Origin of the sequence: Allomuricauda sp. NFXS6 (genome assembly GCF_040148835.1) — a bacterium.
Lineage (GTDB): Bacteria > Bacteroidota > Bacteroidia > Flavobacteriales > Flavobacteriaceae > Flagellimonas.
Genome location: NZ_JAGEMG010000008.1, coordinates 115344 through 173014, shown reverse-complemented (window position 1 = coordinate 173014; position 57671 = coordinate 115344). Strand labels below are relative to the sequence as shown.

Genomic DNA, 57671 nt, shown 5'->3' with positions numbered 1-57671 from the left:
TTGGTTCTCTGATCAAGCGCTCACATCAAGTATCCTTAAGTATTTGGCTTGGGTTGTCTTTATATTCATCTTAATCGCTTGGACACGAAAGTGGATGAAGAAAAATCTTCATGACAACTCCATTAAATACAAAGCACAAAAAGCAATTCAAGTTGTCGGATATCTATTGATCATTTTAATTACCATTTCCTATTTTACCGGTAGTATTAAAGATTTTGGTCTAGCTATGGGGCTTCTCACCGCAGGAATCACCATAACGTTACAAGAATTGATATTGAGCATAGCAGGTTCTTTTTATATATTTTTTGTTAGGGTCTACAAGCCGGGAGACCGCATAGAATTGAATGGCATTAAAGGGGATGTGATAGATATTGACAGTATGTACACCACTATGATGGAAATTGGTAAGTGGGTGTCCAGCGACAATTACAGCGGACGCATTGTTAAATTGAGCAATGCCTTTGTTTTTAAAGGGCCGGTTTATAATTATTCTTTGGATTTTCCATTTGTTTGGGATGAATTTGATCTACCTATAAGATATGGTTCGGATATCGAATTGGCAAAGAAAATAGTTATCTCAGTTGCCCAAGAAAATTTATCCGAATATGTCCAAAGCTCCATTGCACAATGGAAAGATGTGGTAAACAAATACTATATCGAAGATGCCCAAGTTGACCCCACACTTGCCATTACCATGACGGATAATTGGGTACAGTTTAATTTGAGGTATATTGTAGACTACAAGAAAAGAAGGGTCACCAAACATCTTCTAAACGAAGAAATCGGTAAAAGAATTCAAAAAACAAACGAAAAAGTAAGATTGGCTTCGTCCACATTTGAAATTGTCAACATACCGACTGTACATATCAATGAAACAAAAAAGACAGCTCAATCGGATTAATTAATAGTCATCAAATAAAATTTAGAACATATTTTTTTAATACTAAGCTCTTAAATACCAACCTCATGAAAAAATTACTCGGCACACTATTGCTTTTTGTTGCCATAAACCCTTTAGGGTTTGGCCAAGTACAAACCAATTTGGAACTGTTGGACATCTTCAATATGGAATATGTTTCCGACCCTCAAATTTCTCCGGATGGTTCTAAAATCATCTACGTTCGGAATTTTAAGGATGTAATGACCGACCGCAATCTATCCAATCTTTGGATTGTAAATTTTGATGGTTCCAATAATCGTCCACTAACTACTGGAAACCAAAACGACTATGCCCCCAAATGGTCGCACGATGGAACAAAAATCGTTTTCAAGTCCAATATGGCCGATGATAAAATGAAGCTGTACCTCATGTGGTTGGATACCAAGGAAACCATGGCATTGACCAATACACCGCAGTCTCCCGGTTCCGTTTCGTGGTCCTATGATGACAAGCACCTGGCCTTTTCGATGTTTGTGCCCGAAGCCAATGAGTCCATCATAAAAATGCCCGGAAAGCCGGAAGGGGCCAAATGGAACGAACCACCCAAGTATATTGACAAAATGAACTACCGTGGCGATGGTGCAGGTTACTACAAGGGTGGCAATTCACAATTATTCACCTTGCCCATCAGCGGAGGTACCCCAAAACAATTGACTTTTTCTGAATTTGACCACGGAAGTCCGATTTGGGCCAAGGACAATAGGCATCTATATTTTAGTGCCAACTTTCACAAAGATGAAGAGCAGGAACCTGCCGATAGTGAAATTTACTCCATCAATGTAAACACTGGGGAAACCACCCCGATTACCGACCGCTACGGTCCTGATGGAAACCCAGTATTGTCTCCCGATGGTTCCAAAATTGCCTATTTGGGATATGATGACCGCTTACAAGGGTATCAACTTACCCAATTGTATGTAATGAATTCTGATGGAACAGATTCTAAATTAATTTCTGGTGATTTTGACCGTGATGTGGAAGATATGGCTTGGAACAGCAAGGGCAATGGATTGTTTATTAGCTACACGGACCAAGGAATGGGTAAATTGGGTTCAATCAGCCTATCGGGAAAAGTGGATGAAATTACTGATGGTTTGGGAGGTCTATCTTTGGGAAGACCTTACAATGCAGCCAGTTTTTCTGCCTCTGACAACAACAAATTCGCATACACGATGGGCGATACCAGTCACCCTTCGGATTTGGGTGCAGCAGATACAAAAAGTTCAAAACGTTTGACTGGAGTAAACGATGACCTGTTCTCCTTCAAAAAATTGGGCAAGGTCGAAGAAATGTGGTGGGAATCCTCCTATGACCAACGAAAAATTCAAGGCTGGGTGGTTACGCCCCCTGATTTTGACCCATCCAAAAAATACCCAATGATTCTTGAGATACACGGGGGTCCTTTTACCAGTTACGGCGAAGTATATTCTGCCGAGATTCAAGCCTACGCTGCCGAAGGCTATGTGGTGCTCTACACCAATCCTCGTGGAAGTACCAGCTATGGTGAAGAATTTGGAAACCTGATACACCATGATTATCCCAACCACGATTACGAGGATTTGATGTCCGGCGTAGATGCGCTTTTGAAAAAAGGCTATGTGGATGAGGACAATTTATTTGTAACAGGTGGCTCCGGTGGTGGTGTCCTTACCGCGTGGATCGTGGGAAAAACCGACCGTTTCAAGGCTGCTGTAGTGGCCAAGCCCGTTATCAACTGGACCAGTTTTGTGCTCTATGCCGATGGTGTGCAGTTCTTTTCCAAATATTGGTTCGGGAAAAAGCCTTGGGAGGATCCAGAAAATTATATGCGACGTTCCCCACTCACCTACGTGGGTAATGTAACAACGCCTACCATGCTTTTAACAGGTGAAGAAGATTACCGTACCCCGATTGCCGAATCAGAACAGTTCTATGCGGCATTGAAATTGGAGAACGTGGAAACTGCTATGGTACGTATTCCCGGTGCTTCACACGGAATCGCGAACAAACCCAGCAACTTGATTGCCAAAATTGCAAGCGTATTGGCTTGGTTTGACAAATACAAAGGAGACGAGTAAACCCAACAACAATGAAAAACGCAATAGTGCTTTTTTTCGTTTTGACCTTGATATCCTGCGGAGAAAAACAGGACAAGGTGGTCGTGAAGCCTGTACAGACCAATGAAATTAATGTGGAAGCCGAATTGGCAAAAATTGAACAGATGCGAAAATCGTTTCAGCAGACGGTAAAAGAACAACGCTATGGAGATTTGGGGAAATTTGTAACCAAAGACTTGATTTCGATTGGTCCCGGCAGCGAGGATTGGATCGCCTATCGAAAACTGAAGGAACAGCACGGAAACAAATTCCGTTACGATAGCATAAAAATGAACCCTAAGGAAACCGTGATACTATCCGATACCATGGCCTATGATTTTGGGGTAAGTTCGGTTTACTATACCGATGAAAACGGGATAGTACACGAAATGGAGGATACTTTTTTGGTGATTATGAAGAAGACCGCGAACGGCGAGTGGAAGTTGTATAGGGAAATTGCATCGTCCTTGGTCGTTGAATAAAAATGAAATGCCCTTTGCGCATTTTGAACATAAAACTTAGTTGTAGATGTCAGTTCGAGTGATTTTGTGAAAAGAGAAATCGTATCGAGAACCTTTTTTGGATAAAAATGTACAACGGTTAGATATAGTTCCCCAACAAAATTCATTGTTTGTAAATAACTCAATAACTATATCCTTATGAAAAATCAATCTGTACCAATCCTTTCAGGTTTACTGATTATTCTTTTTGTTGCAAGTTGCGAACAGCCCACTCCTGAACCAAAATCAGGAGAAGAATATTCTGCCCAAATTCAAAAAATCATTGAAGAAAAAAACGAAAAGATTGAAGCGTTTTATGCCAAGGGGATGATTGACTCCGCTGCTGTACATTTTGCCGATGACTGTATCCAATTTATGCCCAACCAACCCGCTGTTGTTGGAGTGGAAAACTATAAAGCCACGTGGAAACAGAACATTCGATTTGGAAAATGGGAGTTTAACCTCAACACTCAAGAAGTGAAAGCAAGTGGTGACTTGGCCACAGAATACGGGAAATACACGCTTACATTTTCCCCTAATGAAACCTCACCAATTCCAGCAATGGAAGATAAAGGGAACTATATGGTGCTCTGGGAAAAAATAGGTGATGAATGGAAAGCGGTCTGGGATGCACCCGTTACCGAATTACCGTTGCCTAGTCAGGCTCCTGATTCAACCATGATGGAATAAATTCATCCTCACCTAGAAATCAGAAGCCCGATTTACAAATGTAAACCGGGCTTCATTTTGGGTAAATCAATAGCCAAGACAGTAGGTAAAACTATTGATTTGGGACATTAATTCCAGCCACCGCCCAAGGCGCGGTACATATTTACCTGGGCCAATAACTGATCCTTTTTGGTTTCTACCAATTCCATACGGGATTCCAAGGCCTCACGTTGCGCCAAAAGCACTTCAATATATTCTACCCTAGCGGATTGGAACAATCGTGTAGAGAGGTCTATGGATTCCGTTAGGGCCTGTACTTGACCATCCTTTAATTCATAGCTCTTTTTTAAGTTATCAATGTTGGACAACTGGTTGGCCACCTCTATATAGGCATTCAAAATAGACTTCTCATATTCGTACACCGCCTGCAACTGTCGGGCCGTAGCATTCTTGTACTGAGCTTTGATTGCATTTCTGTTAATCAAAGGCGCTACCATATCCCCAATCGCCGAATACAATACGGATTCTGGTGTTGTGGTGAGGTATTTTGTATCAAAAGCCTCCAGACCTAATCCCGCTTTAATTGTAAACTGTGGGTAAAAATTGGCCCTCGCTGCTTTGGTATCCAATTTGGCTGCTGCCAATTCAAACTCGGCACTTCGCACATCGGGCCGATTCTCCAATAATTGCGAAGGTATTCCAGCGTTAATGGTATCAATGGACATATCAATAAAATTATCGGACTCCCTTTGTATATGCTGTGGGGATCGACCAATCAAAAAATTCAATCGATTCTCCGCTTCCACGATTTCCTGCTGAATTTCATATTTATGGCTTTGGTTTTTCAAAACTTCCGCCTGAAAACGCTTAACGGCCAATTCCGTGGCACGGGCAGCCTGCTTTTGTAGTTTCACCATGCGCAACGCATTCTGCTGAATCTCCAAGTTTTGGTCTATGATGGCCATTTGATTGTCCAAGGCCATTAATTCGTAGTACGAATCGGCAATCTCCGCCACCAGATTGGTCACCATAAAGTTTTTGCCCTCAACGCTGGAAAGGTATTCGTAGACCGCTGCTTTTTTCTCATTACGGAGCTTCTTCCATACATCCAGCTCCCAAGAGGCGAAGGCTCCGACCATATAATTGGTCAGGGGTTCGGGGAACTCTTCGTCTTCCTTCACCACGAGGTTTTTTTCCACAGCTCCATTACGGGTATATTCACCAACTTTTTCCACTTCGGCACCTGCCTGAAGGTTTACAAAAGGTAAGTACTCCCCTTTCTTGGCCTGAATCCTGTTTTGGGCCATATCCACTTGCTGCAACATAATGTTCAACTCTTGGTTTTTTACCAAAGCAGAATCAATCAGCACAATAAGATTGGGGTCCTTGAAAAATCTTCTCCATTCCACCAATCCTGTATTTACGGTATCGGTGGATTGATTCTGATAATTCTCGGGGACCGCTACATTCTCGTCCCTAACCTCACGAGTGGGCACACAAGAATAAAGGGCCATCATTGCTATCATTACAACTAAAAGTGATTTTCTATGCTTCATTTTGGTCACCGTTTTTGTTATTCTTTCCATTTCTTGTGGTCATTTTTTTCAAAAGTTTATTCACTTCTTTTAAACGAGTTCGCAATTTGCTCTCGTTGTCATTATTCTTGAAGAACTCTTCAGAAATCGGTTCATCATGCTCATCTTTAATAAGACTCTTACCATCTGCCATTTTAGCAAATACATAGTAAAGGCCTGGAATCAACAAGACCCCAAAAATGGTACCGATAAGCATACCTCCCAAGGCTGAACCACCAATGGTTCGATTACCTATGGCTCCTGCACCTGTGGCCACTACCAAGGGAATTAAACCAGCAATAAAGGCAAAAGATGTCATCAAAATTGGCCTAAAACGTTGCTTGGAACCTTCAATAGCAGCTTCGAGTATCGTAGCACCCTGTCGGTGTTTCTGGACGGCAAATTCCACAATCAATACTGCATTCTTACCTAAGAGCCCTACCAACATGATCATACCAATTTGGGCATACACATCGTTGGACAATCCCATTAACTTCAACAGGAAGAATGAACCAAATACCCCGACCGGAAGTGATAGAATCACGGCCAATGGAAGCAAGAAACTCTCGTATTGGGCAGCCAATACCAAATACACGAATATGAGCACTACGATGAAAATATATATGGACTCGTTTCCACGTTGCGCTTCATCGTAAGAGAGACCTTCCCATGCAATATCATACCCCCTTGGTAATTTTTGTTCTGCCACCTCTTTTATAGCGTCAATGGCATCTCCACTGGTATATCCTTTGGCAGGCAATCCGCGAATAGCAGCAGAGTTGTACAAATTGTAGCGGGTTACCTCATTTGGCCCGAGGCGTTTCTCCATGGTCATAAAAGATGAGTAGGGTACCATCTCCCCTTCTTCATTTTTCACAAAGAGTTTTTCCAAATCGGACGGCATACCGCGATACTCAGGGGCTGCTTGGGTATACACTTTAAAGAATCGGCCAAAACGGATAAACCCTTGTTCGTAGGTACTACCGATAAGAATGTTCAAATTTTCCATGGCTTTTCCTATGGAAACACCTTTCTGCATGGCCGCTTTATTATTGATCTTCAGCTCATACTGTGGATAATTGGCGGCATAAAAGGTAAATAAGCCTGCCAATTCCTTACGTTCGCGCAAGGCATCCATAAAATCGTTGTTGATCCTTTCGAACTCATGATAATCCGTGCTATTGGTCTTGTCCAACAAACGCATGGCGAAACCACCTGACGAACCGAAACCTGGAACCGCCGGTGGCTCAAAGTATTCGATTACAGCTCCAAGGTCTTTGGTCTCTTCTTCCAGCTCCTCCATAATCTCATGAACGGAATGTTCCCGTTCTGACCATGGTTTTAAGTTAATAAGACAAGTTCCCGCATTGGAGCCTCGGCCTTCCGTCATAATCTCATAACCTGCCAAGGAGGAAACGGATTCAACACCTTCGGTCTCCTCACAAATGGCTTGGAGTTTTCTGGCTACCTCATTGGTTCTCTCCAAAGTAGCACCTGGAGGGGTCTGGATGATGGCATATATCATCCCTTGGTCTTCATTGGGGATAAATCCGGCTGGTAATACTTGGTTGGTAAAGAAAATACCGGCACAGAAAGCCAGTAATACACCAAAAGTGACCACTCTTCGGTTTACAATCTTGTTCAACACCCCAACATAGCGTCCCGTAAGTTTCTCAAACCTGCCATTAAACCAATCTATAAATCGGTTTACGGGTGATTTCCGTTTTGTTTTACCATGGGTGTTTTTCAACATCATGGCACATAGAACCGGCGTTAAGGTAAGGGCCACTATGGCAGATATTACAATAGAGCCTGCCATGGTGATGGAAAACTGTCTATAGAAAACCCCCACGGGTCCTGTCATAAAAGAAATAGGGATAAAAACAGAGGTCATTACCAAGGTAATGGCAACAATAGCTCCACCAATTTCACCCAGTACTTCGTAAGATGCTTTATAGGGTGTAAGATTTTCTTCTTCCATTTTTACATGGACGGCCTCCACTACTACAATGGCGTTGTCTACCACAATACCGATAGCCAATACGAGGGCAAAAAGTGTAATCAAGTTAATGGACAGCCCAAAAAGTTGCATTACAAAGAATGCTCCTATCAGCGATACGGGCACGGCAATGATCGGAATTAAAGTAGAACGCCAATCACCCAAGAACAGGAATACCACAATGGCCACTAAAATAAAGGCATCACGGAGGGTGTGCAGTACTTGATCTATGGATGCGTCCAAGAAGTTGGATACGTCATAACTGATCTTATAATCGATGCCTGGTGGCATTTCAGTTTCCAGCTCCGCTAGTTTTTCTTTTACCGATTTAATGACATCGCTACCGTTACTTCCGAAAGTCTGTTTTAATACTATGGATGCCGATGGTTTTCCGTCCAAGTTGGAATAAATATCAAAGAACTCACTTCCGAGTTCCACATCGGCGACGTCGCCTAATTTTAAAATCTCTCCTTCTTCGTTGGCTTTAACAATGATATCCTTGTATTGTTGAGGTTCATTGTACCTGTTTTGATAAACCAAAACATATTCCAACGATTGTGCTTTTTTACCGGAACTTCTACCCAAACGTCCAGGCCTGGCCAGAATACTTTGTTCTTCCATGGCCTTCAGTACTTCTTCTGCAGAAATATTATAGGCTCGCATACGATCTGGTTTCAGCCAGACCCGCATGGCGAACTTACGGCTACCTAGAATTTTAGCACTCGCTATACCATTTATCCGCTGGATTTCAGGAATCATTTTAGTGTATGCGTAGTTGTACAGGAATTTTTCATCATTGTCCTTGGCATCACTGTACAGGTTCACATACATTAACATACTGGGCTGCACCGGGGTTATGATTACCCCTTCGCGCTGTACCAGTTCAGGCAATAACGGCATTACTTGGTCTACACGTGTTTTTACCCGCACCACGGCTTGGTTGGGGTCGGTGCCTGGTTCAAAGATTACCCTCAAAGTTCCTTCCCCAGCACTAGTTGCATCAGAAGCGATATACCGCATCCCTTGCACCCCGTTAATGGAAGTTTCCAAAGGAATTAGGGTAGAATTTACCAATACATCGGCACTTGAACCTGGGTAAGCAATAAAAATATTGACCGTGGTCGGTGCGATTTGCGGGAACTGCGAAATAGGCAGTTGTTTTATGGCCAACAATCCCGTAAACACTATTATGACCGAAATCACAATGGCCAATACAGGTCTGTGTATAAATTTTTTAAACATTTTTAAAGATTATAGGATTGTTACTCAGAATACAACTCTAGGTGAGACAGTACGGATTCGGGTTTTTCGAATTCGTACTGAATCTTTTCTCCGCTCCGTACCATTCGGATACCTTCCAGCAGTACTTTATCGTTCAGTGAAAGTCCTTTTTCTACCACAAAGAGGTGTGGCAGCTCAGCTCCTACAACTATTTCCCGTTGTTGTACGGTATCGTTTTGATCAATTACAAAAACAAACTTTTTGTCCAACACTTCAAAAGTGGCCTTTTGGGGAATAAGCATCGCTTTATCCAACGGCACCTTCATTAAAATGCTTCCTGTTTCGCCATGTCTCAAAATACCATCAGGGTTGGGAAAGGTTGCCCTAAAGGCAATGTTCCCCGTTTCGTGGTTAAACTCTCCCTCGATGGTCTCCACTATACCTGGCTGATTGAACCTTTTGTTATTGGCCATTAAAAGCTCTACTGCTTGTTTTTCATTTCTTTTCGCACTTGTAATGTAATCGAGATACTCTGCTTCGGGCACATTAAAATACACCCACATTTTAGAGTTGTCGGAGAGTTTGGTCAGTAGTTCTCCTTCATCCAAAAGACTTCCTTCCCTAACTTCGAGATGATCCATTATGCCATCGAAAGGGGCTCGGATGTCTGTAAAGCCCAAATGGGTTTCCGCCAGACTAACCTCTGCTTTGGCCCTATCCAATTCTGCTTTGGCCATGGCCAGCTCATTGGCTGAAACAACGTTGCCGTCTGCCAGTAATTTGGTGTTTTTATATTCAATTTCGGCCACTTCGGCTTCGGCCTTTGCCTTTTGCAGGTCGGCTTGGTAAACATTGGGCATAATATGGAACATTCGCTGTCCTTTTTTTACATGCTGCCCTTCATCCACATAAATATGTTGTAGGTAGCCTTTTTCCAAAGCCCTAAGCTCTATATGTCTAGTAGAATGTATTTGACATACGTAGTCTTTTGTGATTGATGTGTCCATTTGGATAGGACTGGACACGAGAAATTTGGTTTCTTCCTTATTTTCGTGTTTTTTGGATTCGCAACTTGTATAGCAGAATGCCACAAACAAGCCGATGAAGATGGAAAATCTCCTCATAGTTTTATTATTTAAAAAATGTTTAGAAATAGGTCAAGGGAAGTCAGCATCCACATAAAGAGACCTGCCCTTGGTTATTGATTGTTACCCAAAGGGTTGCGGATTGTTGCAAAGCGCAGTGGCGTCTTCGCTAAAAAGTAAATCCTAAATTCGGAATACCTGAAACCTAACGTGCTTCCTTATGGACGAGGCAGACTTGGCCACGGAAAGTTCTTTGTTCGTGTTAGATTCCAAAAACAATTGCCCCCAGGAGGCTGCAAATAAATTGGTAGTCAAGCAACTGCCTTGCTCCAAAGATAAACTATGTGATGTTGCTTCTTCCTCTCGCTCTTCTTGTTCTTCAAGGTCGATTTCTGTACAATGCCTTTTCTCAATTCCTAATTGCAGCGCATTGAATGTAGCGGAGGAATGTTGGTTTTCTACATTTTGAAAATAACAGGCATCATCCGCAACCGAAGTTTGTTGCGAATCGGTGTATAAATTGATGAATCCTCCCAGCAATAGGATACAGAGGGGAATCCAATATTTTGCAAATGCCTTTTTCATTTGGAGCACAAAGCTAAATCACCTAAACTTCTCCGACAAATAGTACCTGTTAATTATGGTTAAAATCGATTTACGGGCTATTTTTATTGATGAAAAATTCGTAGAGCCCATTTAAAAATCCATTTATCATAAACTTGAATTTTCAGGCAATGACGAATTTGGGTCAAAAATCAATTTTCAAGAGAAAGTTTAAGGATGTGTGCATACCAATTATTAATATTTTATCTTAGATGTTATAGAAATACAATCGTTTCTTTATGAAAAATCGTATTCCTGCTATCATTTTTCTGCTGCTTTTGTCCACTACATCTTGTATCAATTCCAAAAGCAAAAAAGATGATTCCACTTTAGGAGCGAACTCTTACCATACCATTTCTATTGATGGGAATTACCGATTGGACCTTCCTAAATTTATGACGGGGACTACGGGTCTGAACGAGGAAGCCTCCCTACAATACCAAAGTTTGCTCAAGGAAGCTTATTTACTTGTGATTGATGAACCCAAAGCCGATTTTGAAGAGGTTTATCGGGTCTTGGAACAATATGATGATGAACTCTCTGTGCTGCAAAATTACCGAGATGCCAGACTGCAAATACTTTCCAGGACTACTGAAATCAACAACAAATCAGAACCACAATCCCTAAGAATCAATGGGCTAGATGCAGAAACAGTGGAACTGGACGCAATTGTTAATGGTATGGATAATGAAATCTCCTATTTTTTGACCTTTGTTGAAGGTGAGGATAACGTTTATATGATCATGGCATGGACCTTAAAGGACAAAAAGATAGAGCATAAAAAAACCTTTAAAACGATTGCCGAATCTTTTGAACTGATTGATTAGCAGACCGCTTTAAAGGTTTATGTGCTTGTTCTCTTTAATTGTCAATTCGAGTAAAATTCTTAAGGAATTTTGTATCGAGAATAGAGCCTTAACTTGATGCTGTGGTTCTCGATACGATTTTTTCAAATAAAAATCACTCGAACTGACATATTGCCATATTAAGGGTTAAATAACCTGATTTGTTATACTATCTACTTACTCAAGTACATTTTTCGTCTTGCGTACAAGTTGTAGAACTCATCGTCCTTTAAACTATCTATGAAGAGGATACTCTCCCCGGTACTCTTCATTTCAGGCCCCAAGTTTTTATTCACGTTAGGGAACTTGTTGAACGAGAACACTGGTTGCTTAATTGCATAACCATCCAAATGTGGCTTAAAGTCAAAATCCTTGACTTTTTTATCGCCCAACATTACTTTGGTGGCATAGTTGACATAAGGTTCGCCATAAGCCTTGGCAATAAAGGGAACCGTACGAGAGGCCCTTGGGTTGGCCTCGATGATGTAAACAATATCATCCTTAACCGCAAATTGAATGTTAATCAAACCTACGGTATTGAGTGCCAAAGCAATCTTTTTGGTGTGGTCTTTAATTTGTTGCATCACGAATTCACCGAGGTTAAACGGCGGAAGCGTAGCGTTGGAGTCACCTGAGTGGATTCCACAAGGCTCAATATGCTCCATGATGCCGATAATATAAACGTCCTCACCATCGCAAATGGCATCGGCCTCTGCTTCAATGGCCCCGTCCAAGTAGTGATCTAGTAATAGTTTGTTGTTCGGTATTTTACGCAACAAATCCACCACGTGGGCTTCCAGTTCTTCTTTGTTGATCACGATTTTCATCCCCTGTCCACCCAACACATAAGATGGTCTTACCAACAATGGGAATTTTAAATCCTCTGCCAAATCCAGAGCTTCATCTGCGGTTTCAGCCACTCCGAATCTTGGGTAAGGAATGTCGTTATCTTTCAATAATGTGGAGAAACTTCCTCTATCCTCGGCCAAGTCCAAGGACTTAAAGCTTGTCCCAATAATATTGATGCCATATTTGTCCAGCTTTTCGGCAAGCTTCAATGCAGTTTGCCCTCCCAATTGTACAATGACACCTTCTGGTTTTTCGTGAAGAATGATATCGTAAATATGTTCCCAGAACACGGGCTCAAAATATAATTTGTCCGCCGTATCAAAATCTGTGGAAACGGTTTCTGGGTTACAGTTGATCATAATGGTTTCATAACCACATTCCGCTGCGGCCAAAACACCGTGCACACAACAATAATCGAACTCGATTCCTTGACCAATTCGGTTAGGTCCAGAACCTAGCACCACTACTTTTTTCTTATCCGTAACCACACTATCGTTGGCTACGTAGCGCTCACCGTCAGCGGTTTCTATTTCTTCTTCAAACGTGGAATAGTAATATGGAGTCACTGCTTTAAACTCAGCAGCACAGGTATCCACCAACTTATAGACGCGGTTGATGCTCAAATCCATACGCTTGCTGTGCACCTCGCTTTCCCAACAATCCAACATATGGGCAATTTGTCTGTCGGCGAAACCTTTTTGCTTCGCTTCCAGCAACAATGCCTTTGGCAAGCTTTCTATGGTGTATTTTGATATTTCCATTTCCAAGAAGTGCAATTCCTCGTATTGTTTCAGGAACCACATATCTATCTTGGTGATTTCCTGGATACGTTTTAATGGAATTCCCAGTTGAATGGCATCGTAGATTACAAATACCCTGTCCCAACTCGGCACTCTTAATTTATCAATGATGGTTTCGTAATCCTTGTACCCCTTGCCATCGGCACCCAATCCATTTCGTTTGATTTCGAGGGACTGTGTGGCCTTGTGCAGGGCTTCTTGGAACGATCGTCCAATGCCCATCACCTCTCCTACAGACTTCATCTGAAGGCCCAGTGTTCTGTCGGAACCTTCGAACTTATCAAAGTTCCATCGTGGTATTTTTACGATTACATAATCCAAAGTTGGCTCAAACAGGGCTGAAGTAGATTGGGTAATTTGGTTGTCCAACTCATCCAAAGTGTAGCCAATGGCCAATTTGGCAGCAATTTTTGCAATCGGATATCCCGTTGCTTTGGATGCCAAAGCGGACGACCTAGATACCCTTGGGTTGATTTCGATTGCGATAATATCCTCTTTCTCATCTGGGCTCACAGCAAACTGTACATTACATCCACCGGCGAAGTCCCCTATACTGCGCATCATGTGGATAGCCATATCCCGCATCCGTTGGAACGTTCTGTCGGACAAGGTCATCGCAGGTGCCACGGTAATGGAGTCCCCTGTATGGATGCCCATGGGATCCATATTCTCTATGGTACAGATGATGACCACGTTGTCATTTTTGTCACGTAGCAGCTCCAGTTCGTATTCTTTCCAGCCCATTAAGGCCTTATCGATCATTACCTCGTGAATTGGGGACACCTCCAGGCCATAGCTCAACATATCGTCGAACTCTGCTGGATCGTGTACGATGGCCGCTCCTGCCCCACCAAGCGTAAAGGAGGCTCGAATCACCAACGGAAACCCGAATTCCTGGGCAATTTCCTTTCCTTTTAGGAAGGATGTTGCAGAGGCCTGTGGAGGCATTCCTATACCAATTTTGAGCATCAACTCCCTAAACTTTTCACGGTCTTCGGTAATGTTGATGGCGTCGATATCCACCCCTATGATTTTTACTCCAAAATCTTCCCAAATACCTTTGTCATCGGCCTCGATACAAAGGTTCAATGCGGTTTGTCCGCCCATAGTTGGCAATACCGCATCAATATTTGGATGTTTTTTAAGTATTTCTACGATTGACTTCGTCGTCAATGGTTTTAGATAAACGTGGTCCGCCATGGTGGGGTCCGTCATAATGGTAGCGGGATTGCTGTTTATCAAAATGGTTTCGATACCATCTTCCCGTAGGGAACGAAGCGCTTGGGAACCAGAATAATCGAACTCACATGCCTGACCGATAATGATCGGGCCAGAACCAATAATCAAAATGGAATTTAAATCTTTTCTTTTGGGCATTTTCTTTAGGGGTTTCTCGTTATCTGCTTATATGTCAAAAAAAAGGTGTTACTGGAAAAGTAACACCTTTAATTTAAATAATAAATACTATCATTATTTTTTATGTCTTGGCTCAGAGGAAACAGTTAATCTCTTTCTTCCCTTGGCTCTTCTTCTCGCAAGAACTTTTCTACCATTGGCAGTCGCCATGCGCTCCCTAAAACCATGCTTGTTTCTTCTCTTCCTTTTGGATGGTTGATACGTTCTTTTCATTTCCGAACTGTTTTATGGATTTTGATGTCGGGAAATTTGTTTTCCCTAAAAAATTCTGGGCGCAAATATACGAAGACTTTTTACTTTGGCAAGCCCAAACTTAAAATATTTAATTAAGTTTTTAGTACTTTTGCGAGCGCTTAACAACAGGTAAAAATCACTAGACCGTATGTTCAATAAAAATATCAAGCTCGTTATTGCCGTTCTTATCATTGCCTATGCCGTTTACCAGTTTGTGGAAGGCAACATTGGCAACGGAATTGCGTTGATTTTGCTATCCTTCGTCTTCATTTTTCTATACTTTAGAAATGAGTTTATCCTATTGGCCTTTCTTAAAATGAGAAAGCAGGATATGGATGGCGTGCAACGCTGGCTTGATAAAATAAAGAACCCAGAGTCCGCTTTGATCAAAAAACAAGTGGGATACTATAACTACTTGCACGGAATCATCTACTCCCAAAAAAACCTGACGCAGGCTGAAAAGTACTTTAAAAAGGCCCTGAAATATGGGTTGACCATGGATTATGATGTGGCCATGGCCAAATTGAGCTTGGCGGGCATCGCCATGCAAAAACGCAGAAAGCGTGAGGCCACCCAATTGTTAAAAGAGGCCAAGAAATTGGACAAGAACAATATGCTTACCGACCAAATTAAGATGATGCAGCAGCAGATGAAGAAGATTTAGGTTTTATTCTAAAAAATGAAAACCGTCCACGCTGAACAAAATTGGAAAGGCTTTTTCTCATATTTAGATGGGTATGAAACAGCTGAACAATATATTGAAGTTGAATTTTCAATGAAAATTATATTTAGTGGAGAATCATTTGTTGGAACTTTTTCTAGCTCAGAATCTAAACATGTGTTTGACGAACCTCCCAAAGTAAAAGGGTTTGTTGAAGATGGTAAGATTAGTTTTATCTTGAAATATCCTTTCTCTTATTTTAAAGATGAAAATGGAAAGTTTCATACTGACAAGACAACCACACACCCCGAAGTACATTATCTAGGTTTTTTCAATGAAGATAAATCGATGGTCGAAGGAAATTGGGAAATGGTCAAATTTCTTGACCAATCTTTAAATGATTATACGGAAGAAATATTCAATGGTACTTTTGAGATGAGAAGGAGTTAATGAAAGTTCCTCATAATAAACGGTCTTCTGACAATAAATAAACTTCCCCTAATAATGTTTTAGTTATTCTAATTAGAATTTCGCTCAAATCTACTTTATTTATTTATGTACTACCCCCTCAACCTCAACGGCGTCAACATCCACCCCCTATTTGGTGATTTCCTAAAAGGAAAGCCTTACATCTTTGATTTCTCCTCTAACAACCCCAAAACACTGGAATACAACCTTACTGATTTCAAGCAGTTCAATGCCATGGTTTTTGATGAGTTGGAGGCATCTGCCCATCAATGGGGCATTGGCAGATATTTGGAAGAACGAAAAACGCTTCTACGGGCTTACCCGAACATTATCGAGGAACAACGGTATTATCATCTCGGTCTGGATATTATCGTACCGTATGACACCCCAATGTATGCTCCCCTGGATGCCGAAGTTTTTCAAATAGGTAAAGAAACTACAGTGGGTAACTATGGAGGCTACATCATCCTAAAACATGACATCAACGGTGTCGTCTTTTATTCCTTGTATGGGCACTTGAAAACACCACATTTAGTCCAAGTTGGAGAAAAAATAAAGGCAGGTCAACAGTTTGCGCACATAGGGCAGGAAAGTGATAGCGGCGGGTGGTTTTGCCATGTGCATTTACAAATCCTTACCCAAGCAGCAATTGATGCTGGATATTCCGATTGGGGATACATTTCGCCAGCATTACTGCCGAAAGTGGAAACGTATTTCCCTTCTCCTTACTTTCTGTTTAAATACTAAAAGAGAACCTGGTCTAAGAACCTATTTTCCAGTACTCCCCACTCGATAGTACCCTTTATTCGGGATTTCGATGGTGTATTTTTAGGTGAAGTATTGTTAAATGCAACATAGTATTGTCCTAACAAAACTTATGCGGGTTTAATTGTAAACCCTGAATTAAGATGATGCAGCAGCAGATGAAGAAGGTTTAGGTCTTCCTTCCACCTATTTTTATTCTGAATGATTAGGCGTCACTACTATCCATAATTGGTCAATTCCTACTGGAACATTTACTCAACTTCTTATCCTGAACTTGTTTCGGCAATTGGAAGATCTTCACCCTTGGAACGAATAATATCTTTAACGATTAGGGTCATTTAGATTTTCTTGCAACGTTGTAGAAAAATGGTCGTCTTTAAATAAATGATTTAAAAGACGTAGTTATGAATGAAAATTTCAATTCATTAAAAAAGGAGCTTATGCAATTAAAACATCGTAGCAGGATTAAAGATATTTTCTTCGTCATATTAATTATAGTTATCTACTTTTTATCAAAGCAAAATAGCTTTAGGTATGATAAAATTATTCGTGTTCAGGGTATTGTAGTAGAAGATGCTAATGGTAAGGAAAGGATACTCATTGGAGCACCTATTCCATATGCGAAAAACAGAGCAAGAACGGATACCACAAAAATTAAGGAAACCTGGGGGAAAAGATTTGGTGAAAAATATATGAATTGGTACAGAGAATACAACCATAAAGCAAACGGAATGGTAATATTGGACGAAAATGGTTGGGACAAAGTTATAGTTGGCGACCCTGCACCCGACCCAATTATTGGTAAAAGAATAGGCAATTCTACCGGAATAATAGTTAACGATAAAACGGGTTTGGAAAGAACAGGCTATGGTATTTTAGATGTTAACGGTAGCGATAGGGTTGTACTAGGTCTTGATAATGGCAATGGAACAGAAGGAGCAACTCTTTCACTAATGCCTGATGGAACTACAGGCCTGAATTTGAACTCGGACAATCAAACCATATTTATCGGAAAAGCGGCAAAAGGGAATTGGAATTCTCCAGACAAAGAAGAGTTTCATGGCATAATAATCCGAGATGTAGAAAAAGGTGAAAAAATAATAACACAAGAAAATTGAGACAAAGACATCTGCAATAATAGCAGCAATTTATGACCGTAGAGCCCTTTGGCTATAAGCATTAAGAAGCCTGGAGATTACTCCGTTACCAAATTATTCCCAAAACCGCTAGACAACATTCCAAGTTAAAACCTACTTCCCCATATTCCCCACTCGATAGTACCCTTTATTCGGGATTTCGATGGTATATTTTTTACGGGAAGCATTGTTCAAGTGCGGTTCGCGCAACCAAGGGTTGTGGCGCTTCAACACTTTGTAGTTGATTTCATAAAGCTCCGCAAAATCGGCCCAATTGGTTACCACAGAATCTACTTCCACTTTAAAAGTTGGCACCTTTTCATACATATCCTCTTCTTCCAATTGGAAACCATACTTGTCACGATTGGAAATAATCTCCTTAATGGCCAAAATACGGAATACGTAACGTCCGGTCTCCTGCCCCAAGAGCAAATCGTAGTAATCATCCACTTGTTGTATGCCCATATATTTTTGTATACCGGCAGGTCCCGCGTTATAAGCAGCCGCTGTCAAGGTCCAACTTCCAAATCGGTCTTTCCACTTGTTCAGGTAGTCACAAGCTACTTGGGTAGCTTTTTCTATGTGATAGCGTTCATCCACATTATCGTTCACCTCAAGGCCATATTCCCGCCCAGTGCCTTTCATAATTTGCCAAAAACCTGTGGCACCCGCCGGGGAAACCACGTTTTCCAATCCACTTTCGGCGACGGCCAGGTATTTAAAATCATCCGGGATGCCATTCTTTTTAAGAATGGGCTCGATTATCGGAAAATATTTATTGGCCCGCTTCATCAACAAAAGGGCATTGGACTGCCAATAGGTGTTTACCAAAAACTCACGATCTACTCGCTCCATGATTTCAGGATCTTCTTGTGGAACCGGTTCTCCCGCAAAATTTAAATCCTTAGGAATTTCGATGGCGCTGATCTGATAGGTATCTGCTACATTTTTATCCGTAGATTCTGCTTTATACTCCTTTATCAAAGGACTTTCCTCTGTTTCACTTGACTGCACGGCAAAAATCAATGTGCTTCCTACAGCAATCAATCCTATTATGGCAAGTATATTTTTAATGTATTTCATAGCTATTCATTTTAAAGTACCGTAAAGATACTATTATATAGACGAAATTATTCCAAAATAATTGTGGGGAGATGCTCATTGAACCATTTGGCACGGTGAATTATCATGGTATGGGTGCCATTCTTGACCGTAATGCAATCCTTGATATTGACCATAGGAAAAACAGCATCCCGCTCTCCTTGAATATGAACCACATTTTTTGGTGGAACAAGTTGATTCCAATTTACGATCTGGTCGATGGACCAATCAATATAATATTTATCGCGAACGGATAAATACTTTTCATAGAGATGCAAGCGCTTGGTCACGGTTTCACCAAAAGCATATTTCGCCAACAGTTCCACATTGTTCACCAATCCCGTGGGCAACAATTTGTGCACCTTGGTGTACTTGGCAAAAATCATCCTTTTGGGCAACTCGTGCTTGCTTTTTACCGATGACACAACAATGATTTTCTGTACTGGAATAATTTTGGCCATTTCCTGCACCAACATTCCACCAAAGGAAACACCCAACAAAACAGGATCGGGCTCCTCGATTTTTTCGCACATCTTTTTGGCATAATCAACCAAGCTCATCCCCTTTTCGGGTACAAACCACTCCAAAGTGTGGGTCACAAATCGACTTTCCGGAAGGTTGATGTTTTCAAAAATGGAAGCATTGGCTGCCATTCCCGGCATCAGGTACACATGGGTTTTATTATCGGACATTTCGTGCCAAATATCGACAAGGGCTAGGAAATTAACAATATTTTGACTAATTTTGTATCCCTTTTGCAGCCAACCCCGCCTAATGAATACGATTTTTTAATCAGGGGGACACAGAAATACCTTTTTCTAGGTAGTTCTAAGAGTCATTTAAAAAAACAAGTACTATATGACAACATTGGAAATCACTGACAATAGTTTCTTGCGTCAATTTGAAACTACTGTCAATGGGCATTTAGCCAAAATTGAGTACTCTTCACAGGAGCGCAAAGTATTTTTGACCAAGCTGGTTATTCCAGAGGAAATTACAAATGAGGGGTTTAAAGAGGATTTTATCAAAGCCGTTTTAAACGAAATTCAGGAAAACAACCTAAGAGTTGTACCTACGAGCCCTCAAATTGCAGGTTTTTTGAGAAAAAATAGGCAATACAAGGAAATGTTACCTGTTGGTATCCGCATCTGACCAATGCCAACTATCAGTACCTAAAAGTTTTAAGAAGCCTCCTCAATCGGGAGGTTTTTTTATGCCATAACTTCGGTGGGCACAAATTCAAATCGCACCAGACCATCATCATCAATATCGGTAAGCTCTACTTGGTGCAAGGTATTCACCAAAGATGGGTCCCAAGGTGCTTTTACCTTTACATAGTTTTCGGTAAATCCGTGAATGTATCCTTTTTTGTTCTCCCCTTCGAACAAAACCGTGCGCACAGTTCCCAATTGACTCTCATAAAAAGCCCTACGCTTTTTGGCTGATAGCCCCCGGAGCATCTTGCTGCGCTTACTGCGCACTTTTTTGGGAACCACTCCATCCATTTCGGCAGCCACGGTATTATCCCTTTCGGAATACGTAAAAACGTGTAGGTAAGAAATATCCAATTCGTTCAAGAAATGATACGTCTCCAAAAAATGTTCGTCGGTTTCTCCTGGAAAGCCAACAATTACATCTACCCCAATACAAGCATGTGGCATTGCAGTTTTGATGCGCTTTACCCTATCCACATACAAATTGGACAAATAACGGCGACGCATCTTTTTTAAGATAGTGTCACTTCCGCTTTGTAATGGTACGTGGAAATGAGGCACAAAGGAATTGCTTTCGGCCACAAAATCGATAGTTTCATTTTTGAGCAAATTGGGCTCAATGGAAGAGATACGAAGACGATCAATATTATCAATGGTATCCAAGGACTTTACCAAATCCAAAAAAGTATGTTCGTGCTTTTTGTTGCCGAACTCCCCTTTTCCGTAGTCCCCAATGTTCACGCCCGTTAAAACGATTTCTTTAATATTTTGGGAAGCAATTTCTTTGGCATTGTTCAGCACATTGTCCAAAGTATCGCTACGTGAAATCCCTCGCGCCAACGGAATGGTACAGTAGGTGCATTTATAATCGCAACCGTCCTGAACCTTTAAAAAGGCACGGGTACGGTCACCTATGGCATAACTGCCCACATAAAAATCGGCATCTTCTATCTCGCAGGAATGTACCTCTCCCCTATCGTTTTTGGTAAGATCGTTCAGGTAGTCGGTTATCTTGAACTTTTCTGTAGCTCCAAGTACCAAATCCACCCCGTCCACCTCGGCCAGTTCTTCGGGTTTGAGCTGCGCATAACAGCCCACCGCTGCCACAAAAGCGTCAGGATTGGCTTTTTGGGCTTGCTTTACAATGGTTTTAAAACGCTTATCAGCATTCTCGGTCACCGAACAGGTATTGATCACATACACATCCGCTTTTTCGGAAAAGTCCACACGCTCAAACTCCTCCTTTTCAAAACCTCGTGCAATCGTAGAGGTTTCGGAGAAATTAAGCTTACAGCCCAACGTGTAAAATGCAACCTTTTTGTTCATATGCCTGCCTAGCGTTTTAGGGGCGCAAAGATAGTGATTTGTTGGGAGTTATCGCAAGGGTTGATGGTTGACGGTTGATGGATTCTTAGATTATTGGGCAGTTAGATGATTCGATTGTTGGATTGTTGGTTGAAGGATTCAAAAAAAAGGTGAAGAGAGGTATTGAATGATTGATCATTGCTTATTGCTTATTACTCATTGTTGATTGGTCATTGTAAATTGTTTTGACACGAATTAAGCGAATGGCCACAAAAATTCATTTTTGTCATTATGAGTATCCCGATAGTTCTCGTGGAAGAAAAATCCCAACGTCAACCTGAACTCGTTTCAGGTTCTCACTCATATGGGATTCCGAAACAAGTTCGGAATGACGACTGTATCTTTGACACGAATTACGCGAATGGACACGAATAGTCATTTATGTCATTCTGAACGGAGTGAAGAATCTATTTCACACAAAGGTTGGATTGTCTTCACACAAAGGTTGGATTGTCGGATGATTCGATTTTTGGATTTTTAGAGAAACGACCCCTGAGCGTAGTCGAAGGGTAAGTTTAGAAATCAGATATAAGACGTAAGATTTTAGATTTTTGGATGGCTGCTCATTGTTTATTGTTAACTGCCAACTGATTACTGCCTACTGCAACCTGACTTCTGACATCTAACTTCTTTTAATTAACTTGTCTGCTCATACCAACCTTAAAAACAACCTAATGAAAAAAATGATTGTCCTTGCCTTGATCACATGGGTCTTTTCCAACCTATCCTTTGCTCAAGAGTATAAACCTACCGCCGAAAACCTGGAGAACAGGGAATGGTTCCAAGATGCCAAGTTTGGGATGTTCATCCATTGGGGCGTATATTCCGTTTTGGGGGTGCACGAATGGGTGATGGAAACGCAATCCATCGACAAAAAGACTTATGAAAAAATACCTGCGTTTTTCAATCCTACCGAATTTAACGCTGAAGCATGGGTGTTGATGGCCAAATCGGCAGGTATGAAATACATCACCATAACCACCAAACACCACGATGGTTTTGCCATGTTTGATAGTGAAATATCCGACTGGGATATTATGGATAGAACGGTTTACCAAAAAGATGTCATCAAACAAATGGCCGAAGCCTGCAAAAAGCATGGTTTAAAACTGTTCCTCTATTACTCGCAACTAGATTGGCACCATAACGACTATTACCCCAGAGGAGACACCGGAAAGAAAACAGGAAGACCCGATAATGGCAATTGGGAGAACTATCTTGATTACATGAACGGTCAACTCACCGAATTGCTCACCAATTATGGAGAGATTGGAGGTATTTGGTTTGATGGCTGGTGGGACAAAAAAGAGGCCGACTGGCAACTTCAAAAAACGTATGACCTTATCCACGATTTACAGCCACAAGCCATGATAGGAAGTAATCACCATCAAGCACCCAACCCCGGTGAAGACTTTCAGATGTTTGAAAAAGACCTGCCCGGGGAAAACAAAGGAGGTTTCAGTGGCGATTCCGAAGTGGGCAACCTACCCCTCGAAACTGCCGAGACCATGGCGCAGCGATGGGGTTTTTCCCTGCAAGACAAAGCCTATAAATCCACTAAGGAACTGATTCAATATTTGGTAAAAGCGGCGGGATACAATTCCAACTTTCTGCTAAACGTAGGCCCTATGCCCAACGGAAAAATTCAACCTGAATTTATCGACACCCTAAAAGTTATTGGGGATTGGACCTCTACCTATGGAGAAACCATCTACGGAACCCGAGGCGGACCTATTCCACCGCAAAGTTGGGGCGTATCAACCCATAAAGACGATAAAATCTATATCCACATCATGGATTGGAAAACGGACAACTTCTTTTTCCCGACCATAGCAGGCAATGTTAAAAGCGTGATTGATTTTCAATCGAAGAAAAAACTGAAGCATAGCAGCAATTCCTACGGTACGCTGGTGCAGCTTCCCCAGAATCGCAATTATGACCAAGCGGACTTTGTGCTTGAAGTGAATCTTAAATAAAATCACCCCTAAACAATGAAAAAAATATATTTCATTTCTGCACTTGCTATTCTTTCTTTTTCCTGTAAACAAAAAACCTCAAAGGTCGATTTCAACAAAATGATGATTAGGATGGCTGAACTCGAAATCGAGGTTAAACATCTTCCAGAATACCTATCGGAACTAAAAAAAGAAGCTAGAGCTTCAATGGAACTGGAAAGTGGTGTAATCTCCATTTTTCCAATGTACAAGGAGCAAAATCCTACAGAAATTACGATTGTGGAAATATATGCCGACAAAAAAGCCTACGAAGCGCATTTAGAAACACCTCATTTTAAAGAATACAAGACCAATACATTGAAAATGGTGCAATCGCTAAAATTAATTGATATGACTTCAATCGATTCAACAACTATGCACTTAATTTTTAAAAAATTGAACTAACGAATTCATATGCTCATTAAGAATCTTGATTTATCAATGGAAAACAATCTATAACAACGCTTCTTCCCTAAACCCCATATTAGTGATGATGCTGTATTTTATTGAGTACAGTCCTTAAACTTCACATTCAACCCTTAAAATTCACTACCTTGAACCTTTAATTTAAACCAATTGTATGAAACTCCGATTACTTTTATTGAGCCTAGTCCTCGTGGCTGGCTATTCCTGTAAAACAGAACCCAAATCGTCCTTGGCAGACCATCAAGGGGAAGAAAACTACTCCGTGATCATCAGCGAGACCAAAGTGGGCTATTTAAAAGCCAACACCTCGGGTGACACTATTAATATCGATTACGATTACAAAAACAACGGTCGTGGCCCGACCATGAAAGAAACCATCGTTTTGAACGCCGAAGGCTATCCTGTAAACTGGGAAGTTACTGGAAACACTACGTTTGGCAATGCTGTTGATGAACAGTTCTCCTTAGAGGGAAATGAAGCCTCTTGGACCGATGCCACTGGCTCTGGAAGCACTACTGTGGATGCCCCACAGATTTACGTAAACCAATTTGGAAGTCCGTACACTGCGGTTTTGGCTGCACGCCTGCTTTTGGATGCTCCAGAGAATACTTTGCCCGTACTTCCGGCTGGAAACTTGACCTTGACCAAAATGGAGGACTTGACCGTACCGAATGCATCAGGTGAGGGAGAATTGGCCTTGACCACCTACGCCCTTTCCGGTGCCGAAATGAACCCATCCTATTTTATCATGGATGAAAACAAAGCGTTCTTCGCGGCAATCTCTCCAAGATATATTGTGATTCGGGATGGTTACGAAGCCGAAGAAAAAGGCTTGCGCGAATTGGCCGAAAACTATTCTGCCGAGCGCTATGAAAAACTTCAAAAAGAATACGCCAACAACTACAACAAAAAAGTGCGTATCAAAAACGTAAAGGTATTTGACCCCAAGACACAATCCTTGACCGAACCGGTTTCTGTAGTGGTAGAGGGTGAAAAAATTGCGGCCATCGAAGCAGCCGATGCCACTGGTAAAGATGAAGTTGTCATAGAGGGCAACGGAGGAACTTTAGTTCCCGGACTGTACGAAATGCATGCCCACACAGGTGACAACGGCGCCCTATTGAATATTTTGGCAGGTGTGACCTCTTTCCGCGATATGGGAAACAATACCGAAGTACTGAGCAACCTTATTGAAAAAATCAACTCCGGTGTATTGGCCGGCCCCCGTGTTACCCGACTTGGTTTTATTGAAGGGAAAAGCCCCTACAGCAGTAACAACGGAATTTTGGTGGAAAGCCAAGAAGAAGCGTTGGCCGCTGTGGATACGTATGACAGCCTCGGATTTTACGGCGTAAAACTGTACAACAGCATGAACGGCGATTGGGCTCCTGCCATTGTAAAAAAAGCCCATGACCAAGGCCTTTTCGTAACGGGTCACGTACCCGCATTTTCCAACGCCAACGATATGCTACGCGCTGGTTATGATGAAATGACGCACATTAACCAGACCATGTTGGGCTGGGTGTTGGAACCGGATGAAGATACCAGAACGCTTTTGCGTTTGACCGCCATGAAGCGCTTCCCCGAATTGGACTTGAACAGCGACAAAGTACAAGAGACCATGGATTTGTTTGTGGCCAACGAAACGGCGATGGACCCTACCCTGGCCATTCACGAGCGTTTAATGCTCTCCCGCAACGGAGAGGTAACCCCCGGTGCCTTGGATTATGTGGACCACATGCCTCCCAACGAGCAGCGTAGCCTCAAAGTGGCCTTGGCGCAGATTGCGGACGATGAAGAGGACAAAGCCTACCGCGAAGCCTACGACAAAATTGTAGAAACCTTAAAAATGATGAAGGACAAAGAAATTTTAATTGTGGCCGGAACCGATTTGGGCGGCGCCTTTAATCTGCACCGCGAATTGGAGCTGTACAACCAACAATTGGGCTATACCCCTGCCGAAGTATTAAAATTGGCCAGTTACGATATGGCGCAATACTTAGGACACGAAAGCTTGGGAAGCATTGAGCCCGGTAAATTGGCCGATTTCTTCTTGGTGCCCGGCAACCCCGTGGAGGATATTAAAGCCATTAAAACCATTGCCATGGTATCGCGCGGAGGAACGTTTTACTACCCCTCTGATGTGTATCCGGCCTTTGGGATAACCCCTTTTACCGAAAAACCCGAAGTAACCGAATAACGTCTTTATTTAGATAACTTTTAAAAGCCAGTGGCAGTTTGCTACTGGTTTTTTTTATGGTCGATTCCATAAAAATCCTATATTTAGAAAAACTAACCTCCTGTGATCAAGTTCTTTCGAAAAATTCGGCATCGCTTGCTGACCGAAAACAAATTCAGTAAGTATCTGCTCTATGCCCTGGGTGAAATTATTCTGGTCGTGATCGGAATATTGATGGCACTACAGATTAACAATTGGAATGAAGCTAGAAAAATCCGAAATCAAGAGTTAAAACATTTAGTTGATTTAAAAACAGATTTTGAATTGAATATTGCCGAAATCAATCAATATCTGGATACAAGAAAATCAAGGATTGAATCTGCCAATAAAGTTTTGGAATATTATGAAGGCAAGCCCCTAACTGATATAAACGACCTAAATTTTCATGCTACAAATGTTTATATCTGGTATAAATTCACGCTTCACGACAACACCTACCAAGAACTTATAAACTCAGGAAACCTGGCTATAATTTCGAATGACTCTATAAAAAATGGGCTTCTTGATCTGCAGGCACTCTACAAAAAATTGAAGAACGAAGAAGACCATTTCCGTTATGATACAGAGGTTTTGTTATATGAACCCTCTTACGAAACGCTGGACTTAAATGATTTAATTAAGAATTACACCTATAAAGTCACCAGTGGGCAAGAAGGCGAAGATGTACCCTTATCGAGGCCATACTACGAAGCTTTATTAAAGAACGTAAAACATAAAAATGGATTTGTATTGGCTGTTTTTGAACATTCAGTTATGAATCAACAGCTATCGGATATGAAAACAATGTGCGAGCATTTAATACAATTAATTAACAAAGAAGTTGCCACAAATGATTAAATTAATCAGTAAAATCCGCCAACAACCACTTACCGTTATTTGTTTGGTAGTCTGCCTTTTCTCCTGCAATACAAAACACCCCCCCGAAACAACGGTCGAAAGTCCCGCCCATGCCTATTCCGAATCGTACAAAGCACCGGTTTTTGAGCCCGATGATCGGATAGCAAAAATCAAACAAATCGCACCCGAGCTACAGCAATTCATCGAGGAGCATGCCAAGACCGAGCATTTACCGGGTGTCGCCTTCGGTATTGTAGTGGACAATGAATTGGTGTTTACCTCCGCCACCGGATACCTGAACCTTGAGAAGGAGATTCCCGCTTCGCCCTCATCCGCTTTCCGAATAGCCTCCATGACCAAAAGTTTTACCGCAATGGCCATTATAAAGCTTCGGGATGAAGGAAAACTGTCGCTGAACGACCCTGTAAGCAAGTACGTGCCCGAAATGTCGAAACTCACCTACCTGACCAAGGATGCACCGACCATCGACATTGAAAACCTGTTGACCATGACGGCCGGATTTCCCGAGGACAATCCTTGGGGCGACCGCCAGTTGGACGAACCCGATGAAATGCTGATCAATCTTGTGGATGAAGGCATCTCCTTTTCCAATGTTCCTTCCTACGAGTACGAATACAGCAATACCGGCTATGCCCTTTTAGGGCATATTGTTTCCGTAGTTTCTGGGATGCCCTATCAGGACTATATCACCCAAAATATTTTTAAGCCCTTGGGCATGAATCACACCTATTGGGAATACGAAGGCATTCCCGAAGAACAACTGGCCATCGGGTATCGCTGGGAAGATGAGCAGTGGAAACTGGAACCCATGCTCCACGATGGCGCTTTTGGTGCCATGGGCGGACTCATTACCTCCATAGAAGATTTTAGTAAATATGTGAGTTTTCACCTTTCGGCATGGCCTCCACGGAACGACGATGACAACGGCCCCATACAACGAAGTTCGTTGCGCGAAATGCAGACACCACAGTTCCCAAGGCTTTACGCCAATGCAAAAGATTATAAAGGAGACGACTGTGCTGTTTTGGCCGGCTACGGCTTTGGATTGGGCATTACGGAATACTGCAATGGCCTTAAAAGGGTCTCGCATGGTGGCGCGTTGCCTGGCTTTGGCAGCAACTATACCTTTTACCCCGAGTATGGCGTGGGCATTATGGCCTTTTGTAACCTTACCTATACCTCACCTTGGTCGTTAAATGAGCTTAGTAAACTATTGTTCGAGACGGCCGATCTACAACCACGGAAATTACCCGCCTCCGATGTGCTCTTGGAACGACAAGAACAGATTACCCAACTGATCCAACAATGGGAACCTGCTTTGGAGGAGCAGCTCTTGGCCGAGAATTTTTATTTGGACAAATCGCGAGAAAAAAGAAGGGCAGCGATACAGGAAGTTTTGGAAAAAGCCGGGGCCATTGAAGGGGTGGGTGACCTGCACCCCATAAACCAGCTACGGGGACGTTACATGCTACAGGCCGAAAACGGGGATGTGAACATCTTTTTTACGCTAACGCCGGAAAAACACCCAAAAGTACAGCGATTGGATGTAGCCTTTGAGCCAAACGAACCGGATGTATAAAAAAGTCTGATTTATAGCTACCACTTTCTACACCAATGCGTTACTGTTGATAAAAGTGTTGAGTACTTACGGAAAACCGTAAGTACTTGTAGGTTTTTTTATGTTAACTTGTCATAATATATCAATGCCGATTTAGTATAAATAAGTATGAATCTCTACAGTTGATTCACGTCTTTATATCAGCAGAAATAATAAAAATGAACATTCAACAAATAGAAAAAGGTTTTAAAGAAAAAATTGAACTCTACGATACACTGGGGAAAAATTTAGTGGAATCTATTAAAATCTTGCTAAAAAAAGCAAACATTAAAGTCCTTTCTATTACCTATCGGGTTAAAAACACAAATTCTTTTTTAGAAAAAATTGAAAGAAAGTCATATTCAAATCCATTAGAAGAAATCGAAGATATATGTGGAATAAGAATTATATGTTATTATCAAAAAGATATAGAAAAGATAAAAAAAATTATTACTAAGGAATTAAAAATACATGAATCAACTGATAAAGAAACAAAATTAAAATATGACCAGTTTGGATATCGCTCCCATCATTTAATTGCCTCAGTAATAAAGGATTGGGAAATCACGCCATCTTTCAGAGGTCTATCTAATCTAAAGTGTGAAATTCAAATTCGCACTGTTTTAATGCATGCATGGGCTGAAATTGAGCATAATCTTGCCTATAAAAATGAAGCACAAACACCTTCCCAATTTCGGAGGAAAATACATCGAATTAGCGCAAAACTAGAGGAAGCGGATGAACAATTTGAGGAATTAAAAATTGAAAGTGAAAAATATCAAAAAGAGCTTTCCAAGGAAATTGCCAAATCTAATCAAGAAATTGAATTAAATCTAGATACTTTACAGGCTTTTATGGATAATAATTTCCCTAAAAGACGAAAGGATTTAGATGCTACTGGCCAATTGTTAAATCAAATGATCACTTATAATGCTTCCTTGAAGGATTTAAAAAATGGATGGGATGTTTTAAAAGATGATTTTGAGGAATTAGAGAAAGAATTTTGGATGGGAGCAAATTCTAAGTTTACAAAATGGATACAAGTTGGAATAGCAAGATTTGTATTAGATATTACGCATCCAGAATTTATTAATAGACTTCCTTCTTCTTATCAGAAAAAAGCAAGGGAAAGATATAGACAAAAGTATTTAATCTAAGTAAAAAAATGAAGTCTGAACAAAAGAAGTTTACTCTCCAAAAAAATCTCTGTAACTTTAGTTACATCTTTTTTGTCTAATTAATGTTTTCTTTGGAATATGCCGGGAATCCACAAATCCACATTCGACATCCGCATCCTGTTTACCGCTTTGTTGGCAGGTTTGCTTTTGGTGGCGCCCTGTAAAGTCCGCAATTCCTTGGAACATGCCCTTGGGCTGGAAAAATCCGAGGTCTCCAATAAAATAAAAACCACCGTATCCGCTTCCTGCGCTTCCTACGTGGCCGTGCAGCATAGCGAGAATACCGCATCCCAGCAATTCATGGCCACTGCGCTATTACCAGCTGTGACAACCCCTAGCTATTTTACCGCTTCCAATAGCGGAAAGCACCTTTACGCTGCCGAAAAGCAACCCTTTGCTTCGGTAGTTCCCCTCTACATTTTATATCGGCAGTTTAAAATCTATTCGTAAATAGTCCTTTCTACATCAGGCATTCACCCCCCTTATCTTAAGTCGAATCATAAAATAAAAACATGCAAACTATAAAATATTTGGGCCTTATCGCCCTGCTCTTCGGAACGCTATCCGCTTGCAAGGATGCCAAAACCCCTGCGCAAGACACCGAACAGACCATCACCATATTACAGACCGCCGATATTCATGGGCAGCTGTTCCCCCACGACGAACTTTTCTGGGAAAACGAACAAATCACCTTTAGAAAACTGGGAGGGCTCGCCCATGTAAAAACTCTTTTTGAGGACGAACGAAGCAAAAACCCGGAAGGCACCTTGATCTTGGATGGTGGCGATATGATTCAAGGAAGTGCAGTGGCTGCATTGTCACACGGTCAGGCCTTTGCCCCGATCATCAAAACCATGGGCTACGACTTTTTGATTCCCGGAAACTGGGAAGTGGTATATGGCAAGAAAACCATGATGGACGTGCTCACCCAGTACGATACTCCGGTAATTTCGGCCAATATGTACCACGAAGCCAATGGAGAATCTTTGTTTCCGCAGTATTTTGTAAAAGAATTGAAAGGCGTAAAACTCGGGTTTATCTCCTACAACGACCCCGAAATTCCAGTGCGTCAGAATCCATCTTTCAGCAAGGGCATCCACTTTGACCCCATCGAGGAAAACCTGGAAGCGCTCATCAACGAACTGAAGGACAACCAAGGGGTAGACATCCTTTTTGTGGTGACGCACATTGGTATCAGTAAGCAATACAATCTGGCCAACAACCCCGCCTTGGAGCGCGTGGACTATGTGCTGGGCAACGATACCCACGAACGCATCCGCAAACCTTTGGAGACCGAATACACCAAAGTGACCGAACCCGGAGCCTTTGCATCTTTTGTGGGTAAATTCACCTTGACCGTAAAAGATGGCAAGATCGTGAACGATAACTACGACCTTTTAGAGGTAGATCCCGAGAAATACCCTGCCGATGAAAAAGTGGCTGAAGTCATTGCCAAGGAAACCGCACCGTACAAAGAGGAAATAGACCAAGTATTGGGTTACACCAGCACTCCGCTGTATCGCTATTTTGTGGTAGAAAACCCCATGGACGACTTTATTACCGATGCGGCACGATGGAAAACAGGAGTGGACATTTCCATTTCCAATGGATTCCGATTCAGTACCCCGATTTCGGTGGAAGAAGGTGGTAAATCCCCTATCACCAAAGCGGATTTGTGGAGCATGCTCCCCGTAAACGAAAAAGTGAAGATTGGAAAAGCTACCGGTAAACAAATCAAGAACTGGCTGGAAAAAGAACTGAACAATGTGTTTGCTGCAGACCCTACGGAACGATTTGGGGGCTGGTTGGTGCGTTTTTCGGGCATGGAACTTACCTTTTATGCCAACAAGCCGATGGGCGAGCGTGTGGCTTCCATTACGATTGGTGGCAAACCCATGGTAGAAGATCAATTGTACTCCATGTCCGCCTGTCGTAGGGAAGGAGAACCCCTACCTACCCTCTGCCGTATGCCCAACACGGTGGAAACGGAGGTGATGGACTACACCATCCACGATGTGATCGAGGAATACCTCAAAGAAAAGGGCACCATTGCCCCAACTTTGGACGGTCGTGCCAAGGCCTTGGATTTAGGTCCCAATGTATTATCGCAGTTACCGGGAACGGATTATCAATTCCATTAAAGCAGGGCTATGCAAAACAATAAAGTTGAAGTTGGCCGGAGCTCGATAGCCGTGTTACGGGTCATGGTAAGTTTGATATTCATTGTAGCCAGTTTAAACCATTTGATCAATACCGATAAGGCCGTTGCTCGCATCGAAAATGCCAAATTTGGAGCTTTGGGTCATTTGTTGGGGCCTCCAGAAATTTCAGTAATTGCCTCTGGAGTGGTGATGCTGCTTGCCGGTATTGCCTTAGCTATCGGCTTCAAGACCAAATGGTCGGCCTTACTACTGATCGTTATGCTAATTCCCATCACTTTGACCATTCAAGTAGGTCAAATGGCGACGGTTGGGCCGTTGTTCAAGAATATTGCTATTCTGGGCGGACTCCTCTTTTTTGTATTGAATCCAAAACTTAAAAAACAATAAACATGAAAAAATTATTCATGGTGGCCTTGGTGGCCATCACCTTTTTGACCGGGCTTAGTCAAGTCAGTGCACAAAGCACCTACAATAAAGATCAGAACAACTACATTGTGCTTACCCGCAAAATTCCACAATTAAAGGCCATCCTATTGGCCGCTGACCAACTGGCTACCAATGATGGTGCCCAGTTCGGGGAGTTCCATGTAGTTATTTGCGGAGAGACTGTAAAAGGACTTACCGATATAGCACAAATGCAACCGTTTCTGGATTTGGCCAAAAGTGAAAAGATAAAACTGTTGGCCTGTGGTTTTTCCCTTAAAAAATTCGGAGTAGATGCCACAAAACTACCCAAGGAAATGGGTGTAGTAGCCAATGGGATTCTGTATAATTTCAATCTACAAAAAGATGGGTTTTTGAGCATTACTTTGTAAAAAACCCTGGTTTTGTTGTTAAAGGGGCGTTGGAAACATCGCCCCTTTTTCTTTTTTGGTACATTTAAGGAAATGGAATCAAAAAAACATACGGTAAATAGGAGGGCGTTGCTAAAAACGTCTTCCTTGGCAATGCTAGGTTTGTCGTTTCCAAGTATCTCCTGGTCTGCGCAAAACACAAACAATCCCTCGGTGTTGCCCTATAATGATAACATACCCCAACACTTTCCCAACATAGCTCCAGAAATTATTGCGGAAGTAGTAGGGAAATCCCATTTTGATCTCGATGGCGTAAAAGCCTTGGTGGAAAAAAGACCTGAACTTTCGCGATCGGTTTGGGAGTGGCGTTTTGGTGATTTTGAATCGGCCATTGGAGCTGCATCCCATGTTGGCCGAAGGGATATCGCGATATACCTGATGAACCAAGGGGCAAGGCCTACCCTATTCACTTTTGCCATGTTGGGTCATTTTAATGTGGTAAAATCTGCTATTGAAGCAGCACCCGGAATACAGGAAGCTACCGGTCCACACGGAATAAGTTTGTTAGATCACGCCTACGCAGGGGAGCGAATGAAGGACAAAATGACCGCAACCCAAATGGAACACCTAGAGCAGACCATCGATTATTTATCCGGTTTGGGCAATGCAAGCGGCATCAAATACCTGGATGTAAGTCCAGAGGAACAGCAGAAATACTTGGGTGATTACAAATATGGCAATGGGGAAACTGAAGGCTTCACCATAGGTGTCAACATGAGAAAGCTGCTATCCTTAGGCCCCATTGGTGGGTTTGGAGGTGCCCTGTACAAAATTGGGGATAACCTATTCACCTACAATGGTACACCTTCTGTCACCATCAGTTTTGATTTTCAGGATGGGGAGGTAAAATCACTTACCCTTACCGAACCAGAAATCACCCTTACCGCGGAAAAAGTCTCAGGTTGATCATTAACTACTGAACAACCTTTTAATTTCTTTTAACCGGAATCTCCAAATAACTCTCCCCATACCATTTAATGATCAAAGGTTCTTTGGCATCTTTGATGGTTTCTTCGCTAACATTTTTGCCCGTACCGTAATTGATTTCCGTAAAAGGATCTTTGATTCCGTTGACCACCACTACCAATCTGCTGCCTTTACTAATTTTCTTGCTCGTCATTCGTACAATTCCAAATGGTAGTTTCACCTTTTCATGGGGTGTCAACAATTGTCGGTTTTCCCAATCGCGCACATAGCTGGCCCTACCTACATAGGGCAAGGTCAGCGCAAAGAATTTACCATCAGGGGTCTGCTCGAACAACACAACTTTATAATCAAAATCCTTTTTGTTGATGGATACCGAGATTTCCCCTCCAAAAGAACCGTTCAGTTCAAAATCGGAGTCAAAAGCTTGGGTCGCAAAGGAAAAACCATGTCCCACCATTAAACTGTCCCCTACAATAGTTCTCCAACCACTTGAATTCCATGTAAGGTTGCTTCGGTCGGTAAAATCAATGGTCTGTTCCAAATATTCATTAGCATCTACAGGCTGCTCCGCAAGCGTGAAATGGATATCTTTTCCATTATTTCCGGTATCAAACAGCGATGCAAAGCCAACTCCCGAACGCTCGTTGCTCAAATAATATTTGAGGGTGTCATTCGACATTTCATGCAGCGAGGGAGCGTGCCCCCATGCATTGGCTCCCATAACCTGATAGTTGATCTTGTCTGCTAATAAATCTGGCTTGGCTTCACCTTTTAATACATAATCGAACCAATCAAAGATCAATTCCGTGATATCAATTTGGGCCACGGGGTCTATATCGTACCCAAAAATATGGGCACTGGGTTTTTCCTGGGCTCCAAAATGGGTGTATGGACCAATAACCAGATAATGCTCCGCTTTTTTGTTGTACTTGGCATGTTCTTTCAAATAATACTGCGTTCCTATTTGCCCACCATCATAGTATCCTGTTGTTGCCAAAACGGGAATGTTTATATGCGCAAACTCCTCTTGGTAGGGCATCATGTTTTGCCAATAGGCATCGTAGGTGGGGTGTAATAACCGCTCTCGAAACTGTGGATTGGGCAATCCATCCAAACTGTCCATGGCATTATACGCGTTTCCTTTCTCGAACCATTCCATGTTCAAATTATGCCAGCGCTGTCCATTGGAGTATAATGTCGTGTCCAAATACTTGTTGTTGGAGACATAGTGGTGCCAAGGAAAATGGAAGTTAAAATATACCCCATTTTCCATGGGTTCTGCAATACCCGGCGCTGCGGAGACCGAAGGAACAATGGTTTTTAAGGCAGGATGCACTTTGTGCTTTACCGCAGCCCATTGGGTGAAGCCAACATAGCTACCACCATACATCCCCACTTTTTGGTTGCTCCAATCTTGTTTACTGATCCAATCGATTACCTCGTAGGTGTCGGTGGCCTCATACTTATACGGGACTATGGAATCAGGGCTCAAGCCCTTGCCACGAGTGTACGAAACTACCCCCACATACCCATGGTCCGCAGCCATTTTGGCTCTTTTCAAGTCACTTTTGCGTGCGTAGATGGTATGAAACAACACGGCCGGACTTGGTTCCGAAGCCTCGGCATTTCGAACTACGATCGCATGGATCTTTGCTCCATCACCGGTTGAAATCAATATACTGTCCTGAACCAAATAGGTTTTGCCATCTTCCGTAATCGTTCTTGGGGTTTGAACGGGGGCTTGTTCCTTGCAAGAGACTACAAAACAGGAGGCTACGAGTGCAAGAATAATTGTTGTTTTGATTGATTTTTTCATTTTGATTGATTTTTAGTTCAGGACATAACCGTCCTAAAGCAATATGCTTTTGCTGTTCGTTATTTTGATTTGATTGCTTGTGAAACCGCTACAAACTGTTCCGTTTTTTGAACTTTACCGATTGCCTGCTGGAGAGCGCTATCTTTTCTCCAGTGGTCAATACCAACTGCAGTTTGTTGTTGAAATACGGGTGGATTTCTTTAATGTATTCCGTATTGATGATTTGACTTCGATTGGCCCTAAAAAAGGTGTTGGGGTCCAATTTTTCTTCCAATTGGTTGAGCGAGCGTTTGATCATGGCTTTTTTATCGCCAAAATAAAGGCGTGCATAATTATCCATGGATTCGATTAAACTTATCTCGGCCAATGCAATAAAGTATACCTTTTCGCCATCCTTGATAAATATTTTTTGATGGCTTGCCAAGGGTGTTTTTTGCTCTTCCTCTTTCTTTTGCAGTTCCAACTTTACCTTTTCGATGGTTTTGGCAAACCGCTCTTCCCTTAGCGGTTTTACCAAATAATCCAAAGCATTTACTTCAAAGGCCTGAACCGCATATTGATCATAGGCCGTTGTGAACACCACTTCGGGAACGGTTCCCAACTCCTCCAACAAATCAAATCCTGATTTCTCCGGCATATGAATGTCCAAAAAGATGATATCCGGTTGTTCTTTTTCTATCAGACCAATAGCAACTTCCACATTGTTCGCTTCGCCCACAATTTCAAATTCAGGGTAACCTTCAAGGGCTCTCCGAACCTCTTCCCGGGCCAAGCGCTCATCATCTATGATCAAAGTTGTATATGTGCTCATCAGTTTTCAATTGGAATCATTAATGTGGCAACTACCTTATTTTCAGAAGGGGTTTCCACCTTAAACTCAGCCCTCCCCTCATATTGCAACAATAGGCGTTCCTTCAGATTTTTCAACCCTACCCCCTTATGCTTTCCTTTGGAAAGATTTCCGGGGTTTTTAACACTTATCCCCACATGGTCGTTCTTCTTTTGAACCGAAATATCTACGGTACCCCCTTCCAATTGTTTATCTATCCCATGTTTGATCGCATTTTCAACCAAAAGTTGAATACTCAATGGTGGGATTTTAAAATTTTCAAGCGTATGGTCAATATCAAATGTAATATTCAGGCGTTCCTCAAATCGAAGTTTTTCCAACTCTACATAATCCTTTACTAATGCCATTTCTTCCGCAATGGATATGGTGGTATGTTCTTTTTCATACAATGATGAACGCAATAGGTCGGACAATAAATCGATGGCTCTTCGTGCACTTTTTGGGTTCTCAAAAACCAAGGCTTTGATGGAATTTAAGGAATTGAACAAAAAATGCGGATTCAACTGTGCGGCTAGATTGTCCAACTGACTTTGCTTTGCAACAACGGAAAGTTGGGCATTTGTTTTAGCCGTATTCACCTCTTTAATGTAGAAGTGATAGGCATGGTAGGCCAATACCCATATGGACATGTGCCGTAGTCCCGTGATTAAAACAGGGTTCCAAACCAAAAGGTTTTTTGAAAAGGTATTAGAATCATTAATTAAATAGATATATACTGACGTTTTTAGGTTCATGATAAGCATAAACAAAACCGCCAATATTAAAATTGACGGCACAACTTTTCGTATCAACTTTTTGATTCCCAAATGGTTCCAATTTGACCTTAGGGCTACCAAACGGTAGGTATGCGTAAGGCCAATACAAATGGTAACATCCAAGATATAATTGATTAAAGCTTGAGCAATGGTGAATTGATCCCGTACCAGCGCAATATAGAGCCATAAAAGGGAAACAATCCCCCAGCCAATAAATTGGCATTTCCAATAGAGGGACAGTCTTGTATTTGTCGTTTTGTTGGGCATTGAACCATTCATTTTTAGGGCCTCTTGTTGTTTATGGTTATTACTACTCGGGTTTGGAATAACTGGTCAACTCATTTACATACACCCCATAACCATCCATATTAACGTGCTTGATATATGTTTTTAATGCTGGGGAATACCACCAAATATCCGTCATTTCCCCTTTAAAACCTCTAGAATTGGTTACAATTCCTTTGTATTCTATTTTATATGCCTTGAATGTTCCGGCTTCCACATTTAACTCTTCAAATGAAACAATTTCAGCATCTTGACTGGTTTTTCCCGTGGTACCTTCATTATTTTCCCATTCTGACTCGTATTTCCATTTTTTCCCTACCTGCAAAGGCCAATTACGAAACGGGGTGCTGCCCTGCTTTTGATTTGTGGTTTTCGAAATTTGAACGGTATCGACACCGTTCCAAAGTCCTAAAGTTCCATTGTGGTTTACTACTTCCTGGATGTCTTCACCCTGTGCACGAACCTCTCCTTCCACTGCGCGTTCCCATTTCCAAGTCCATTTTTCTCCAATGGTATAATCCTTTAAAGTTGGTTCGTTGGTTTTGGTAGAGGCACAATTACTGAAGATCAGTAGTAGTGCAAAGTAAAGTGTTACATGTTTTGTCATTACTGTTGTTTTTTGATTGATGAATAATCTTGGTTGTGATCATAACTACTATGAATCACTGGTACAAAGCAATGAAAAACATCCATCCCTAGGAAGAGAAAGTACATGAACGCATAAAACTTGAGTTGGGCGTAAAAAAATAGCGGCAATTACCTACGGAAACAACACGTTTCAATCCAAAAACAACCAGTTTCAAGGCCATTTGGGCATGAGTGCGCACAAGCTACCGCTTCAACTTAAACAAGGTGTCAACAGCCTTCATTGCGTAGTTATCGACAAAGTCAATGGTTGGGGACTGATCGGGAAACTGGAATAGTTTATCAGATGTTTTTGGAGTGTTACATTGTTCGATTGGTATAAGATAAGCCGAATTCACATTACTTTTCTATTAAATTTGATGGTCAACCGATTAGGCTTAACCAAATCCAAACAGAATGAAAGTAGTTACAGTAATCCTTTTTTCATTAATCATCGCAATGGGTTTTTCACAAAAAAAATATGAATTTGATTATTGGATTGAGTATGAGGTGACGCACTTTCAGGACTCGGTTAAAATAAAAAATAGACCATTTAGAGAAAAGGACACAACCTTTAGGAAGATACTGCTCACCAACTCTAAGAAGAATGATTATTTGGTTGTTTTAACTGAGGTTGATAGTGTTACCTATGCCTTAAATTTAACCGATAATGAAGGGATTTCCATAAACTCTGAGATTTTAAAAAGTGAACTGTTATCATCGGAGAACTTTTCCGTTGCATGCGAACTGGTTTCGCAATACACAAATCCTTTTACATACCAGACCAAAAATTATGATTTTATAGCCATGACAGATACCACCATCGCCAAAAGTTCATACCACAGGTACAAACTGGCTTCAATCAAGCCCAAAAAAGTAAAAAGGTTAAAGCTGGGTACTGAGTATTATATTATAGACAAGCATACTGGCTTTCACAAGCCAATTTTAGAATTTTCCACGGCGTTTGAAGAATGGAAAACAAGGAGGAACTTAACAAACGGTATCTTGTTTGAAAAGTATTTTATTGACTACTACGGAAATCTAGATTCAAAGGAAAAGTTATTGAGCTACCGTAAAATCAACAAAGAGATTCGAATTAGTAGCAAATGTGGGAACTTAAAAAACTAGTCTATAATTACTTTAGAAGTTCCGCCACTTTTGGGTCAATTCAAATACGTGCTCCAAAATTTTGGCTTCCGTATCATTGAACTCCATGTTTCGGCGTTTCATCATGGCCTCGGCCACTTCAAAAGCTTTGTTGGTCCTAAAAGTGGTGTACCCTGCCGTTGCCCCGCCCCAACTAAAACTTGGAATAAAGTTTCGGGGAAAACCACTACCAAAAATATTGGCACTCACCCCGATAACAGTTCCAGTGTTGAACATCACATTGATACCACATTTACTATGATCGCCCATCATCAATCCACAAAATTGCAGCCCTGTTTTGGCAAAACCTTCGGTTTGGTAGTTCCATAGGCGAACGGGCGCATAATTATTTTTTAAGTTGGAAGTGTTTGTATCGGCTCCTATGTTGCACCACTCCCCTAGCACAGAGTTTCCAAGGAAACCATCGTGTCCCTTATTGGAATTGGCAAAAAGCACCGCATTATTCACTTCCCCGCCCAATTTGCAGCCCGGTCCAGCGGTTACGGCACCATAAATTTTGGCGCCCATCTTTAAAATGGCGCTTTCACAAAGGGCCAACCCACCTCGCACCATACAGCCTTCCATCATCAAGGCGTTTTTACCAATATAAATAGGACCTGTGGAGGCATTCAAAATACAGAACTCCACCGTGGCTCCTTCTTCTATAAAAATGTTCTCTGGGCTCTTAACTTGGTTGGTCTCGGGAATGGGTTGACTGGTTCTTCCTTCGGTCAATACATCAAAATCAGCTTGGAGTGCCGCTGCATTGTTGGAAAAAATGTCCCAAGTATGTTTAATGGTCAACACGTCACCATCAAAAGCTACGGTTGTATATGTTGATGCGTCAAAATTCGCTTCGGGCTTTTCGGCCACGTAGGCAATGTAATCACCCCCTGCCATCAAAGCTTCGCCCATCTTTAAGTTGTTGATGGCATCGGTCAAAGATTGATTGGGCAAATAACTGCCATTGATTACGGTGTTTTTTGCCGCAACCGTCAACCGATACTTTTCGGACAGATAATCTTCGGTTTGAAAACTCACGGATGCGTTCAGCCATTTTTCCCATTTTTCATGGATGGTCAAAATACCCACCCGAATCTCGGATACCGGGCGTGTGAACGTAAAAGGAAAAAGGTCTTCGCGGTGATTACCGTCTGAAAGGATATAGTTCATAGCGCAGCTTTTAGAACTAGTTCAGGAGTTTATGATTGGAATTATTATAAATCATTTTTGATGCAGTTTGAGACATGATTTTTAAGCATAGCCACAGTTATGGTTCAAAATTATAACGAAAAAATGCGCAAAAAGGATTCTAAAAAAACAAGTGATAAACTGTTAAACTAGTTCTTGTATTCTGTAAAAATAAAAAACGCCCTCGAATAGTGTCGAGAGCGTTCCTATATTTCGTTGAAAAGTACAACCTACTCGGTCTCCTTCTCTTCTTCCTTCTTAAATTTCTTGTACTTGTTCTTGAACTTGTCAATTCTACCAGCGGTATCGACCAATTTGGTCTTACCAGTGTAGTATGGGTGTGAAGTTCTTGAAATTTCCAATTTTACCAAAGGGTATTCAACACCATCAACACTGATGGTCTCTTTAGCTTCAGCAGTGGACTTTGTAATAAACACGTCGTCGTTGGACATATCTTTAAAAGCAACCAATCTATAGTTTTCTGGGTGTATACCTTTTCTCATCGTCTTAAATGCTTAATCTCAGAATTTTCAGGGTGCAAATTTAATGATTTCTTTTGTTTCTCCAACTTTAAATTGCTAAAAAAATAAAGTTAAATTTATCTGTAACAAATTTAAGCAAGCTATCACTAATCTTTTGTAAACAACACTAATTTCAAAAAAAAATGGAACAACAACAACCAAAAACCGGAAAATTTGCATTGAACTACGGCCTATTGCTGGGCATAATATCCGTAGTGTTCGCTGTTATGCTCTACACCCAAAAAATGCACTACGAGACGAGTACTGGGGTCATCGTCATCTCTATCGTAATATTGGCCGCCATTACATTTGTTGCGGTCAACGCTTTTAAAAAGGCCAATGGTGGTTATTTAACCATTACGGAAGCCTTAAAAGTTGCCGTGGGTGTTGCCTTAATAGGTGCCATTATCACTTTGATCTATCAATTTGTGCTCACTAATTTTATTGAACCCGACTTTATGGACAAAGCCATGGAACTGGCAAAACCAAAGGCCATGGAACAAAACCCAAATATGACCGAAGAGCAATGGGAACAAGGGGTGGAAATGCAGAAAAGCTTCGCTTGGATTCAATATCCCGTTATTTTAATCATGAACTGTGTAATAGGTTTGGTCTTAGGTCTTATTACCGGACTGATCTTGAAAAAGTCCAAAGCGGAATACTAAAACAAAAAATACTACTTTTGAAAGGAATTCCAGAATCAAACAATGCAGATTTCCATTGTAATTCCTTTACTTAACGAGCAAGAATCGCTAAAAGAACTACATGATTGGATTGTACAGGTGATGCAATCCAATCATTTTTCGTATGAAATTATCTTTATTGACGATGGCAGCAGTGACGAATCGTGGAAAACCATCTTGGAGCTTACCAAGGTCAACGAACACGTCAAGGGAATCCGGTTTTTAAAGAACTATGGAAAATCACAAGCCTTGCACGCAGGTTTTAAAGCCGCCGAAGGCGATGTGATCATCACCATGGATGCCGACTTGCAGGACAATCCCGAAGAAATCCCCGAAATGTACAGGATGATTACCCAAGAAGGCCATCATGTGGTCTCCGGTTGGAAAAAGAAACGCTACGATTCCGTTATCACCAAGAACATTCCCTCCAAGTTGTTCAATTGGGCAGCACGAAAAACTTCGGGCGTAAAATTGCACGATTTTAACTGTGGGCTTAAGGCCTTCAACCATAAAGTGGTAAAAACCATCGAAGTTTCGGGGGAAATGCACCGATATATCCCGGTTTTGGCCAAAAACGCCGGCTTTTCGGACATCACCGAGAAAGTGGTACAGCACCAAGCCAGAAAATACGGCTCCACAAAATTCGGGGCGGAACGCTTCATCAATGGTTTTTTGGATTTGATCACGATTTGGTTCGTATCCAAGTTTGGTCGTAGACCCATGCACCTGTTCGGGGCTTGGGGTGTGCTGATGTTTATCGTAGGCTTGGGATTTGCCCTTTATTTGGGGGTAGACAAGCTCTTTTTAAACCCTACAGGTCGTTTAATTACCCAAAGACCGCAATTTTATATTGCATTGACCGCCATGATCATTGGTACACAATTGTTTTTGGCCGGATTTCTAGGGGAGATTATGGTACGGTCCCGAAAAAACGACACGCGATACAATATCTCGGATAAAATTAACCTTTAGGCCATTCCTAAACTCATTAAACTTTGTATTTTTAAACACCTAAACAACTATAAACACTATGGATTCCATAACAGTTACGGCGCAAACTTGGTTAACTGATTTTTTTGACGAAGACACAAAAAAAGAAATCAAACATCTAATGGAAAACGATCCCGAGGAGCTCAAGGAACGTTTTTATAAAAACTTAGAGTTTGGTACGGGAGGTATGCGTGGCGTAATGGGTGTGGGTACCAACAGAATAAATAGATATACCTTGGGGAAAAATACCCAGGGACTCAGCAATTATCTTAAAAAAACCTATACAGACGATGACCTTAGGGTTGTAATCGCCTACGATTGCAGACACAATTCTAAATCCCTTGCAAAAACGGTGGCCGATGTTTTCTCCGCCAATGGAATCAGGGTTCATTTATTTTCGGACCTTAGGACAACACCGGAACTTTCTTTTGCGGTGAGGCATATCGGGTGCCACGCAGGAATCGTGCTTACGGCATCCCACAATCCGCCAGAATACAACGGATACAAAGTATATTGGGCCGATGGCGGACAGATTGTGCCTCCGCAGGATGGTGAAATTATTACAGAGATCAATGCTCTTTCTTTTGAGGACATCAAATTTGATAAAAATGAAAGTCTGATTCACTATATTGATGAAGATGTGGATGAAGCCTTTTTTGATGCATCCATTAAAAATGGAAGTTTTGATGCCAAGGGAAAAGATGATTTTAAAATTGTGTTCACTTCTTTGCACGGAACCTCCATTACCGCGATTCCGGAAGTTTTGAAGCGTGCCGGTTATAAGAATGTAACCATTATCGAAGAGCAAGCAGAACCTAACGGAGACTTCCCGACGGTGAAATCTCCAAACCCAGAAGAACCCGAAGCTTTGTCCATAGCAATAGCAAAGGCCGAAGAAATTGGTGCAGATATGGTCGTGGGTACCGACCCCGATAGTGACCGTTTGGGAATCGCGGTGCGCAACCTCGATGGCAAAATGGAGCTCTTAAACGGAAACCAAACCATGGTGCTGATGACCAAGTTCCTTTTGGACCAATACAAGGAAAAAGGATTCAAAGGCAACGAATTTATCGCTACCACCATTGTTTCCACCCCCATGATGCAGCACATGGCAAAATCGTACGGTGTGGAATTTAAAACAGCGTTGACGGGCTTTAAATGGATCGGTAAAATGATCAAGGACTTCCCTAACTCTGAATTTATTGGAGGCGGTGAAGAAAGTTTTGGATATATGGTAGGTGACTTCGTCCGCGACAAAGATGCCGTAACCTCCACCCTATTGGCCTGCGAAATTGCAGCCAACGCCAAAGCCAATGGAAGCTCTTTCTACAAGGATTTGATTAATGCCTACGTGGATTTCGGTTTCTACAAGGAAAAATTAATATCCATCACCAAAAAAGGAATGAGCGGGGCAGAAGAAATCAAGCAAATGTTGAAGGATTTCAAAGAAAATCCCGTGGATACCGTTCAAGGCTCAAAACTGCTGTACATCGAAGATTATAATACTTCCATTGTCAAAAATGTACAGACAGGCGAAGAGTTCACCCTTCATTTGCCAAAATCCAATGTATTGATCTATGAAACAGAAGATGGCACTAGAATCGCAGCCCGCCCGAGTGGCACCGAGCCCAAAGTAAAGTTTTACATCAGCACAAATGCAAAATTGGACAAGGCAGAGGATTTTAAATCCGTAAATTCGCAGTTGGAAACCAAAATTGAAGGTATCCTTTCCGAGCTGAATTTATAAGTGAATGAACTACTTTAAAAAGATTCTCCAATTTGCGCGACCGTACCGCAAATATGGGTTTTTGAATATTTTCTTCAATATTTTGTATGCGCTTTTTAGTGCATTGTCCTTTGCGGCTTTGATTCCCATGCTGGATGTTCTCTTTAAACCTCAGGAGAAAGTCCTTGTGGAACCAGTTTACGAAGGCTTTGCTAAATCAAAAGATTACCTGCAAGACTACATCAACTATCGCATTACAGCCTATGCGGGAGATGAAGAAATGAAAGCCTTGGTGTTGGTCATAGGTTTGGTACTTGTGCTTTTTTTGTTGAAAAATGCCTTCAACTACCTGGCGATGTATTTCATTACCTTTTTGCGCAATGGAGTGCTTAAGGATATCCGAAACAAGATGTACCGGAAGATTGTGGACTTGCCCATTTCTTATTTCTCGGAAAAACGAAAAGGAGATGTTATTGCCAGAATCACTTCGGATGTTTTGGAGATACAACACTCTTTCCTTTCAATTTTAGAATTGATCGTACGCGAACCATTGACCATCTTATTTACCATCTTGGTCATGTTCGGAATCAGTACAAAACTTACCATTTTCGTTTTTGTTTTCATCCCCGTAGCCGGAATGATCATTTCCCGAATTGGAAAATCACTGAAAAAGAAATCGGACAGGGTACAAAAAGAACAGGGCGAATTCCTTTCCATTGTGGAAGAAACTTTGGGTGGACTCCGTGTAATCAAGGCATTTAATTCGGAATCCAGGTTTTACCAAACCTTTAAGCATTCGACCACACGATTTTTCCATTTCTCCAATTCCTTGTTGAACCGGCAAAACTTGGCCTCCCCCACTGGTGAGTTCTTGGGAATCCTGGTCATTGGTGTTTTATTGTGGTTTGGCGGTAAAATGGTATTGGTGGACAAAACGTTGGATGCTTCTTCCTTTATTGCTTATATGGGGCTGGCCTATAACATACTAACGCCTGCTAAGGCCATCAGCAAGGCATCTTATGGCGTTAAAAAAGGGAATGCTGCCGCCGAACGTGTTTTGGAGATACTCGAATCCGAAAACCCCATCACAGATATTGATGGAGCTGAGGATAAAACAAATTTTAATTCAGGTATTGAGTTGAATAAAGTCGGCTTCAAATACGAGGATGATTATGTGCTGAAAGATTTCAGCCTAAAGGTTGACAAAGGCAAGACAGTGGCCTTAGTGGGTCAATCAGGTAGTGGAAAAAGTACCGTGGCCAATTTGGTTACCCGTTTCTACGACGTTAATAAAGGTGAGATTTTGATTGATGGCACCAATATCAAAAACATCACAAAAAAGTCACTTCGTGGACTCATGGGGTTGGTAACACAAGATTCCATCCTCTTTAACGACTCCGTGAAAAACAACATTGCGCTGGGCAAGGAAAATGCTACCGATGAGGAAATTATGGAAGCTGCAAAAGTGGCCAACGCACACGATTTTATCATAGAACTTCCCAATGGCTACGACACGAACATTGGCGATAGCGGAAATAAGCTAAGTGGTGGTCAAAAACAAAGATTGTCCATAGCCAGGGCCGTGCTTAAGAACCCACCCATAATGATCTTGGACGAAGCCACATCTGCCTTGGACACCGAAAGCGAGCGCTTGGTACAAGATGCCTTGGAAAAGATGATGAAAAACCGTACCTCCATCGTCATAGCACACCGTCTGTCCACCATACAAAACGCAGACACCATTGTCGTAATGAGCAAAGGCAAGATTGTGGAACAGGGCACCCATGAGGAATTGATGAAATCTGCCAAGAGCTATAAAAAGCTAGTGGAAATGCAGTCGTTTACCGCTTAAATAGTTGGATTATTCGATTATTGGAATTTTGGACAATTGGATTATTGGATTTGTTGCTTTCAATACTTTAATAAGATATTTATCCTTCGTCATTCCGCACTTGATGTGGAATCCCATCCCAATAAAATGAGATGCTGGGACTAGTTCGGCATGACGCATACTTTTTTGAGATTGTCATGTCTCAGCCACTAACTCCTAACTCCTAACTCCTAACTCCTAAACATAAAAGATTCTTCGCTCCGCTCAGAATGACATTAGCTCCATTTACCGTTTACCCCCCCTTGACCCTTTTCGCAGATTGCTCATTGCCCATTGCTTATTGCTTATTGCTTATTGCTTATTGCTTATTGCTTATTAAAAATTAAACCTTTTCCCCTTACCTTAGTCAAAGCATCAAACAACAAGAGCATTGATTGCTGAAGAAACCTTAGTCCACGAACTTAAACAAGAAGAAAGCCGCGCAAAGGCCTTTGAGGTGTTGGTAAACACTTACAAAGAACGCCTGTATTGGCATATTCGTAGGATTGTCCTCAATCACGACGATACGGATGATGTGCTTCAAAATACCTTCATCAAAGTGTATCGGAATATTGACAAATTTAAAGGTGACAGTAAACTCTACTCTTGGATGTATCGCATCGCCACCAACGAATCGTTGACGTTCTTGAAGCAAAAATCACGAAAAATGGGGATCAGCGACCAAGAATTGAAGAACAGAATGGTAGAAAACTTGCAGGCCGATGTGTATTTTGACGGTGATGAAATTCAACTCAAATTACAAAAAGCCTTGGTAACCCTTCCTGATAAACAAAAGCTGGTGTTTACCATGAAGTATTTTCAGGAAATGAAATACAAGGATATTTCCGAGGCATTGGATACTTCCGTAGGAGCCTTAAAAACCTCCTACCATTTAGCTGTTAAAAAAATAGAAGCTTATCTTAAAGAGAATTAAACCTTTGGCGAATTTAGCAGTCATAACAACAAGATGAAAAAGGACAAAAAAAACAGTTTCAATACCCCGGAAGGTTACTTCGAGAACTTCAATGACCGTCTTATGGACAGAATCAAAAAAGAAGAAGCAGAAGAAACAACATCCTTAATTCCAAAAAGTGATGGTTTTGCAGTTCCGGATGCCTATTTTGATGAAGTAACACCATCTGTTCTTTCCAAAACCGTTGCAAAAGAAACTAAGGTCATTCAATTTAAAACCAATCGGAATTTCTATTATGGTGTTGCTGCCGTAGCCGCTATTTTTATATTGATTTTCAGCCTTACTTGGAATTCAAATCCAGAACCCATCACTTTTGACGATTTGGCCAACGCCGAGATAGAATCCTATTTGGAAAATACCGATTTTGAGATGACTTCTTATGAAATAGCTGAAGTAGTTTCTTTGGAAGAAATGGAGTTGACCGACATGTTGGGTGATGATTTTGAAGACGACATCATTATGGAGTATTTGGATGAAAATGTCGAAGACATTAAAGAATTAAATTTAGATGACACCGATTATGAATAAGAGAGTACTTATACTGTGTTTCCTTTTGTTTGGCGCTTTTTTGATGCGCGCCCAAGGCCCGGGAAGAGAACGCATCAAATCGCTTAAGGTTGCCTTTATCACGGAACGGGTAGGTTTAACCAGTGAAGAAGCCCAACAATTCTGGCCCATTTACAACGAACACGAACAGGTAATGGAAAACATTCGAAGAAAAGAGCGGGCCGGAATACATGCCAACATCGCTAAGGCACAAGAACTCTCCAATGAAGAATCCAACGATTTATTGGACAACCTTCTCGCGCTTCAGTTTGATAAACAAAAAGCAGAACGGGAATTTTTATCAGAATTAAGAACTGTAATCCCTTCCAAAAAAGTGCTACTATTGGTAAAGGCCGAGGAGGATTTCAAAAGACAAATGATTCAACAATTCCGTAAACGACGGGGTCGGGATTAACCAACAGATGAACTAAAATATTTGCTCTTTTTATTTAAATACCAGTTTTGCAATCCGGTTGCTTCCCGCCGCAAAAGCAGTGGAATTGTTCAAAAATCGCAGTGTAAAGAATGGCTCCTCGCTCAATTGTATCCAATTCTCACCACCATCAGAAGAATAAGAAATTCCTGTAAATCCTACAGCAACCAAAGCTTCTCCATTTGAATTGGGAACAAACTGGACACAACTTTTATAACCCGGACCTTGCCCATCAGCAATCAATTGCCACGTTTTACCACCATCAACTGTTTTAATTTTATTTGCCTTGTTGGATTCTGGCTGGGTGTAATCCCCACCAATCGCAAAGCCCGTGTTTTCATCAAAAAAGTCGATTGAATAGATGCCCTGGGTAGGTTTTTCTGAAACAATCGGAGTCTCTTGTATCTGCCAAGTCATTCCTTTATCGCCTGAAAAATAAACCCGTCCCGCGGTGGTTCCGATCCAAACTTTATCTTCTTGTACAGCAATATTACTGTTGCTGGCTGCAAACGCCCCTTCTCCTTCTATACCTTCAGGCAAATCCGAGCATGGAGTTTTAGTCCAAGAAGTTCCACCATCCCTAGTTATGATTATAGAAATACATCCACCCACGGTATCCCCCACGGCAATTCCTTCGGAATCGTTCCAAAAAGCAAGGCTGTCGTAAAAAACACCTTCGCCTTCTTCGGTGTATACCAACTCCATCTGTCCTTTGTCACCTGTCTTGTAAAGCAAAGCAGGACTTTCAATGGAAAGCATGAAAAAATCTTGGGTTGTTCCTCCAACAGCCCTAAAAGTTGGCGTAATGGAATCATATGTTTGAATATTGGACCTTACTTGAAGTGACCTTATATCAACAGTCCCATAAACCCCATTGCTTCCCGCAAAGGCCAATGTTCTAGCATCTAAAAATGTTATGGCCCTGACACTAACTGAATCTTCAAAAACAGGAGTTATTTCGACAGATTGAAAGGGTTGTTTTTGGGGTTTTTCTACACAAGAAATTAAAACCAGAATGGCAAAAATAGACAGGATTGACCTCATTGTTTTTATTTTCCTCAAAAGTAAGGAGAAATCATACCTTTGCAACCTTATTTGATATGATGCGTTTACACAGAAACTTGGTATTTGCCGTAATTGATGCCCTCCATATGATTTTCAATGAGGGGGAATATGCTGATAAAGTGATAGAAAAAGTACTGCGTTACGATAAACGCTGGGGGGCTCGCGATCGTGGATTCATCGCCGAGACCACCTACGATATTGTTCGATGGAAACGCCTCTATTCTGAAATCGCCGAAGTGCACGAGCCTTACAGTCGTGAACACCTGTTCCGTTTGTTCGGGGTTTGGTGCGTACTTCGTGGTATTCGCATACCGGATTGGAAACAATTGGAAGGCACCCCCGAACGCCGAATAAAAGGTAGGTTTGACGAGCTATCCAAGATTAGAAAGTTTAGGGAATCCATTCCTGATTGGATGGACGAACTGGGTGAAAAATCCTTGGGCTACGACCTATGGACCAAAGAGATTGCAGCTCAAAACCAACAAGCAGATGTAATTCTGCGTACCAACACCTTAAAGGTGCCAAAACCACAATTGAAATCGTTTTTGGCCAAAGAGGATATTGCGACCGATTTTATAGAGGGTTATCCTGATGCACTGAAACTTGTGGAGCGCAAAAATGTTTTTGTTACCCAAGCCTTTAAAGATGGTTTGTTCGAGGTACAAGATGCTTCTTCTCAATTGGTTGCCCCATTTTTGGAAGTGGAACCCGGACAAAGGGTGGTAGATGCCTGTGCCGGTGCTGGTGGAAAAACACTTCACTTGGCTTCGCAAATGCAAAACAAAGGGCAATTGATTGCATTGGACATTTATGAGAGCAAGTTGAAAAAGCTCAAGAAAAGAGCGCGGCGAAATGGCGTTCACAATGTGGAAACCCGAGTGATCGATTCTACCAAAGTGATCAAAAAATTGCACAATAGTGCCGATAGGTTACTGCTTGATGCTCCCTGCTCTGGATTAGGTGTGATTAAAAGAAATCCCGATTCTAAATGGAAACTGGAACCTGAATTTGTGGACCGTATTATGGGAGTACAACAAGATATTCTCCAGAACTACAGCAAAATGGTAAAAAAAGGTGGACAGATGGTGTATGCTACCTGTTCCATACTTCCACAGGAAAACTCAGAACAAGTCAAAAAGTTTTTGGAGTCCGAAAACGGGAAAGACTTTGAATTTGTGAAAGAACGCAATGTTTTTGCTTCAGAGACTGGTTTTGATGGATTTTATATGGCCTTGCTGAAGAAGAAAGCCTAACATAATTTGGATTCTTGGATAAATAATGCATGAATTTTTGGAGATTCTTCGTCTTGATAGTTATTGAGGTCCTCAGAATAACACTTTGGCTTCGATAAAATTCGTGCCATTCGTGTCAAACAAGCCACGGTTTCCTGCTTTCGCAGGAATGACAAGATGAAAAGGTCTAAAACTGTTATTCCGCACTTGATTCGGAATCTCTACCTTTCCAAAATGAGATGCTGAAACCAGTTCAGCATGAGGACTTGATTCAATATTTTATGTCACATCGAGCGCAGTCGAGATGTTGTATTCGAGAAAATTAGTGTTATTTGGTCAAACAAGCCACGGTTTCCCGCTTTTGCAGGAATGACAAGATGAAAAAGGTCTAAAACTGTCATTCTGCAATTGATGTGGAATCTCTCCCTTTCTAAAATGAGATGCTGAAACCAGTTCAGCATGACGACTTGCTTCCAAATTTGTGTCACATCGAGCGCAGTCGAGATGCGCTTAAGTTCTCGACTCCGCTCGAACTGACATATCAAATCATTCCTTCACCGTAGGATACTCTACCCCTAATTGCTCCAAATAGGTATCGTACTTGGTTTCATCATAGTAGAATTCTTCCAAGGCTGGCCTAAACATATCCTGCTTGTCCTTGTTCAAGAACGTAGGCGGCATATCATCCGCAGAAATCATAGGTTCATATTTTGTTTCCTTGGTCTGCTCGTTATTGAAGTAGTCCCAAGCTTGGGTCAACAATTCAGGCTTTAACAAGAAATCCATAATGGTCATAGCCTCAGCTTTGGCCCCTGCGGTTGCCCCTTTGTGCGCAATTGGTGTCGCCATAGCAATGGCATTGGCCCAGTGATGCCCTGGCAATCCCGGTATGTTGGACGGAAAACGCATGGTTACCGTTGGCACTTTCCACGAAATATCCCCAATATCATCAGAACCCCCACTCACAGGTTCCAAAACAGGTAACCCAATTTCAGACAATTCTGTGGGCAATCCTTCTATTTTTTTGGATTTCATCTCTGTTTGCACAGCTTTTGCCAATTTTTGGTCTGCTTCGGACCAAGTGGGCAGACCAACTTCCTTTATATTTTCGTACATGGTCTCGGCAATCACTTTATTAAAATGCCTAGGCCATGCGGTACCCAGCACGCGGGAAGTCATTTTGGTTCCAGTCATCAGGGCTGCACCTTTGGCAATATCGTTGGCCTCGGCATACATTTCCATAATTCCCTCGTAGGTGACATCCCTAAAATAGAACCAAATTGCTGCTTTTGATGGCACCACATTGGGCTGGTCGCCTGCATCGGTAAAAATGGAGTGTGAGCGTTTCAATGGATGCAAGTGCTCTCTTTTGTAGTTCCACCCAACATTCATGAGTTCAGCAGCATCTAAGGCACTACGCCCTCTCCAAGGAGCTCCAGCAGAATGGGCCGCTTCACCTTCGAACATATATTCAACGGAAATCAGTCCAGTTCCACGTGTCGGTCCCCACGAAACGCTCAAGTTACTGCTCACGTGGGTAAAAATGCACATGTCAATATCATCAAAAAGACCATCGCGTACATACCAAGCTTTGGCAGCAACCAATTCCTCGGCAATTCCGGGCCAAAGGATCAAGGTGCCTCCAATGCCTTCTTTTTCCATTACCTGTTTTACAGCCAATGCAGATGTAATATTCAATGGAATACCCGAGTTATGACCCTCGCCATGCCCCGGGGCACCTTCAACAATAGGTTTGTGATACGCCACACCAGGGTACTGAGAAGCTTTTGGAATACAATCCACATCGCTCCCCAAGGCAATTACAGGGCCCTCCCCGTTGCTCCATGTAGCGAACCATGATGTTGGAATATTGGAAACGGAATGTTCAATGGTAAAACCGTTTTCTTCGAGGATTCCAGTGAGGTATTTGGAACTCTCTTCTTCTTGAAAGCCCAGTTCGGCAAAACTGAAGATTTTGTCCACCATTACCTGTGTTTGCTTTTTATTGGCTTCCACTAGAGCTTCTACTTCGGCTTTAAATTTTTTGACTTGACTTTTTGAATACTTTTTCTGTGCTGTTGAAGTCGCAATACCAGCGAACAGAATAATCCCAGATAAAAGGATTTTGGTTGTTTTCATAAGGTTGGTTTTGAGTTAGCTAGAATTCCTCTAAGATAGTAAAACAACTTTAATCTACTTGGTGCAACAATGTTTGAAATGTCATTTTTGGCGATTTCATAAAGATCTTTGTTCGAATTTCTCAAACATCCATACTATCAACACCACTTAGTTAACAAAACAGCTTTACAGATGAGATGAATTACGTTCCAAAATCGTAAATTTGCACTTTCTTAAACCGTTCAACGCACAGATTGTATGATCCATTTTTTTGGGGACAAGGCTACCAAGGTTTTTGCCGTCCAAACCGCTCAGGAAATCGCTCAGGAAGACAACAGTAAACTGACATGGTTGTTTGGCAACCAGCCTAAGATTGAAGCGGCGTCACTCGACGCCTTTTTTGTTGGCCCACGTGCCGCCATGGTCACACCTTGGAGCACCAACGCCACCGAAATTACCCAAAATATGGGGATTAGTGGAATTATCCGTATTGAGGAATTCCATGCGGTTTCAGAAGATTTTACCGATTTTGACCCAATGCTTTCCGAAAAGTATAGCGGATTGGGACAAGATATTTTCACCATTAACATTGTTCCAGAGGCTATCCAAGAGATTGATAACATTGCTGCGTACAATGATAAAGAAGGATTGGCTCTCAGTGATGAAGAAGTTGAATATCTCGAAGGCCTTGCAAAAAAATTGGGACGCAAGTTGACGGATTCCGAAGTATTTGGCTTTAGTCAGGTGAATTCCGAGCACTGTAGGCACAAAATTTTCAATGGAACTTTTGTCATTGATGGAGAAGAAAAACCCTCTTCCCTATTCAAATTGATCAAAAAGACATCCGAAGCCAACCCCAACGATATTGTTTCGGCCTACAAGGATAACGTCGCCTTCATCAAAGGGCCAAAAGCGGTTCAGTTTGCACCTAAAAGTGCAGACAAGCCTGACTTTTACGAAGAAAAAGAATTTGTTTCCGTGCTTTCGCTAAAAGCGGAAACCCACAACTTCCCTACCACAGTGGAACCATTCAATGGCGCTGCAACAGGTTCTGGGGGAGAAATCAGGGACCGTTTGGCAGGTGGAAAAGGTTCATTGCCCTTGGCAGGAACTGCTGTTTATATGACCTCCTATTCCCGTTTAGAAGACCCGTTCGACTCCGCTCAGGGTAGGCCGTGGGAAAAAGGAATGAAGGAAAGGGAGTGGTTATATCAAACGCCAATGGACATTTTGATCAAGGCGTCCAATGGAGCATCCGACTTCGGAAATAAATTTGGACAGCCGCTAATTGCAGGTTCCGTACTCACTTTTGAACATGAAGAAGAAGCCAGAAAACTAGGCTTCGACAAGGTAATAATGATGGCCGGTGGTATCGGTTATGGAAAAACCAACCAAGCTCTAAAAGATACTCCGAGTAAGGGAGACAGAATAGTCGTTCTAGGTGGTGATAACTATCGCATCGGGATGGGTGGAGCTGCCGTATCCAGTGCAGATACTGGAGAATTTAGTTCTGCCATCGAATTAAATGCGGTACAACGTTCCAACCCAGAAATGCAAAAACGAGCTTCGAACGCCGTTCGCGGATTGTTCGAAAGTCACGATAACCCTATTGTTTCCATTCACGATCATGGAGCTGGGGGGCATTTGAACTGCCTATCTGAATTGGTGGAGGAAACTGGTGGCACGATTGACACGGACAAATTACCTGTTGGTGATCCAACACTTTCCAAAAAAGAATTGATCGGAAACGAGTCCCAAGAACGGATGGGATTGGTTATCGGCGAAAAAGATTTGGAATTGTTGAGCCGCGTTTCAGCTCGAGAACGTTCCCCAATGTACAATGTTGGCGAGGTTACGGGCGACCATACGTTTAAATTTACTTCAGGAGAAACAGGAGAAACCCCAATGAACTTGGAACTTTCTGATATGTTCGGAAGTTCCCCCAAAACCATTATGGCTGATAAAACTGCTCAGCAAAAATACCCGGCGCTAGCCTATTCTTTGGAACATTTCCATGATTATTTGGAGCAAGTGCTGCAATTGGAAGCGGTAGGTTGTAAAGATTGGCTGACCAATAAAGTGGACCGTTGTGTAGGTGGACGCGTTGCAAAGCAACAATGCGCCGGACCTTTGCAATTGCCTTTGAATAACTGTGGTGTGATGGCACTCGATTTTAAAGGAAAAGAAGGGATTGCCACTAGTATTGGCCACTCCCCTATTTCAGCTTTGATAGACCCGGTAGCAGGAAGTCGAAATAGCGTTGCGGAAGCCTTGACCAACATTGTTTGGGCTCCATTGAAAGATGGATTAAAATCCGTATCGCTCTCCGCCAATTGGATGTGGCCTTGTCGGAATGAAGGTGAAGATGCCCGATTGTATGCTGCGGTTGAGTCCTTATCGGAGTTTTCAATAGACCTGGGTATCAACGTGCCGACCGGAAAGGATTCGCTTTCCATGAAGCAGAAGTACAAAGATGGGGAGGTATTATCTCCTGGGACAGTAATCGTTTCTGCTGGTGCAAACTGCAACAACATAACCCAAGTGGTGGAACCCGTTTTGCAAAAAGATGGTGGGGATATCTACTACATCAACCTATCCAAGGACAGCCACAAATTGGGAGGTTCTTCCTTTGCACAGATTTTGAACGGCATTGGTGATAAAGCTTCATCTGTTTTGGATGCTGATTATTTTAAAAGCGTATTCAACACCATACAGAAACTCATCAAAGACGGTCAAATTTTGGCCGGCCATGATGTAGCTTCAGGAGGATTGATCACTACCTTGTTGGAACTTTGCTTTGCGGATAACGATTTGGGCGCCCAATTGGATTTATCCAATATTGGTGAACAGGACATCATCAAACTATTGTTTTCTGAAAACATTGGGGTGGTGTTACAAGCCAAAGATGCCTCGATAGAAAAAGTATTGTCAGCAGCCGGTGTGGAATTTGCCAAAATCGGTGTTCCAATAACAGAAAGCACCTTGAAAATCAAAAATAATGGTATTGAAATAGGATTGAACATTGCTTCATTACGTGATACTTGGTTCAAAACATCTTATTTATTGGACAACAAACAGACCGCAAATGGTTTGGCGAAAGACCGTTTTGACAATTACAAGAAGCAGCCTTTACACTATACTTTTCCAGAAAATTTTAATGGGAAACTCCCGGTGGCTTCGACTTCCTTCGACTCCGCTCAGGAACCAACACTCGGCCATCGCCCCAAAGCGGCCATCCTGCGCGAAAAGGGAAGCAATTCCGAACGAGAAATGGCCAACGCCATGTATTTGGCCGGTTTTGATGTAAAAGATGTACACATGACCGACCTTATCACAGGCAGGGAAACTTTGGAAGACATTCAATTTATCGGTGCTGTGGGTGGTTTCTCCAACTCCGATGTTTTGGGAAGTGCCAAAGGTTGGGCAGGAGCCTTTAAATACAACGAAAAGGCCAATAAAGCATTAAAAAATTTCTTTGCCAGACCCGATACGCTGTCCGTTGGAATTTGTAATGGTTGCCAATTGTTTATGGAATTGGACCTCATCAACCCAGAGCATGGCACTCATGGCAGAATGACCTACAATGACTCACATAAACACGAGAGCAATTTTACCTCGGTAAAAATTCAAAAGAACAACTCTGTAATGCTGTCCAACATGGCAGGAACCACGCTCGGGGTTTGGATAAGTCATGGTGAGGGTAAATTTAGTCTTCCACATACTGAAGCCCAATATCATATTGTGGCCAAATATGGTTATGAGGCGTATCCCGCCAACCCCAACGGAAGCGATTACAACACCGCCATGCTGTGCGATAAAACAGGTCGCCATTTAGTGACCATGCCGCACATTGAACGTTCCACCTTCCCTTGGAACTGGGCACACTATCCAAAGGATAGAACCGATGAAGTATCGCCTTGGCTACAGGCTTTTGTGAATGCACGGGAATGGTTGGAAAACTTGGAAGATTAGCATTATTCGTCTCGTTTAAAGGTGATTAATTGGGGATTTTTCAAAATTTACCTGAGGTAATTGTTAAATCTGTTTCATAGTTATGGTCTGATTTGCTATTTTGCAATCGCTTAACATATAACTTACTATGCAAACTGTTACCCGATTATTTGATTTCCCATACTATCAACTTGAAAAATACCCCTTAGACAAATCATTGGTCACCAAAAGCGACGGTAAATGGATAGCTACATCTACACAACAGTATATTGACAAAGCCAATGCGGTAAGCAGGGCCTTACTTCGGATGGGCGTTAAACCCAACGACAAAATTGCCGTGATTTCCATGACCAACCGAACGGAGTGGAACATTGTTGATATTGGAATACTTCAAATCGGTGCGCAGAATGTACCTATCTACCCTACTATTTCAGAAGAGGACTACGAGTATATTCTCAATCATTCCGAATCAAAACTATGTTTTGTTTCTTGTGGTGAGGTATTGGAAAAGGTATTGTCCATAAGCTCAAAAGTTAACAAGCTGGAAGAGATTTATTCCTTTGATGAACTGGATAATTGCAAAAACTGGAAAGAGGTCTTGGAATTGGGGTCAGATAAATCTAACCAGGATGAAGTCGAAAAATTAAAAGATACCGTAAAGCCTGATGACCTTGCTACCCTTATATATACTTCTGGTACCACTGGAAGGCCAAAAGGCGTAATGCTCTCCCACAACAATATTGTATCCAACGTAGTGGACAGCCAAGTTAGGGTTCCGTTTGAAACTGGTGGAACGGCACTTAGTTTTTTACCCATTTGCCACATTTTTGAACGCATGATCTTGTATTTGTACCAATATTGCGGCGTAGAGGTCTATTTTGCGGAAGGCTTGGACAAGATCAGTGACAATGTAAAAGAGGTGAAACCCAATGTGATGACAGTGGTCCCTCGTTTATTGGAAAAGGTATACGATGCCATTATTGCCAAAGGAGCCGCTCTTACAGGAATTAAAAAGAAACTCTTTTTCTGGGCTGTGGAAGTAGGACTCAAATTTGAGCCTTACGGAGCAAACGGCTGGTGGTACGAGAAAAAACTTGGGCTTGCACGCAAACTTATTTTTAGTAAATGGAAAGAAGGTCTC

At 41.9% G+C, this 57671-nt stretch carries 49 protein-coding genes (1 of these 49 only partly in view); 32 read left to right on the top strand and 17 right to left on the bottom strand.

The window, feature by feature from the left end; genetic code table 11:
- Positions 1–94 precede the first annotated feature (94 nt).
- From J4E06_RS13090 to J4E06_RS13075, 4 genes are all read left to right on the top strand, one after another.
- Positions 95–901, top strand: coding sequence for a mechanosensitive ion channel family protein (locus tag J4E06_RS13090; protein WP_349524392.1), 807 nt, complete (start codon positions 95–97; stop codon positions 899–901).
- 65 nt (positions 902–966) lie between these two features.
- Positions 967–2997: a S9 family peptidase gene (locus J4E06_RS13085; RefSeq protein WP_349524391.1), complete on the top strand. Its 2031-nt coding sequence runs from the start codon at positions 967–969 to the stop codon at positions 2995–2997.
- Positions 2998–3008: 11 nt separating this feature from the next.
- The gene (locus tag J4E06_RS13080; RefSeq protein WP_349524390.1) at positions 3009–3497 is read left to right on the top strand and encodes a YybH family protein; all 489 of its coding nucleotides are present in this window, start codon (positions 3009–3011) and stop codon (positions 3495–3497) included.
- A gap of 177 nt (positions 3498–3674) precedes the next feature.
- On the top strand, positions 3675–4205 hold the full coding sequence (locus J4E06_RS13075) for a YybH family protein (RefSeq protein ID WP_349524389.1): 531 nt from the start codon (positions 3675–3677) through the stop codon (positions 4203–4205).
- Between the two features lie 107 nt (positions 4206–4312).
- On the opposite strand, the gene J4E06_RS13070 is transcribed toward J4E06_RS13075, so the two are convergent.
- The 4 genes from J4E06_RS13070 to J4E06_RS13055 all read right to left on the bottom strand — a co-directional run bounded on the left by J4E06_RS13070 (position 4313) and on the right by J4E06_RS13055 (position 10648).
- A complete protein-coding gene (locus J4E06_RS13070) occupies positions 4313–5770 on the bottom strand; it encodes a TolC family protein (protein WP_349524388.1) in 1458 nt (485 codons plus the stop codon).
- Positions 5730–8999 (bottom strand): efflux RND transporter permease subunit, encoded by a 3270-nt coding sequence (locus J4E06_RS13065; RefSeq protein WP_349524387.1) that lies wholly within the window; start codon positions 8997–8999, stop codon positions 5730–5732. The genes J4E06_RS13070 and J4E06_RS13065 overlap by 41 nt, the downstream gene beginning before the upstream one ends.
- A 20-nt stretch (positions 9000–9019) precedes the next feature.
- Positions 9020–10102: an efflux RND transporter periplasmic adaptor subunit gene (locus J4E06_RS13060; protein ID WP_349524386.1), complete on the bottom strand. Its 1083-nt coding sequence runs from the start codon at positions 10100–10102 to the stop codon at positions 9020–9022.
- Positions 10103–10246: 144 nt separating this feature from the next.
- Positions 10247–10648 carry a hypothetical protein gene (locus tag J4E06_RS13055; protein ID WP_349524385.1) on the bottom strand — a complete coding sequence of 134 codons (402 nt, stop codon included), beginning with the start codon at positions 10646–10648 and terminating at the stop codon, positions 10247–10249.
- A 257-nt stretch (positions 10649–10905) separates the two neighbouring features.
- Here J4E06_RS13055 and J4E06_RS13050 point away from each other — a divergent pair, with 257 nt between their 5' ends.
- Positions 10906–11493, top strand: a complete 588-nt coding sequence (locus J4E06_RS13050; RefSeq protein ID WP_349524384.1) for a hypothetical protein — start codon at positions 10906–10908, stop codon at positions 11491–11493.
- Between the two features lie 191 nt (positions 11494–11684).
- Here J4E06_RS13050 and carB read toward each other — a convergent pair whose 3' ends face one another.
- Both carB and rpmH read right to left on the bottom strand, forming a co-directional pair.
- A complete protein-coding gene (carB, locus tag J4E06_RS13045) occupies positions 11685–14537 on the bottom strand; it encodes a carbamoyl-phosphate synthase large subunit (RefSeq protein WP_349524383.1) in 2853 nt (950 codons plus the stop codon).
- A gap of 93 nt (positions 14538–14630) precedes the next feature.
- On the bottom strand, positions 14631–14789 hold the full coding sequence (rpmH, locus tag J4E06_RS13040) for a 50S ribosomal protein L34 (RefSeq protein WP_072882462.1): 159 nt from the start codon (positions 14787–14789) through the stop codon (positions 14631–14633).
- Between the two features lie 169 nt (positions 14790–14958).
- On the opposite strand from rpmH, the gene J4E06_RS13035 reads away from it, so the two are divergent.
- The 4 genes from J4E06_RS13035 (at position 14959) to J4E06_RS13020 (ending at position 17822) form a co-directional block, all read left to right on the top strand.
- Positions 14959–15474 (top strand): DUF2892 domain-containing protein, encoded by a 516-nt coding sequence (locus J4E06_RS13035; RefSeq protein WP_349524382.1) that lies wholly within the window; start codon positions 14959–14961, stop codon positions 15472–15474.
- Positions 15475–15489: 15 nt separating this feature from the next.
- On the top strand, positions 15490–15921 hold the full coding sequence (locus J4E06_RS13030) for a hypothetical protein (RefSeq protein ID WP_349524381.1): 432 nt from the start codon (positions 15490–15492) through the stop codon (positions 15919–15921).
- A gap of 105 nt (positions 15922–16026) precedes the next feature.
- Positions 16027–16686, top strand: coding sequence for a peptidoglycan DD-metalloendopeptidase family protein (locus J4E06_RS13025; RefSeq protein ID WP_349524379.1), 660 nt, complete (start codon positions 16027–16029; stop codon positions 16684–16686).
- A 422-nt stretch (positions 16687–17108) separates the two neighbouring features.
- Positions 17109–17822: a hypothetical protein gene (locus tag J4E06_RS13020; protein WP_349524378.1), complete on the top strand. Its 714-nt coding sequence runs from the start codon at positions 17109–17111 to the stop codon at positions 17820–17822.
- Positions 17823–17954: 132 nt separating this feature from the next.
- Here the strand turns inward: J4E06_RS13020 and J4E06_RS13015 are convergent, their stop codons facing one another.
- Positions 17955–18923, bottom strand: a complete 969-nt coding sequence (locus J4E06_RS13015) for a lytic transglycosylase domain-containing protein (protein ID WP_349524377.1) — start codon at positions 18921–18923, stop codon at positions 17955–17957.
- Positions 18924–18970: 47 nt separating this feature from the next.
- Positions 18971–19633: an alpha/beta hydrolase family protein gene (locus J4E06_RS13010; protein WP_349524376.1), complete on the bottom strand. Its 663-nt coding sequence runs from the start codon at positions 19631–19633 to the stop codon at positions 18971–18973.
- Between the two features lie 166 nt (positions 19634–19799).
- On the opposite strand from J4E06_RS13010, the gene J4E06_RS13005 reads away from it, so the two are divergent.
- On the top strand, positions 19800–20093 hold the full coding sequence (locus J4E06_RS13005; RefSeq protein WP_349524375.1) for a GNAT family N-acetyltransferase: 294 nt from the start codon (positions 19800–19802) through the stop codon (positions 20091–20093).
- Between the two features lie 59 nt (positions 20094–20152).
- On the opposite strand, the gene mtaB is transcribed toward J4E06_RS13005, so the two are convergent.
- A complete protein-coding gene (mtaB, locus tag J4E06_RS13000; RefSeq protein WP_349524374.1) occupies positions 20153–21481 on the bottom strand; it encodes a tRNA (N(6)-L-threonylcarbamoyladenosine(37)-C(2))-methylthiotransferase MtaB in 1329 nt (442 codons plus the stop codon).
- Positions 21482–22194: 713 nt separating this feature from the next.
- Between mtaB and J4E06_RS12995 the strand changes: the two genes are divergently transcribed.
- The 11 genes from J4E06_RS12995 (at position 22195) to J4E06_RS12945 (ending at position 33734) form a co-directional block, all read left to right on the top strand.
- Entirely contained in the window at positions 22195–23496 is a 1302-nt protein-coding gene (locus tag J4E06_RS12995) for an alpha-L-fucosidase (protein WP_349524373.1), read from the top strand.
- A gap of 111 nt (positions 23497–23607) precedes the next feature.
- Positions 23608–23919: a putative quinol monooxygenase gene (locus J4E06_RS12990; RefSeq protein WP_349524372.1), complete on the top strand. Its 312-nt coding sequence runs from the start codon at positions 23608–23610 to the stop codon at positions 23917–23919.
- A gap of 175 nt (positions 23920–24094) precedes the next feature.
- The gene (locus J4E06_RS12985; protein WP_349524370.1) at positions 24095–26140 is read left to right on the top strand and encodes an amidohydrolase family protein; all 2046 of its coding nucleotides are present in this window, start codon (positions 24095–24097) and stop codon (positions 26138–26140) included.
- Positions 26141–26275: 135 nt separating this feature from the next.
- On the top strand, positions 26276–27016 hold the full coding sequence (locus J4E06_RS12980) for a DUF6090 family protein (protein WP_349524369.1): 741 nt from the start codon (positions 26276–26278) through the stop codon (positions 27014–27016).
- The gene (locus J4E06_RS12975; protein WP_349524368.1) at positions 27009–28616 is read left to right on the top strand and encodes a serine hydrolase domain-containing protein; all 1608 of its coding nucleotides are present in this window, start codon (positions 27009–27011) and stop codon (positions 28614–28616) included. Before J4E06_RS12980 ends, J4E06_RS12975 begins: the two co-directional genes overlap by 8 nt.
- A 197-nt stretch (positions 28617–28813) precedes the next feature.
- Entirely contained in the window at positions 28814–29791 is a 978-nt protein-coding gene (locus J4E06_RS12970; RefSeq protein WP_349524367.1) for a GTP pyrophosphokinase, read from the top strand.
- A 99-nt stretch (positions 29792–29890) separates the two neighbouring features.
- Positions 29891–30262, top strand: coding sequence for a hypothetical protein (locus J4E06_RS12965; RefSeq protein ID WP_349524366.1), 372 nt, complete (start codon positions 29891–29893; stop codon positions 30260–30262).
- Between the two features lie 62 nt (positions 30263–30324).
- The gene (locus J4E06_RS12960) at positions 30325–31953 is read left to right on the top strand and encodes a bifunctional metallophosphatase/5'-nucleotidase (RefSeq protein ID WP_349524364.1); all 1629 of its coding nucleotides are present in this window, start codon (positions 30325–30327) and stop codon (positions 31951–31953) included.
- A 9-nt stretch (positions 31954–31962) separates the two neighbouring features.
- The gene (locus J4E06_RS12955) at positions 31963–32361 is read left to right on the top strand and encodes a DoxX family protein (RefSeq protein ID WP_349524363.1); all 399 of its coding nucleotides are present in this window, start codon (positions 31963–31965) and stop codon (positions 32359–32361) included.
- A 2-nt stretch (positions 32362–32363) separates the two neighbouring features.
- Complete coding sequence (locus J4E06_RS12950) at positions 32364–32789, top strand: sulfur reduction protein DsrE (RefSeq protein WP_349524362.1); 426 nt, start codon at positions 32364–32366, stop codon at positions 32787–32789.
- Positions 32790–32861: 72 nt separating this feature from the next.
- A complete protein-coding gene (locus tag J4E06_RS12945) occupies positions 32862–33734 on the top strand; it encodes a hypothetical protein (RefSeq protein ID WP_349524361.1) in 873 nt (290 codons plus the stop codon).
- A 22-nt stretch (positions 33735–33756) separates the two neighbouring features.
- Here J4E06_RS12945 and J4E06_RS12940 read toward each other — a convergent pair whose 3' ends face one another.
- From J4E06_RS12940 to J4E06_RS12925, 4 genes are all read right to left on the bottom strand, one after another.
- Entirely contained in the window at positions 33757–35571 is a 1815-nt protein-coding gene (locus tag J4E06_RS12940; protein ID WP_349524360.1) for a CocE/NonD family hydrolase, read from the bottom strand.
- An 88-nt stretch (positions 35572–35659) separates the two neighbouring features.
- On the bottom strand, positions 35660–36382 hold the full coding sequence (locus J4E06_RS12935) for a LytR/AlgR family response regulator transcription factor (protein ID WP_349524359.1): 723 nt from the start codon (positions 36380–36382) through the stop codon (positions 35660–35662).
- Complete coding sequence (locus J4E06_RS12930; RefSeq protein WP_349524358.1) at positions 36382–37443, bottom strand: sensor histidine kinase; 1062 nt, start codon at positions 37441–37443, stop codon at positions 36382–36384. The genes J4E06_RS12935 and J4E06_RS12930 overlap by 1 nt, the downstream gene beginning before the upstream one ends.
- 43 nt (positions 37444–37486) lie before the next feature.
- Positions 37487–38068 (bottom strand): hypothetical protein, encoded by a 582-nt coding sequence (locus tag J4E06_RS12925; RefSeq protein ID WP_349524357.1) that lies wholly within the window; start codon positions 38066–38068, stop codon positions 37487–37489.
- A 434-nt stretch (positions 38069–38502) separates the two neighbouring features.
- Here J4E06_RS12925 and J4E06_RS12920 point away from each other — a divergent pair, with 434 nt between their 5' ends.
- Entirely contained in the window at positions 38503–39213 is a 711-nt protein-coding gene (locus tag J4E06_RS12920; protein WP_349524356.1) for a hypothetical protein, read from the top strand.
- Positions 39214–39225: 12 nt separating this feature from the next.
- On the opposite strand, the gene J4E06_RS12915 is transcribed toward J4E06_RS12920, so the two are convergent.
- Both J4E06_RS12915 and J4E06_RS12910 read right to left on the bottom strand, forming a co-directional pair.
- Positions 39226–40404 (bottom strand): GlmU family protein, encoded by a 1179-nt coding sequence (locus J4E06_RS12915; protein ID WP_349524355.1) that lies wholly within the window; start codon positions 40402–40404, stop codon positions 39226–39228.
- 248 nt (positions 40405–40652) lie between these two features.
- Complete coding sequence (locus tag J4E06_RS12910; RefSeq protein ID WP_349524354.1) at positions 40653–40925, bottom strand: type B 50S ribosomal protein L31; 273 nt, start codon at positions 40923–40925, stop codon at positions 40653–40655.
- 161 nt (positions 40926–41086) lie between these two features.
- Here J4E06_RS12910 and J4E06_RS12905 point away from each other — a divergent pair, with 161 nt between their 5' ends.
- The 7 genes from J4E06_RS12905 to J4E06_RS12875 all read left to right on the top strand — a co-directional run bounded on the left by J4E06_RS12905 (position 41087) and on the right by J4E06_RS12875 (position 48146).
- The gene (locus J4E06_RS12905; protein ID WP_349524353.1) at positions 41087–41608 is read left to right on the top strand and encodes a DUF4199 domain-containing protein; all 522 of its coding nucleotides are present in this window, start codon (positions 41087–41089) and stop codon (positions 41606–41608) included.
- Between the two features lie 42 nt (positions 41609–41650).
- Entirely contained in the window at positions 41651–42598 is a 948-nt protein-coding gene (locus J4E06_RS12900) for a glycosyltransferase family 2 protein (RefSeq protein WP_349524352.1), read from the top strand.
- 58 nt (positions 42599–42656) lie between these two features.
- Positions 42657–44363: a phospho-sugar mutase gene (locus J4E06_RS12895; RefSeq protein ID WP_349524351.1), complete on the top strand. Its 1707-nt coding sequence runs from the start codon at positions 42657–42659 to the stop codon at positions 44361–44363.
- Positions 44364–44367: 4 nt separating this feature from the next.
- Complete coding sequence (locus J4E06_RS12890; protein ID WP_349524350.1) at positions 44368–46194, top strand: ABC transporter ATP-binding protein; 1827 nt, start codon at positions 44368–44370, stop codon at positions 46192–46194.
- Positions 46195–46603: 409 nt separating this feature from the next.
- A complete protein-coding gene (locus J4E06_RS12885; RefSeq protein WP_349524349.1) occupies positions 46604–47146 on the top strand; it encodes an RNA polymerase sigma factor in 543 nt (180 codons plus the stop codon).
- A gap of 33 nt (positions 47147–47179) precedes the next feature.
- Entirely contained in the window at positions 47180–47713 is a 534-nt protein-coding gene (locus tag J4E06_RS12880; protein WP_349524348.1) for a hypothetical protein, read from the top strand.
- The gene (locus J4E06_RS12875; RefSeq protein ID WP_349524347.1) at positions 47706–48146 is read left to right on the top strand and encodes a hypothetical protein; all 441 of its coding nucleotides are present in this window, start codon (positions 47706–47708) and stop codon (positions 48144–48146) included. Before J4E06_RS12880 ends, J4E06_RS12875 begins: the two co-directional genes overlap by 8 nt.
- 30 nt (positions 48147–48176) lie before the next feature.
- Here the strand turns inward: J4E06_RS12875 and J4E06_RS12870 are convergent, their stop codons facing one another.
- On the bottom strand, positions 48177–49208 hold the full coding sequence (locus J4E06_RS12870; protein WP_349524346.1) for a WD40/YVTN/BNR-like repeat-containing protein: 1032 nt from the start codon (positions 49206–49208) through the stop codon (positions 48177–48179).
- A gap of 59 nt (positions 49209–49267) precedes the next feature.
- Between J4E06_RS12870 and J4E06_RS12865 the strand changes: the two genes are divergently transcribed.
- Positions 49268–50482, top strand: a complete 1215-nt coding sequence (locus J4E06_RS12865) for an RsmB/NOP family class I SAM-dependent RNA methyltransferase (RefSeq protein ID WP_349524457.1) — start codon at positions 49268–49270, stop codon at positions 50480–50482.
- A 525-nt stretch (positions 50483–51007) separates the two neighbouring features.
- On the opposite strand, the gene J4E06_RS12860 is transcribed toward J4E06_RS12865, so the two are convergent.
- Positions 51008–52600 (bottom strand): amidohydrolase, encoded by a 1593-nt coding sequence (locus J4E06_RS12860; RefSeq protein ID WP_349524345.1) that lies wholly within the window; start codon positions 52598–52600, stop codon positions 51008–51010.
- Positions 52601–52837: 237 nt separating this feature from the next.
- Here J4E06_RS12860 and purL point away from each other — a divergent pair, with 237 nt between their 5' ends.
- Entirely contained in the window at positions 52838–56551 is a 3714-nt protein-coding gene (purL, locus tag J4E06_RS12855) for a phosphoribosylformylglycinamidine synthase (RefSeq protein ID WP_349524344.1), read from the top strand.
- Between the two features lie 127 nt (positions 56552–56678).
- Positions 56679–57671: the 5' portion of an AMP-dependent synthetase/ligase gene (locus J4E06_RS12850; RefSeq protein WP_349524343.1), read on the top strand. The gene runs 777 nt beyond the window's last position; 993 of the gene's 1770 nt are visible here — the first part of the coding sequence; it begins with the start codon at positions 56679–56681; its stop codon lies off the right edge, out of view.

Excerpts from the sequence above, each read along its gene's own strand:
- mtaB (WP_349524374.1), bottom strand. The coding sequence starts at position 21,481 with ATGAACAAAAAGGTTGCATTTTACACGTTGGGCTGTAAGCTTAATTTC.
- J4E06_RS12930 (WP_349524358.1), bottom strand. The coding sequence starts at position 37,443 with ATGCCCAACAAAACGACAAATACAAGACTGTCCCTCTATTGGAAATGC.
- J4E06_RS12890 (WP_349524350.1), top strand. The coding sequence starts at position 44,368 with ATGAACTACTTTAAAAAGATTCTCCAATTTGCGCGACCGTACCGCAAA.
- J4E06_RS12905 (WP_349524353.1), top strand. The coding sequence starts at position 41,087 with ATGGAACAACAACAACCAAAAACCGGAAAATTTGCATTGAACTACGGC.
- J4E06_RS13065 (WP_349524387.1), bottom strand. The coding sequence starts at position 8,999 with ATGTTTAAAAAATTTATACACAGACCTGTATTGGCCATTGTGATTTCG.
- J4E06_RS12875 (WP_349524347.1), top strand. The coding sequence starts at position 47,706 with ATGAATAAGAGAGTACTTATACTGTGTTTCCTTTTGTTTGGCGCTTTT.
- J4E06_RS12900 (WP_349524352.1), top strand. The coding sequence starts at position 41,651 with ATGCAGATTTCCATTGTAATTCCTTTACTTAACGAGCAAGAATCGCTA.
- J4E06_RS12910 (WP_349524354.1), bottom strand. The coding sequence starts at position 40,925 with ATGAGAAAAGGTATACACCCAGAAAACTATAGATTGGTTGCTTTTAAA.
- J4E06_RS12920 (WP_349524356.1), top strand. The coding sequence starts at position 38,503 with ATGAAAGTAGTTACAGTAATCCTTTTTTCATTAATCATCGCAATGGGT.
- J4E06_RS13080 (WP_349524390.1), top strand. The coding sequence starts at position 3,009 with ATGAAAAACGCAATAGTGCTTTTTTTCGTTTTGACCTTGATATCCTGC.
- J4E06_RS13075 (WP_349524389.1), top strand. The coding sequence starts at position 3,675 with ATGAAAAATCAATCTGTACCAATCCTTTCAGGTTTACTGATTATTCTT.
- J4E06_RS13010 (WP_349524376.1), bottom strand. The coding sequence starts at position 19,633 with ATGTCCGATAATAAAACCCATGTGTACCTGATGCCGGGAATGGCAGCC.
- J4E06_RS12945 (WP_349524361.1), top strand. The coding sequence starts at position 32,862 with ATGGAATCAAAAAAACATACGGTAAATAGGAGGGCGTTGCTAAAAACG.
- J4E06_RS12950 (WP_349524362.1), top strand. The coding sequence starts at position 32,364 with ATGAAAAAATTATTCATGGTGGCCTTGGTGGCCATCACCTTTTTGACC.
- J4E06_RS12940 (WP_349524360.1), bottom strand. The coding sequence starts at position 35,571 with ATGAAAAAATCAATCAAAACAACAATTATTCTTGCACTCGTAGCCTCC.
- J4E06_RS12925 (WP_349524357.1), bottom strand. The coding sequence starts at position 38,068 with ATGACAAAACATGTAACACTTTACTTTGCACTACTACTGATCTTCAGT.
- J4E06_RS12970 (WP_349524367.1), top strand. The coding sequence starts at position 28,814 with ATGAACATTCAACAAATAGAAAAAGGTTTTAAAGAAAAAATTGAACTC.
- J4E06_RS13005 (WP_349524375.1), top strand. The coding sequence starts at position 19,800 with ATGACAACATTGGAAATCACTGACAATAGTTTCTTGCGTCAATTTGAA.
- J4E06_RS12915 (WP_349524355.1), bottom strand. The coding sequence starts at position 40,404 with ATGAACTATATCCTTTCAGACGGTAATCACCGCGAAGACCTTTTTCCT.
- J4E06_RS12985 (WP_349524370.1), top strand. The coding sequence starts at position 24,095 with ATGAAACTCCGATTACTTTTATTGAGCCTAGTCCTCGTGGCTGGCTAT.
- J4E06_RS12865 (WP_349524457.1), top strand. The coding sequence starts at position 49,268 with ATGCGTTTACACAGAAACTTGGTATTTGCCGTAATTGATGCCCTCCAT.
- J4E06_RS12860 (WP_349524345.1), bottom strand. The coding sequence starts at position 52,600 with ATGAAAACAACCAAAATCCTTTTATCTGGGATTATTCTGTTCGCTGGT.
- rpmH (WP_072882462.1), bottom strand. The coding sequence starts at position 14,789 with ATGAAAAGAACGTATCAACCATCCAAAAGGAAGAGAAGAAACAAGCAT.
- J4E06_RS13030 (WP_349524381.1), top strand. The coding sequence starts at position 15,490 with ATGAAAACCGTCCACGCTGAACAAAATTGGAAAGGCTTTTTCTCATAT.
- carB (WP_349524383.1), bottom strand. The coding sequence starts at position 14,537 with ATGCCCAAAAGAAAAGATTTAAATTCCATTTTGATTATTGGTTCTGGC.
- J4E06_RS13035 (WP_349524382.1), top strand. The coding sequence starts at position 14,959 with ATGTTCAATAAAAATATCAAGCTCGTTATTGCCGTTCTTATCATTGCC.
- J4E06_RS13025 (WP_349524379.1), top strand. The coding sequence starts at position 16,027 with ATGTACTACCCCCTCAACCTCAACGGCGTCAACATCCACCCCCTATTT.
- J4E06_RS12965 (WP_349524366.1), top strand. The coding sequence starts at position 29,891 with ATGCCGGGAATCCACAAATCCACATTCGACATCCGCATCCTGTTTACC.
- purL (WP_349524344.1), top strand. The coding sequence starts at position 52,838 with ATGATCCATTTTTTTGGGGACAAGGCTACCAAGGTTTTTGCCGTCCAA.
- J4E06_RS12895 (WP_349524351.1), top strand. The coding sequence starts at position 42,657 with ATGGATTCCATAACAGTTACGGCGCAAACTTGGTTAACTGATTTTTTT.
- J4E06_RS12955 (WP_349524363.1), top strand. The coding sequence starts at position 31,963 with ATGCAAAACAATAAAGTTGAAGTTGGCCGGAGCTCGATAGCCGTGTTA.
- J4E06_RS12975 (WP_349524368.1), top strand. The coding sequence starts at position 27,009 with ATGATTAAATTAATCAGTAAAATCCGCCAACAACCACTTACCGTTATT.
- J4E06_RS13055 (WP_349524385.1), bottom strand. The coding sequence starts at position 10,648 with ATGAAAAAGGCATTTGCAAAATATTGGATTCCCCTCTGTATCCTATTG.
- J4E06_RS13090 (WP_349524392.1), top strand. The coding sequence starts at position 95 with ATGAAGAAAAATCTTCATGACAACTCCATTAAATACAAAGCACAAAAA.
- J4E06_RS13060 (WP_349524386.1), bottom strand. The coding sequence starts at position 10,102 with ATGAGGAGATTTTCCATCTTCATCGGCTTGTTTGTGGCATTCTGCTAT.
- J4E06_RS13050 (WP_349524384.1), top strand. The coding sequence starts at position 10,906 with ATGAAAAATCGTATTCCTGCTATCATTTTTCTGCTGCTTTTGTCCACT.
- J4E06_RS13070 (WP_349524388.1), bottom strand. The coding sequence starts at position 5,770 with ATGGAAAGAATAACAAAAACGGTGACCAAAATGAAGCATAGAAAATCA.
- J4E06_RS12990 (WP_349524372.1), top strand. The coding sequence starts at position 23,608 with ATGGCTGAACTCGAAATCGAGGTTAAACATCTTCCAGAATACCTATCG.
- J4E06_RS12935 (WP_349524359.1), bottom strand. The coding sequence starts at position 36,382 with ATGAGCACATATACAACTTTGATCATAGATGATGAGCGCTTGGCCCGG.
- J4E06_RS13020 (WP_349524378.1), top strand. The coding sequence starts at position 17,109 with ATGAATGAAAATTTCAATTCATTAAAAAAGGAGCTTATGCAATTAAAA.
- J4E06_RS12870 (WP_349524346.1), bottom strand. The coding sequence starts at position 49,208 with ATGAGGTCAATCCTGTCTATTTTTGCCATTCTGGTTTTAATTTCTTGT.
- J4E06_RS12995 (WP_349524373.1), top strand. The coding sequence starts at position 22,195 with ATGAAAAAAATGATTGTCCTTGCCTTGATCACATGGGTCTTTTCCAAC.
- J4E06_RS12880 (WP_349524348.1), top strand. The coding sequence starts at position 47,180 with ATGAAAAAGGACAAAAAAAACAGTTTCAATACCCCGGAAGGTTACTTC.
- J4E06_RS13085 (WP_349524391.1), top strand. The coding sequence starts at position 967 with ATGAAAAAATTACTCGGCACACTATTGCTTTTTGTTGCCATAAACCCT.
- J4E06_RS13015 (WP_349524377.1), bottom strand. The coding sequence starts at position 18,923 with ATGAAATACATTAAAAATATACTTGCCATAATAGGATTGATTGCTGTA.
- J4E06_RS12960 (WP_349524364.1), top strand. The coding sequence starts at position 30,325 with ATGCAAACTATAAAATATTTGGGCCTTATCGCCCTGCTCTTCGGAACG.